Annotated in this window: 44 protein-coding genes, 7 pseudogenes and 1 CRISPR repeat array; of the genes and pseudogenes, 22 read left to right on the top strand and 29 right to left on the bottom strand. The window is 62.9% G+C overall.

Features of this window, described 5'->3' with window-relative positions; all coding sequences use genetic code 11:
• Positions 1–292: 292 nt before the first annotated feature.
• Both ABNX41_RS17055 and ABNX41_RS17060 read left to right on the top strand, forming a co-directional pair.
• Positions 293–573, top strand: a pseudogene (locus ABNX41_RS17055) (hypothetical protein); the annotation flags it as partial.
• Positions 574–794: 221 nt separating this feature from the next.
• Positions 795–980: pseudogene (locus ABNX41_RS17060) on the top strand (GTP-binding protein); the annotation flags it as partial.
• Positions 981–1,498: 518 nt separating this feature from the next.
• Here the strand turns inward: ABNX41_RS17060 and ABNX41_RS17065 are convergent.
• The 11 genes from ABNX41_RS17065 to ABNX41_RS17115 all read right to left on the bottom strand — a co-directional run bounded on the left by ABNX41_RS17065 (position 1,499) and on the right by ABNX41_RS17115 (position 14,004).
• A complete protein-coding gene (locus ABNX41_RS17065) occupies positions 1,499–2,875 on the bottom strand; it encodes an NAD(P)-dependent oxidoreductase (protein ID WP_438670914.1) in 1,377 nt (458 codons plus the stop codon).
• An 81-nt stretch (positions 2,876–2,956) separates the two neighbouring features.
• Positions 2,957–4,393 carry an NAD-dependent succinate-semialdehyde dehydrogenase gene (locus ABNX41_RS17070; RefSeq protein WP_438670915.1) on the bottom strand — a complete coding sequence of 479 codons (1,437 nt, stop codon included), beginning with the start codon at positions 4,391–4,393 and terminating at the stop codon, positions 2,957–2,959.
• 58 nt (positions 4,394–4,451) lie between these two features.
• Positions 4,452–5,711 (bottom strand): NAD(P)/FAD-dependent oxidoreductase, encoded by a 1,260-nt coding sequence (locus ABNX41_RS17075; RefSeq protein WP_438670916.1) that lies wholly within the window; start codon positions 5,709–5,711, stop codon positions 4,452–4,454.
• Positions 5,712–5,741: 30 nt separating this feature from the next.
• Positions 5,742–6,524 carry an HpcH/HpaI aldolase family protein gene (locus ABNX41_RS17080; protein WP_438670917.1) on the bottom strand — a complete coding sequence of 261 codons (783 nt, stop codon included), beginning with the start codon at positions 6,522–6,524 and terminating at the stop codon, positions 5,742–5,744.
• A 16-nt stretch (positions 6,525–6,540) separates the two neighbouring features.
• Positions 6,541–8,232, bottom strand: coding sequence for a GMC family oxidoreductase (locus ABNX41_RS17085; RefSeq protein ID WP_438670918.1), 1,692 nt, complete (start codon positions 8,230–8,232; stop codon positions 6,541–6,543).
• Between the two features lie 11 nt (positions 8,233–8,243).
• Complete coding sequence (locus ABNX41_RS17090; protein WP_438670919.1) at positions 8,244–9,722, bottom strand: aldehyde dehydrogenase family protein; 1,479 nt, start codon at positions 9,720–9,722, stop codon at positions 8,244–8,246.
• A gap of 153 nt (positions 9,723–9,875) precedes the next feature.
• Positions 9,876–10,688 (bottom strand): amino acid ABC transporter ATP-binding protein, encoded by an 813-nt coding sequence (locus tag ABNX41_RS17095; protein ID WP_438670920.1) that lies wholly within the window; start codon positions 10,686–10,688, stop codon positions 9,876–9,878.
• Entirely contained in the window at positions 10,685–11,341 is a 657-nt protein-coding gene (locus ABNX41_RS17100; RefSeq protein ID WP_438670921.1) for an amino acid ABC transporter permease, read from the bottom strand. Before ABNX41_RS17100 ends, ABNX41_RS17095 begins: the two co-directional genes overlap by 4 nt.
• 99 nt (positions 11,342–11,440) lie before the next feature.
• Positions 11,441–12,280, bottom strand: coding sequence for a transporter substrate-binding domain-containing protein (locus ABNX41_RS17105; protein ID WP_438670922.1), 840 nt, complete (start codon positions 12,278–12,280; stop codon positions 11,441–11,443).
• A gap of 48 nt (positions 12,281–12,328) precedes the next feature.
• Positions 12,329–13,321: a proline racemase family protein gene (locus ABNX41_RS17110; RefSeq protein ID WP_438670923.1), complete on the bottom strand. Its 993-nt coding sequence runs from the start codon at positions 13,319–13,321 to the stop codon at positions 12,329–12,331.
• Positions 13,318–14,004: a GntR family transcriptional regulator gene (locus ABNX41_RS17115; RefSeq protein ID WP_438670924.1), complete on the bottom strand. Its 687-nt coding sequence runs from the start codon at positions 14,002–14,004 to the stop codon at positions 13,318–13,320. The genes ABNX41_RS17110 and ABNX41_RS17115 overlap by 4 nt, the downstream gene beginning before the upstream one ends.
• A 409-nt stretch (positions 14,005–14,413) precedes the next feature.
• On the opposite strand from ABNX41_RS17115, the gene ABNX41_RS17120 reads away from it, so the two are divergent.
• Both ABNX41_RS17120 and ABNX41_RS17125 read left to right on the top strand, forming a co-directional pair.
• Positions 14,414–15,079, top strand: coding sequence for a helix-turn-helix transcriptional regulator (locus tag ABNX41_RS17120; RefSeq protein WP_438670925.1), 666 nt, complete (start codon positions 14,414–14,416; stop codon positions 15,077–15,079).
• A 256-nt stretch (positions 15,080–15,335) separates the two neighbouring features.
• The gene (locus ABNX41_RS17125) at positions 15,336–15,467 is read left to right on the top strand and encodes a hypothetical protein (protein ID WP_438670926.1); all 132 of its coding nucleotides are present in this window, start codon (positions 15,336–15,338) and stop codon (positions 15,465–15,467) included.
• Between the two features lie 552 nt (positions 15,468–16,019).
• Here ABNX41_RS17125 and ABNX41_RS17130 read toward each other — a convergent pair.
• Positions 16,020–16,540: pseudogene (locus ABNX41_RS17130) on the bottom strand (ATP-binding protein); the annotation flags it as partial.
• On the opposite strand from ABNX41_RS17130, the gene ABNX41_RS17135 reads away from it, so the two are divergent.
• Entirely contained in the window at positions 16,512–16,763 is a 252-nt protein-coding gene (locus ABNX41_RS17135; RefSeq protein ID WP_438670927.1) for a helix-turn-helix domain-containing protein, read from the top strand. The pseudogene ABNX41_RS17130 and the gene ABNX41_RS17135 overlap by 29 nt on opposite strands.
• 78 nt (positions 16,764–16,841) lie before the next feature.
• A pseudogene (locus ABNX41_RS17140) lies at positions 16,842–17,018 on the top strand (hypothetical protein); the annotation flags it as partial.
• A gap of 50 nt (positions 17,019–17,068) precedes the next feature.
• Positions 17,069–17,500: a CRISPR direct-repeat array (repeat unit 36 nt; unit sequence GTTGCGGTTGGCCTGCGGCTTCTGAACGGCTAAGCT).
• 72 nt (positions 17,501–17,572) lie between these two features.
• Here ABNX41_RS17140 and cas2 read toward each other — a convergent pair.
• The 3 genes from cas2 to cas9 are packed head-to-tail and all read right to left on the bottom strand — an operon-like array spanning position 17,573 to position 22,089.
• Entirely contained in the window at positions 17,573–17,920 is a 348-nt protein-coding gene (cas2, locus tag ABNX41_RS17145; protein ID WP_438670928.1) for a CRISPR-associated endonuclease Cas2, read from the bottom strand.
• Entirely contained in the window at positions 17,917–18,849 is a 933-nt protein-coding gene (gene cas1 / locus ABNX41_RS17150) for a type II CRISPR-associated endonuclease Cas1 (RefSeq protein WP_438670929.1), read from the bottom strand. Before cas1 ends, cas2 begins: the two co-directional genes overlap by 4 nt.
• 12 nt (positions 18,850–18,861) lie before the next feature.
• Positions 18,862–22,089, bottom strand: a complete 3,228-nt coding sequence (gene cas9, locus ABNX41_RS17155) for a type II CRISPR RNA-guided endonuclease Cas9 (RefSeq protein WP_438670930.1) — start codon at positions 22,087–22,089, stop codon at positions 18,862–18,864.
• A gap of 1,052 nt (positions 22,090–23,141) precedes the next feature.
• Here cas9 and ABNX41_RS17160 point away from each other — a divergent pair.
• Positions 23,142–24,488: an IS5 family transposase gene (locus tag ABNX41_RS17160; RefSeq protein ID WP_438670931.1), complete on the top strand. Its 1,347-nt coding sequence runs from the start codon at positions 23,142–23,144 to the stop codon at positions 24,486–24,488.
• 115 nt (positions 24,489–24,603) lie between these two features.
• On the opposite strand, the gene ABNX41_RS17165 is transcribed toward ABNX41_RS17160, so the two are convergent.
• Positions 24,604–25,557, bottom strand: coding sequence for a LysR family transcriptional regulator (locus ABNX41_RS17165; RefSeq protein ID WP_438670932.1), 954 nt, complete (start codon positions 25,555–25,557; stop codon positions 24,604–24,606).
• A gap of 119 nt (positions 25,558–25,676) precedes the next feature.
• On the opposite strand from ABNX41_RS17165, the gene ABNX41_RS17170 reads away from it, so the two are divergent.
• From ABNX41_RS17170 to ABNX41_RS17185, 4 genes are all read left to right on the top strand, one after another.
• Positions 25,677–26,834, top strand: a complete 1,158-nt coding sequence (locus ABNX41_RS17170) for a hydroxymethylglutaryl-CoA lyase-like TIM-barrel protein (RefSeq protein ID WP_438670933.1) — start codon at positions 25,677–25,679, stop codon at positions 26,832–26,834.
• 52 nt (positions 26,835–26,886) lie between these two features.
• Complete coding sequence (locus ABNX41_RS17175) at positions 26,887–28,119, top strand: CaiB/BaiF CoA transferase family protein (RefSeq protein ID WP_438670934.1); 1,233 nt, start codon at positions 26,887–26,889, stop codon at positions 28,117–28,119.
• A gap of 30 nt (positions 28,120–28,149) precedes the next feature.
• Positions 28,150–28,587 carry a PrpF domain-containing protein gene (locus tag ABNX41_RS17180; protein ID WP_438670935.1) on the top strand — a complete coding sequence of 146 codons (438 nt, stop codon included), beginning with the start codon at positions 28,150–28,152 and terminating at the stop codon, positions 28,585–28,587.
• A gap of 29 nt (positions 28,588–28,616) precedes the next feature.
• Positions 28,617–29,776, top strand: a protein-coding gene (locus ABNX41_RS17185) for an IS3 family transposase (RefSeq protein WP_438670936.1) whose coding sequence is annotated in 2 segments (ribosomal slippage) — positions 28,617–28,866 and positions 28,866–29,776 — 1,161 coding nt in all. Because the reading frame shifts where the segments join, the coding sequence is not laid out codon by codon here.
• 33 nt (positions 29,777–29,809) lie between these two features.
• On the opposite strand, the gene ABNX41_RS17190 is transcribed toward ABNX41_RS17185, so the two are convergent.
• The 7 genes from ABNX41_RS17190 to ABNX41_RS17220 form a co-directional block, all read right to left on the bottom strand.
• Positions 29,810–30,616 (bottom strand): helix-turn-helix transcriptional regulator, encoded by an 807-nt coding sequence (locus ABNX41_RS17190; protein WP_438670937.1) that lies wholly within the window; start codon positions 30,614–30,616, stop codon positions 29,810–29,812.
• Positions 30,617–31,009: 393 nt separating this feature from the next.
• Positions 31,010–31,699, bottom strand: a complete 690-nt coding sequence (locus ABNX41_RS17195; protein ID WP_438670938.1) for an IclR family transcriptional regulator — start codon at positions 31,697–31,699, stop codon at positions 31,010–31,012.
• A gap of 478 nt (positions 31,700–32,177) precedes the next feature.
• The gene (locus ABNX41_RS17200) at positions 32,178–33,038 is read right to left on the bottom strand and encodes a transporter substrate-binding domain-containing protein (protein ID WP_438670939.1); all 861 of its coding nucleotides are present in this window, start codon (positions 33,036–33,038) and stop codon (positions 32,178–32,180) included.
• A gap of 61 nt (positions 33,039–33,099) precedes the next feature.
• A complete protein-coding gene (locus ABNX41_RS17205) occupies positions 33,100–34,476 on the bottom strand; it encodes an NAD(P)/FAD-dependent oxidoreductase (RefSeq protein WP_438670940.1) in 1,377 nt (458 codons plus the stop codon).
• A gap of 62 nt (positions 34,477–34,538) precedes the next feature.
• Positions 34,539–35,723: an amino acid aminotransferase gene (locus tag ABNX41_RS17210; protein ID WP_438670941.1), complete on the bottom strand. Its 1,185-nt coding sequence runs from the start codon at positions 35,721–35,723 to the stop codon at positions 34,539–34,541.
• Between the two features lie 75 nt (positions 35,724–35,798).
• Complete coding sequence (locus tag ABNX41_RS17215) at positions 35,799–37,256, bottom strand: aldehyde dehydrogenase family protein (RefSeq protein ID WP_438670942.1); 1,458 nt, start codon at positions 37,254–37,256, stop codon at positions 35,799–35,801.
• Positions 37,257–37,263: 7 nt separating this feature from the next.
• Positions 37,264–38,928 carry a thiamine pyrophosphate-dependent enzyme gene (locus ABNX41_RS17220; protein WP_438670943.1) on the bottom strand — a complete coding sequence of 555 codons (1,665 nt, stop codon included), beginning with the start codon at positions 38,926–38,928 and terminating at the stop codon, positions 37,264–37,266.
• Positions 38,929–39,217: 289 nt separating this feature from the next.
• On the opposite strand from ABNX41_RS17220, the gene ABNX41_RS17225 reads away from it, so the two are divergent.
• From ABNX41_RS17225 to ABNX41_RS17265, 9 genes and pseudogenes are all read left to right on the top strand, one after another.
• A complete protein-coding gene (locus ABNX41_RS17225) occupies positions 39,218–40,117 on the top strand; it encodes an amino acid ABC transporter permease (protein ID WP_438670944.1) in 900 nt (299 codons plus the stop codon).
• A gap of 12 nt (positions 40,118–40,129) precedes the next feature.
• Positions 40,130–40,882: an amino acid ABC transporter ATP-binding protein gene (locus ABNX41_RS17230; protein WP_438670945.1), complete on the top strand. Its 753-nt coding sequence runs from the start codon at positions 40,130–40,132 to the stop codon at positions 40,880–40,882.
• Positions 40,883–40,953: 71 nt separating this feature from the next.
• Entirely contained in the window at positions 40,954–41,241 is a 288-nt protein-coding gene (locus tag ABNX41_RS17235; protein WP_438670946.1) for a hypothetical protein, read from the top strand.
• 57 nt (positions 41,242–41,298) lie between these two features.
• Positions 41,299–41,640, top strand: a complete 342-nt coding sequence (locus tag ABNX41_RS17240; RefSeq protein WP_438670947.1) for a VOC family protein — start codon at positions 41,299–41,301, stop codon at positions 41,638–41,640.
• Positions 41,637–43,250, top strand: coding sequence for an FAD-dependent oxidoreductase (locus tag ABNX41_RS17245; RefSeq protein ID WP_438670948.1), 1,614 nt, complete (start codon positions 41,637–41,639; stop codon positions 43,248–43,250). The genes ABNX41_RS17240 and ABNX41_RS17245 overlap by 4 nt, the downstream gene beginning before the upstream one ends.
• A gap of 259 nt (positions 43,251–43,509) precedes the next feature.
• Positions 43,510–44,220, top strand: coding sequence for an alpha/beta fold hydrolase (locus tag ABNX41_RS17250; RefSeq protein ID WP_438670949.1), 711 nt, complete (start codon positions 43,510–43,512; stop codon positions 44,218–44,220).
• 5 nt (positions 44,221–44,225) lie between these two features.
• The gene (locus tag ABNX41_RS17255; protein ID WP_438670950.1) at positions 44,226–45,548 is read left to right on the top strand and encodes an LLM class flavin-dependent oxidoreductase; all 1,323 of its coding nucleotides are present in this window, start codon (positions 44,226–44,228) and stop codon (positions 45,546–45,548) included.
• 73 nt (positions 45,549–45,621) lie between these two features.
• Positions 45,622–46,137, top strand: coding sequence for a flavin reductase family protein (locus ABNX41_RS17260; RefSeq protein WP_438670951.1), 516 nt, complete (start codon positions 45,622–45,624; stop codon positions 46,135–46,137).
• 199 nt (positions 46,138–46,336) lie between these two features.
• Positions 46,337–46,444 (top strand): annotated as a pseudogene (locus ABNX41_RS17265) (IS110 family transposase); the annotation flags it as partial.
• Positions 46,445–46,462: 18 nt separating this feature from the next.
• Here ABNX41_RS17265 and ABNX41_RS17270 read toward each other — a convergent pair.
• Positions 46,463–46,768 carry an aldehyde dehydrogenase family protein gene (locus tag ABNX41_RS17270; RefSeq protein WP_438670952.1) on the bottom strand — a complete coding sequence of 102 codons (306 nt, stop codon included), beginning with the start codon at positions 46,766–46,768 and terminating at the stop codon, positions 46,463–46,465.
• Between the two features lie 496 nt (positions 46,769–47,264).
• Between ABNX41_RS17270 and ABNX41_RS17275 the strand changes: the two are divergent.
• A pseudogene (locus ABNX41_RS17275) lies at positions 47,265–47,657 on the top strand (IS110 family transposase); the annotation flags it as partial.
• A 30-nt stretch (positions 47,658–47,687) separates the two neighbouring features.
• On the opposite strand, the pseudogene ABNX41_RS17280 reads toward ABNX41_RS17275, so the two are convergent.
• The 3 genes and pseudogenes from ABNX41_RS17280 to ABNX41_RS17290 form a co-directional block, all read right to left on the bottom strand.
• A pseudogene (locus tag ABNX41_RS17280) lies at positions 47,688–48,008 on the bottom strand (IS3 family transposase); the annotation flags it as partial.
• 53 nt (positions 48,009–48,061) lie between these two features.
• Positions 48,062–49,315, bottom strand: coding sequence for an IS256 family transposase (locus ABNX41_RS17285; RefSeq protein WP_438670953.1), 1,254 nt, complete (start codon positions 49,313–49,315; stop codon positions 48,062–48,064).
• The gene (locus ABNX41_RS17290) at positions 49,290–49,853 is read right to left on the bottom strand and encodes an NADPH-dependent F420 reductase (RefSeq protein ID WP_438670954.1); all 564 of its coding nucleotides are present in this window, start codon (positions 49,851–49,853) and stop codon (positions 49,290–49,292) included. Before ABNX41_RS17290 ends, ABNX41_RS17285 begins: the two co-directional genes overlap by 26 nt.
• A 69-nt stretch (positions 49,854–49,922) precedes the next feature.
• On the opposite strand from ABNX41_RS17290, the gene ABNX41_RS17295 reads away from it, so the two are divergent.
• On the top strand, positions 49,923–50,705 hold the full coding sequence (locus tag ABNX41_RS17295) for a helix-turn-helix domain-containing protein (RefSeq protein WP_438670955.1): 783 nt from the start codon (positions 49,923–49,925) through the stop codon (positions 50,703–50,705).
• Between the two features lie 120 nt (positions 50,706–50,825).
• Here ABNX41_RS17295 and ABNX41_RS17300 read toward each other — a convergent pair whose 3' ends face one another.
• Positions 50,826–51,092, bottom strand: coding sequence for a conjugal transfer protein TraD (locus ABNX41_RS17300; RefSeq protein ID WP_438670956.1), 267 nt, complete (start codon positions 51,090–51,092; stop codon positions 50,826–50,828).
• A 1-nt stretch (position 51,093) separates the two neighbouring features.
• The coding region (locus ABNX41_RS17305; RefSeq protein ID WP_438670957.1) for a conjugal transfer protein TraD at positions 51,094–51,416 on the bottom strand (323 nt) is incomplete at its 5' end.

A 51,416-nucleotide genomic window follows, 5' to 3' on the forward strand; every position in this document is an offset into this window, starting at 1 on the left:
CCGCGGCCAGAAGCGGTCGCAGCTCGACGCGCATTGCGCCACTGGTTCGAGCGATGCGCCGAAGGGTGCGGAAGGTGACCCGCGCCGGGATTTTACCGCGTTCACCTGTACCCGGCCGGTGCAGCCGGGCCCGAAGCTGGGTGCCTGGGCGGGGGAGCTGAACCGGCTGCTTGAGGTCAACGCCGCGCGGGCCAGCCGGGAGCGGCAGTCCCTGGCACAGATCGACGAGGAACCGAGCGGGCTCGGCTATGGGGGCGGATATGACGCGGTGCGCCGCAATGCCTCGAACCGGGCGCGCAATCAGGGGTCCGGCGCTTCTGCCGCCTTCGCGCCCCTGCGCTTTGCGCCCGGCGCAGCCTGCCAGTTCGACTGGAGCCACGGGGTTGTCGTGATCGATGGGGCGCGCACCATCAAGGCGGCCCATGTTCGCCTGCGCCGCAGCCGGACGTTCTTCGCCCGGGCCGATCCTCGTGCGACGCAGGAGCCTCCGGCCATCGGGCTCGGAGCGATGGCGCCGCGCGGGCTTCGATGTTCGACGCCCACGACAGGGCCTTCGCCTTCTTCAAGGGCACCCATCACGGCCCTTGGCCATCGGGCTCGAACCGATGGCGCTGCGATGGCTCGACGTCGAGACCGGAAACGACAACCGGCGTATCAAAACACGAGCCTGAACGCCCTGCAAAACGCAGGCCCCCGTCGGCTGCGCCAGTTGCAAAGCTACGCCGCCACCGGCCTGCTCACCCGGGCGCCAGAGGCCGAACTTTGGGGCCCCGATCAGGGGGCGCCAACATTCAATGAAGATTGACAGTCATTGCGCGGGAAAGACCACGCTTCTGAACCACATCCTGAACAGCCGCGAGGGACGGCGCGTCACCGTCATCGTCAACGATATGTCAGAGGTGAACATCGACGCCGATCTGGTACGCGAGGGGGCCGAGATGAACAGGGCCGAGGAAAAGCTGGCACCAGCCAGAACAGGCCGGTCTCCACGATCGCCAGACCCGCCAGCACCGCCGCCGCCGCCGCCAGCAGGCGAATGTCCTGGTCGCGAGCGAGATCGGCAAGCTGCAACCGATCCTCCCCCGACCGCAGGCGTTGCCAGATCCGTCGCACCGCCGCGACGATCCTCTCGGGCAGGCCCGCCAGCCTGATCGGCCAGGGCCGCTGTGCCGCGATATCGGCGCCGAGCGCGGCGGAGAGCGTGAGATCCCCGTCCGGGGCGTGAGTGCTGACCGCCCCGGGGAAGGATTTTTGCCCCGTCCCGTCCTGGCGCGAGGCGTCGAGCGTGAAGCCTGTCCCCCCGGGCGCGGATCGCCGGGTGAATTCATAGACCTGATCTTCGGCGGCGACCGAGAATTGCAGCGGTGGATCGGTTTGGGCGGGCATGGTTCCAGGCCTTCGCACCGCCCGTTGCGGGGCGGTTCAGGTTCAATTCCGTCTGTCCGGCATGTTGCACGGAAGCGCCCCGCCTCGCAACGTCCCGGGCGTGGTGAGGCACTCAGGCCTCGGGGCTGCCCTCGATGCCCGCGTCGCGCAATGCGCTCGTCAGCCGGTTCGCGGCCATCAGGATCGCGGCGGTGTCGGGGGCCTTGCCCGCCAGAAGCGCGTCCATCCGGGCGGCAAGCTCTGCGGCAAGGGTCTGGATCGCCCGGGCCTCGCCGCCCTCGGCCAATGCGGCCAGCGTCGCCGAGCCGATGCCGCCCATGCCCTTGGGCCGGATCGTGCCGCCATCGGCATAGCCCTCGGGCAGGTCGCCCTTGAGGTTGCGCACCACGCCGTTCCGGATGGCGTCGAGGATCTGGTCGACCGCCTGTTTCGCCCCGGCGACGCGGGTCGGATGGTCGGTGTCGGCGGCGGCATGGGGCAGAAGCGACAGCTTCGCGGCATGGTCGGGCAGAAGCGACAGGTAAGGCGCCATCGGCCCTGACAGTGCCCCGGTGTCGCGGTCGGAGAACAGGTCGGCGTCGATGGCGGCATGGCCGACCTGGCCCGAGGCCAGCGCCGCGCCAAGGGCGGGCACATCCACCAACTCGCCCCGGTCGTAGTTGATGACGACGGCCCCGGGGGCAAGCGCGGCCAGCACCCCGGTGCCGATCATGCCCGCATTGGCGAAGCCCTCCGGCCCCTTGGGGCCGAGGCCGAGGTGGACAGAGATCGCATCGGCGCCCGTCGCGGCCGCGACCGGGGTGTCGGCCCAGAGGAAGCCCTCGCCCTCGATCCAGTCGCGGTGGCGGGGGCGGGCGAAGATCCGCACGTTCATGCCGAAGGCGCGGGCCAGCTTGGCGACCTCGCGCCCGATGTTGCCGTAGCCGATGACGGCGAAGGTCATGCCTTCCAGCTTGGCGGTGGGGAAGCGCACCAGATCGCGCCCGGTGTCGAAGTCACCGGCGGCGACCAGCGCGTTCATCTCGGCCACCGGCAGGTCGGGGCGCACGGCGAGAAGCGCCTTCATCACCATCTGCGCGGTGGCGCGGGCATTGATGCCGGGGGTGTTCATCAGGGGCGCCACGCCGCCCCTGCCGTCGCCGCCGCCCCAACTGGCCGATCCCATGTTGCCGGTGCCCGCGCCGATCCGCACGCCGCCCAGGTCGAAGCGCGCGCCCGCGGGCAGGAAGGTGGCGGCGGCGATGACGGCATCGTAAAGCCCGTCGCCCGCCTCGGCCAGAAGCTCGTCTTCGGTCGAAAGCATCGGCAGGTAATAGAAATTCGGCTTGCCCGCCACCGAGGGCAGGTCACGGGCCGAGCCTTCATGGAAAACGCCGCCCCTGTCGGCGACATGGGCTGTCACGGCGGAATGGTCGGGCCGTCCTTCGGGCCCCGGGGCAAGGCCGACAAGGTCTACGATCAGGATTTTCGGCGTGGTCTTGTCGGTCATCTGTCTGTTCCGGTGCTGGTCGGATGTTCGGGACGAGTTGGAGGGGCGGGGCGAAAGGGCCGCGCCCCGTCCCTCCATAGCTCATGCGAAAAGTTCGGACACGAATTTCGTGCGCTGGAAGGCCTCCAGCCCCTCGATTCCGCTTTCGGAGCCGAAGCCGGATTCGTTCACGCCGCCGAAGGGCGTCTCGGGGGTGGAGATCATGCTGTGGTTCACCCCCACCAGCCCCGCGTTCAGCGCCATCTCGGCATCGCGCGCGGTGGCGCCGTCCCTGGTGAAGACGAAGGACGCCAGGCCATAGGGCAGGGCATTCGCGCGGGCGATCACCTCGTCGAAGGTCTGGAAGGGCACGATCGAGGCGACCGGGCCGAAAGGTTCCTCGGACATGATCCGGGCATCTTCCGGCACGTCGCACAGCACGGTCGGCGCGAAGAAGTTGCCCGGACGGTTCAGCCTGTGCCCGCCGGTCAGAAGATCCGCGCCCTTGCCCACGGCATCCTCGACCAGCGACAGGATCGCGTCGCAGCGGCGCGCTGCGATCATCGGGCCCATCTGGGTATCGGCGTCCAGGCCATTGCCCAGCTTCAGCGCCTTGGCCTTGTCGGCCATGCCCCGGGCGAAGGGCTTTGCCAGCGATTCGTGCACGAAGAAGCGGGTGGGCGAGGTGCAGACTTGGCCGGCGTTGCGGAACTTGGTCGCGGTCAGCGTGGCGACGGCATGGTCCAGATCGGCGTCGCCGAAGACCAGGACCGGCGCATGGCCGCCCAGTTCCATCGTGGTGCGCTTCAGCGTATCGGCCGAAAGCCGCATCAGATGCTTTCCCACCGCCGTCGATCCGGTCAGCGAGACCTTCTTCGGGATCGGCGAGGCGATGAGATGGCGCGACACCTCGTCGGGCACGCCGAAGACCACGTTCAGCACGCCCTTGGGCAGGCCCGCATCCTGGAAGCAGCGCGCGAAGGCGACGGCGGTGCCGGGGGTTTCCTCGGCGGGCTTGATGATCAGTGCGCAACCGGCCGCCAGCGCGCCCGAGATCTTGCGGATCACGTTCGAGGCCGGGAAGTTCCAGGCCGCGAAGGCCAGCACCACGCCGACCGGCTCTTTGTAGACCATCTGGCGCTGGCCGGGCACCCGGCCGGGCACGATGCGGCCATAGGCGCGCTTGCCCTCTTCGGCATACCAGCGCGTCGCCTCGGCCGAGAAGGCGATCTCGCCGCGCGCCTCGGCCAGCGGCTTGCCGTTTTCCATGGTCAGGGTGCGGGCGATGGCCTCCAGCCGCTCGTCGATCAGATCGGCGGCCTTCATCATGATCCTGTAGCGGTTGATCGCGGTTTCGTTCTTCCACAGCGCGAAGGCGGCCTCGGCGGCGGCCAGGGCCGCGTCCAGATCGGCGGCCGAGGCATGGGGGACGGTCGAAATCTGCTCGCCGGTGGCGGGGTTCAGCAGGGGCTGCGTCCTGCCTTCGCTGCCCGGACGGAACAGGCCGCCGATCAGCAGCTCGATTTTCTCTTCATACATCGGTGTCTCCTTTGTTGCGTGACCCTTTGGCGGGCCGCGGCCTGGCGCGGGTCCGGGCTCAGAACCTGGACGAGCGGAAATGCGAAATATCGATCGAGGTCGGCCGACCGGCGGCCAGTTCCGCGACCAGCCGTCCGGTGACGGATCCCCCCATCAGGCCCTGGTGCCCATGGCCGAAGGCAAGGATCACATTGTCATGCCCGGGCGCCGTTTCGATCACGGGAATGCTGTCGGGGGTGCCGGGGCGGTTGCCCATCCAGCGTTCGGCGCCGCGCAGATCGGCGCCGGGAAACATATGCCGGGCCTGGCTGATCAGGATCTCGGCCCGCCGCCAGTTCGGCCCGGCCGAAGGCCTGGCGAATTCCACCGTGCCGGAAAGGCGCAGCCCCCCCTCCATCGGCGCGGCGACGAATTTGCGCTCGGCGGCGTTGACATTGACGCGCAACCCGGTGCGGGCATGGGGGAAGGTGACGTGATAGCCGCGTTCGGAAATCAGTGGCACGCGGACACCGACGGCCCTGGCGAAGGGCCCCGAGAAGGCCCCTGCCGCCACGACCACCCGGTCGGCAGGGGTCACCCCGGTTTCGGTCGCGACGCCGCGCACCCGGCCCTGTTCCATGGCAAGCGCGCGGGCCGACGCCCGGGTGAAGGTCACGCCCTTGGCCGCCGCCAGCGCCGCGATGGAGGAAACCAGCCGCCCGGGGTTCCGGCACTGGCCCTGTTCGGGCAGGAACACCCCCGCGCGGTAATCGGCCGAGATCGCGGGCTCCAGTTCGCGCATCTGCGCCGCGTCCAGCACCTCGACCCTCACGCCGCGCGCGCGACGCATCGAGATCGACAGCGCGCTGCCCTCGGGGCCCTCGGGGTTCTCATAGGCGAAAAGCTGGCCGTGATGGAGGATCAGATCGGCGCAGCCCGCCTCTTTCACCAAGGGCTCGTAGCAGTCGAGCGTCAGCCGGTTCAGTTCGATCATCCCGTCCGCGATCCGTTCGACCCGCGACCGGCGCGAATTCAGGACGAACCGCATCAGCCAGGGCAGCGCATGCGGCAGGTCGAGAAGCCGAAGGCCGATCGGGCCTTCGGGATCCAGAAGCATGCCCGGCACCTGCCTCAGGATCCCGGGCATGGAATTCGGGACGCAGGAGCCGGGCGAAAGCCCGCCCGCATTGCCGTAGGAACACTGGCCGGGGCCGCCCGGCACCACCGGGTCGATCACCTCGACGGCAAAGCCCTCGTCGGCAAGGGCATTGGCGGCGCAGACGCCGATGATGCCCGCGCCGATGACGACGATCTTCTCGTCACGCTGCATATGCGCCATGGCGGTCCGCGCCCCTTTCCCCGTGCCCGATCAGGGCGCCACTTCGCTTGGCACGCCGGCGCGGAAGGACGGCATGGCGCGGGTGAAGGCCATTTGCAGCATGCGGAAGTCGGACAGATAGGCGATGAACTTGTAGCCGAGCCGCTTCATCTCTTCGCCACAGGCGACCGAGCCGACATGGATCCCCGGCACCACGCCCGCGGCGATGCACTTCTCGGCGATCAGAGCGATGGCCTCTTTCACATCGTCCCATTGCGGATCGAACCCGGGGGTATGGCCCATCGAAACCGCCAGATCCGACGGGCCGACGAAGATCGCGTCAAGGCCGGGGGTGGCGAGGATCTCGTCAAGATTGGCCACGCCCTCCTTGTGCTCGATCATCGGCATGGTGATCACGGTCTTGTTGGCATTGGCGAAATAGTCCGAACCGCCGTAAAGGCCCGCACGGATCGGGCCGACCGAGCGGCCGCCCTCGGGGTAGTAGCGGCAGGCCTCGACGAAGGCGCGGCATTCGGCGCCGGTGTTGATCATCGGCGCGATCACGCCGTAGGCCCCGGCATCCAGCACCCGGCCGATGATCGAGGGATCGTTCCACGGCACCCGGACGAAGGGCGTCCGGTCGGTGGTCGAGATCGCCTGAAGCATCGACAGCATGTCGGCGTAATCGGCGCAGCCGTGCTGCATGTCGACCGTCACCGCGTCGAAATCCTGCTGGGCCATCAGCTCGGCCGACAGGCTCGACGGAATGGCAAGCCAGCCGGTCACCGCGGTTTCGCCTTTTGCCCACAGGGTGCGGACCTTGTTCTCGCGCATGGTAGTTCCTTTCGTATCAGGCGTTCAGGATCAGATCGGCGGCCTTTTCGGCCATGGCGATCGTGGTGATGTTGGTGTTGGCGGCGATGATCGAGGGCATGGCCGAGGCGTCGACGACGCGCAGCCCCTGCACCCCGCGCACCCGGCACTGGCTGTCGAGCACGGCCATCGGATCGTCGTCGCCGCCCATCCGGCAACTGGCCGAGACATGCCAGCCCGACCAGACCGATTGCCTGGCCCAGTCGACGATCAGGTCGCGGTTCCGCATCATGTGGTGCATCCGCTCGGTGGTGCCGAACTTGCGCTTGAGCAGCGTGTCGCGGAAGAAGGGCGCATAGTCGAACAGCATGGCTGCCGTGCCGGTCTTGACGAAGTTCGAGAACTTCTTGACCGAAAGCGACCGCGCCTCTTCGGTATAGCCCGCCAGGAACCATGTGTTCACATGGGCCTTGACCTGGGGGTCTTCCATCACGCGGTAAAGCCGCTCGAACCCGTCGACCAGCCGCATCAGGTCGCGGTCGTCGCCGCCCAGGTTCAGGTTGACCAGCGGCTCGTCGCGCCAGTCGGGCGAGTTGAGCTGCACACTACCTTGCGAATAGGATTTGTTCACGCAGACGTTCAGCGCGCCCATGGCACTGCCCAGCGGGTGCCAGCCCGCCCGGTTCACCGGCATCATCAGCATGTCCGAGGGCGTGCAGCCCGCATAGCCCGAGGAATAGCGCACGCCGAGGAAGATGTGGCGGCGCTGCCCGGGGCGCAGGCGGGCGGATTTCCTGAAATGCGCGCCCACGGCAAGATGGGGGTGGTCCATCAGGTTGCGCCCCACGCCCGGAAGATCGGCCACGACCGCGATGCCCATGGCGCGCAGGTCCTGCGCCGGTCCGATGCCCGCGCGCAGAAGGATCGGCGGCGTGTGCAGGGCGCCCGCGCAGACGATGACCTCGCCCGCCTGCCAGACCTCGGCCGGTTTCGTGCCGCTATGGGCGCGCACGCCGGTGATCCGGGTGCCGTCCAGCTCCAGCGCCTCGACCTGGGTATCGGCGAAGATGTGCAGGTTCCCGCGCGCCCGCGCCGCTTTCGTCAGATAGCCGAGCGCGGTCGAGACGCGGTGGTCGTTCTCGTTGGTCAGCGGCAGCGGGAAAGAGCCGTCCTCGAAGGATCCGTTGTAGTCGGCGATATAGGGATAGTCCTTTTCCGTCACCGCAAGCACGGATCTGGTGAAGCCGGCCCAGTCCTCGGGGAAGACGCGGCGGATCGGCATCGGGCCATGCTGGTTGTGCAGGGGGCCGTCGAAATCCTGATCGCGTTCCAGCTTCTTCAGATAGGGCAGCATGCCTTCCCAGTTCCAGCCCCTGGCCCCCATCGCCTCCCATTCGTCATAATCGGCGGGCAGGCCGCGCACGGCGAACTGCCCGTTGATCGAGGAGCCGCCGCCCATGATCCTGGCCTGTTCCAGCCGCGAGGGCGGGATCGTGTCGGAATTCGAGCGCGCGTTGCGGGCATAGACCCGCAGCTTCGACCAGTGGTATTTCGGATCGAAATAGGACAGGCCGGGATAGCTGTCCGAGATGACGTCCGGCACATCGTCGGGCGGGGTGTCGGGCCCGGCCTCCAGCAGGGCGACCTGCTTTGCCGGGTTCTCCGACAGCCGTGCGGCCAGCGTGGCCCCGGCCGAGCCGCCGCCCACGATGACGTAATCGTAGATCATTTCGGATGTCCTTAAAGATAGTTGATCCACACGGCCTTCTGGCGCGTGAATTCCTCGATGCCCGCGCGCCCCATGTCCTTGCCGAAGCCCGAGCCCTTCCAGCCGCCGGCGGCATAGGTGAATTCGGGATCGCGGCCATGCTGGTTGACCCAGACCATCCCGGCCTCGACCGCATCGGCCACCTTCATCGCGACCTTCAGGTCCTGGGTGTGGACCGAGGCCGACAGGCCATAGACCGGGTGCTGCGCCTCGGCGATGGCCTCTTCCAGGTCGTCATAGGTGGTGACGTTCATCACCGGGCCGAAGAATTCCTCGGTGAAGCCGATATTGTCGTGGGCGACATCGGTCAGGATGGTGGGGGCGTAGAAATTGCCCGCGTTCGGGCCCTCCAGCCGCGTGCCGCCGGTAAGTACGCTGGCGCCCTGTTTGACGGTTTCCTGCACCAGCGCGTCGATCCGGTCGAATTGTCTGGCCGAGATGACGGGGGCGAAGGTGGTGGTCTCGTCCCAGGTCGGGCCGGGTCTGATCGTCCGGGTCTTCGCCAGCACGCGGTCGAGCAATTCGTCCGCGACGGATTTCTGCACGATCAGGCGCGAGGGCAGGGTGCAGACCTGACCGGCATTGACCATGAAATTGTTGGCGACGCGGGTGGCGACGGCATCCATCTCGCCGGGGTCGCGGGTCACGATCTGGGGCGATTTTCCGCCGAGTTCCAGCACCACCGGCTTGATGCCGGAATTGGCGGCCAGCGACATGATCGCCGCGCCGGTCCTGGTCGAGCCGGTGAAGGAGATGATGCCGATCGCCGGATGCGAGACGATGGCCGCGCCGGTGGTATGGCCCCAGCCGTTCAGCACGTTGAAAAGCCCGCCCGGCAGCCCGGCCTCGGCCGCGCATTCGGCCAGCGCCAGCAGGCTGTGTGGCGTCAGCTCCGAGGTCTTCATCACCACGGCATTGCCCGCCGCCAGCGCGGGGGCGAATTTCCACGCCGCCGTGATCATCGGGAAGTTCCACGGCACGATGGCGCCCGCGATGCCATAGGGCTGGCGGCGGGTGTAGGACAGCGTGTCGCCCTTGGTGGCGGTGACGATGCCTTCCAGTTTGTCGCAATATTCGGCGAAATAGCGCACCACGCTGGCGGTGCGCACCGCATCGCCTGTGATCGTGCCCGAGACGAGGCGGCTCGACCCCATCGCCTCCAACTGGCCGAGGTATTCGGCGCGCGCCTCGATCCGTTCGGCAAAGCGGAACAGGATCTTTGCCCGCTCGCGCGGGTTCATCGCGGCCCAGCCCGAGGATTTCAGCGCGGATTGCGCGGCGGCCACCGCCATCTCGACCGCGGCGGCGCCACCGTCGGTGATGGGGCCCATCGGCTTTTCGTCCGAGGGGCGCAGGACGGTGATCTCTTCGCCGGGCAGTTCGACGAATTTTCCGCCGATGTGATGGCCGCGGGGAACGGCGACGGTATCGGGATTGAAGCTGAGCGACATGGGCTTTCCTTTTCGGTGTCCTTGGCCCGGGGAGGCGCCGGGCGCGGAAATGGCGGGCGCGCGCGCGGGCAAGGACCTGGGGTTGCCTTCGGCCCGAGGGAAGGGCCGAAGACAGGTCGTGTCGCGACGGATAAGCCGTCGGGGCAGGGGGCTTTACGACCCTTCCAGGAAGGGGCGCAGCAGGTCGGCGGTTTCGTGGAACCGGCCGACGAAGCTTTTCAGGCGCGGGTGGGTCGGGTGCAAAAGCACCTCTTTCGGGGGCCCGTCCTCGACGATCTGGCCGCTGTCGAGGAAGATCACGCGGTCGGCGATCTCGAAGGCGAAGCCCAACTCGTGGGTGACGATGACCATGGTCATGCCTGTCCGGGCCAGATCGACCATGGCCTTCATCACCTCGCCCACCAGTTCGGGGTCCAGCGCCGAGGTGGGCTCGTCGAACAGCATGACCTGCGGATGCATGGCGCAGGCGCGGGCGATGGCGACGCGCTGCTGCTGGCCACCGGAGAGCTGGCGGGGATATTTGTTCACATGGTCCTGAAGGCCCATCTGGGCCAGCAGGTCCAGCGCCTCGGTCCGGGTCGTCGCGCGGTCGGCCTTCTTGACGGTGACCGGGCCCTCCATGACGTTTTCCAGCGCCGTCATATGCGGAAACAGGTTGAACTGCTGGAACACCATGCCGGTCTGGGCGCGGATGCGGTTCACCGTCCTGATCGGCACGCCGTTGCCGTCGCGCGCGCCGGGGCTGGCGTTGTAGATCGCCTCGCCGCCGATGGTGACGCGCCCGTCCGAGGGCATGTTCAAAAGGTTGACGCAGCGCAGGAGCGAGGTCTTGCCCGAGCCCGAGGCGCCGATCAGCACGACCACCTCACCCTTGTGGACCGACAGGTCGATGCCCCGCAAAACCTCGCGGTCGCCGAAACGCAGCCGCAGCGCGTCGATCTTCAGAAGCGGTTCGCCTTTGGTCATTTCACCGACTCCGAGACTTTTTCAAGCTTGCGCGACAGAAGGGTCAGCGGGACCAGCAGCACGAGGAACATGGCCCCGACCATGGTGTAGACCTCCATCGGACGATAGGTGAACGAGCTGACGTAGCTGGCCTGATAAAGAAGGTCGGGCACCGTGATCATCGACATCAGCGTGGTGTTCTTGATCTGGATGATCGACTGGCCCGCCAGGGGCGGGATCATGCGGCGGAAGGCCTGCGGCAGGATCACGCGGCGCATCCGCTGGCCGTAGGTCATGCCAAGCGCGGTGGTGGCGTCGGTCTGGCCCTTGTCGATCGACTGGACGCCCGCGCGCAGGATCTCGGCATAGAAGGCGCCGGCATAGAGGCTGAGCCCGGTGAAGCCCGCCCAGAATTTCGTGATGGCCAGCCCGGCGAAGATCGGGAAGGCGTAATAGATCCACAGCAGGATCACCAGAAGCGGAATGTTGCGGAAGATTTCGACATAGACCCGGCCGACGATCGTCAAGGTCCGGGATCCGGTCAGTTGGATCAGGCCGACGACCAGGCCGATGACAAGGCCCGCGGAAATCGAGATCGCGGAATAGAACAGCGTGACGAGAAGCCCGCTCCAGAACAGGGGCCAGTTCTGAGTGATGACGGAAATATCGAACAAGCGCGCATCTCCAGAGAAGGATTGAAGGGGCCGGGCGCGGGAGCGGCGCCCGGAGGCCCCCCGGCGGCACGGCGGCCACCGGGGGGCAGGCGACAGGGATCAGAAGCTGAAGCTGTCGGGCAGGATCGACAGGTCGATGCCGCGCTCTTCCCAGGATTTCGCGAGACGGCCCTGGGCCAGGCCCAGCGAACGCTGTTGTTGCACCCAGTTGGTCAGGAAGTTGATGAAGCCCGCATTGCCGGGCTTGCGCGCCACGGCAAGGGTGGCGGGGTTGCGCAGCATGGGCTCGGGGATCGAGACCTCGCCGCCGACCTGGCCCGCGATCTGGAGAACGTCGAACACCGACTGGATCATCGCATCGGCGCGGCCGGCTTGCAGTTCCATGATGGCGAGGTTGCGGTCCTCGACCACGGTCAGCGTCGCCTTGGGCAGCAGCGCCTCGGCCACGATCTGCATGGTCGAGCCCTTCTGCACCACGACGGTCTTTTCGGGGGTGTTCAGCTCGGCCCAGGTGGCGACGGGCTTGCCCTCGGGCGACAGCGTGGCCCAGGCGTCGGTGAAGAGCGGCTCCCACAGGTAATCGACCACCAGGCCGCGCTTGGGGTTCGGGTTCACGCCGATGGCGACGTCGATCTTGTTCGACTGGAAGTCGGCGGCCAGGTTGCCCCAGGTGGTTTCGACCGGGGTGATCTTGACGCCCAGCTCATCCGCGACGCCAGCCAGGAAATCGACGTAGAAGCCGCTCCATTCCCCGGTGGTGGGGTTCTTGATATAGCCCGGCTCCTCGCCGATCATGACCGGGATCTTCAACTCGCCGCTGGCGCGGATCTCGTCGATCACGGCAGAAGGGTTGTCCTGCGCGCTGGCGGCGGTATGCGCGGCAACAGCAAGGGCGCCCCCCAGGGCGGATGCCCGGAGGATATTTCCGACGAATGACATGTTAAGATCTCCCTGATCTTGGTTTTCAGTTGATGGGAGCGGCGGTTGTCACCGTCCCAGGAACCCCCCGGAAAGCGGATCGCCCCTTTCAAGGAAGAGTGTGCCCTGGGCGGTCACATAGGCGCCGCCCCGGACAATCACGCTGTAGCCCGTCACCCCCTGCTCATCTGTCTTGTCGGCAAGGGTTGCCGTGAAGGGCACGCCGAGGATGTTCTCGGCGCGGTAGGTTTCGGTCTCTTCAAGCGCGCCGCGGATCAGAAGCTGGGCCATCCGGGCGCAGGTCCCGGTGCCGCAGGGCGAGCGGTCGAACTTGTTCGGCGCCAGGATCAGCATCTGGCGCGCATGGCCGCGCCCCAGATCGTCGTGGAACAGCACGCTTGGCGCGGGCAGGCCGCGCATCTCGGGCAGGCCGTCGGTCGCGGCGGCGATGGCTTGCTTGATCTTCCAGCCAAGCGCCAGATTGGCCGAGACATTCTCGGCATCCAGGGTCAGGCCCAAGGGCGCAGAGGGCACCATGGCATACCACATGCCGCTGTAAAGGATGTCGGTGCGGATCTTGCCCAGCCCCTCGACCTCGACCTCGAAATCGCGCAGGCCCATATAGGCCGGGACGTTGCGGATCGAGACGGCGCCGAGGCTGCCGTCCGCCTGCCATTCCAGCCAGGCCGTGACGATCCCGGCCGGGGTTTCGAGCGTGAAGCTGTCGCCTGTGGCGGGAGAGATCGCGCCGGTCAGGGCCAGGGTCTTGGCATAGCCGATGGTGCCATGCCCGCACATGCCCAGATAGACATAGGACGAAATGAAGATCGCCCCGAAATCGGCAACGGCAGAGGGCACGGGGATCAGCCCGACCATGGCCGCATGGCCATGGGGTTCGTGCAGCAGCGTGCCGCGCAGATGATCGAAGCGCGCCTCGAAATCGCGGCGCATCTCCAGAACGCTGTCGCCTTTCAGTTTCGGCACGCCTCCAAGGATCACCCGGGTCGGATGGCCGGCCGTGTGGGTGTCGATATAGGGAAATGCCGCCGCTATTCCGATCATTCCCGGCCTTCTCCGAATTCCTCGCGGATGGCGTCGCGGCCCTCGTGCCAGATCTTGGTGATCAGGTCGTGCTCCAGCCGGAAGGCCAGTTCCGCATCGCCGTCGATGATCGCGCCGAAGATGCGGGCGGTGTCGTCCAGCGACAGGTCGACCACGCCGGGGTGGCGGCGATAGAGGTGATAGCGATAGCGCAGGGCCTGCTTTTCCAGCCCCTTCAGCAACCGGCTGAGGGTCTGGTTGTCCGCCGTCTGGTAGATGAGCTCCGAGCCCTGCACGTCATGCGAGAAGAAGTTGCGCGCATCGCCTGCATCGCGGGCGCGTTTCATCTCGTCCAGAACGGTCAGAAGTTTCTGCTTCATCGCGGTATTGGAAGACTGCGCCGCCTGTTCGGCCGCGATGGCCTCCAGCGCGATGCGGCAGCGGTAGATCTCGTCGAAGTCGCGCAACGACATTGGCGTGACCCAGATGCCCTTGCGCGCCTCGCGCAGGACCAGCCCGTCGCGTTCCAGCGACCGCAAGGCGTCGCGGACCGGCGAGCGGCTGACGCCGTAGCGCAGGGCGACCTCTTCCTCGGTCAGACGCTCGTTGGGCGCGAGGTCGAGGAAGATGATCGCTTCCTCAAGCAGCGCGACAAGATTGTCCGCGATCCGGGCCGCAAGGTTGTAGCTGTTGCCTGTGTTCATGTGCTCACCATACTGTGCTCTGTATACAATGCAAGTTTCTTCCACCATTTCCCGCGCCCTCGCCCCTGAGATTTTGCGCGACGGCCATTGGTTCGATGAGATGATCGCCGCAAGCAGGAGGGTGCAAGCCTGAGCGGGCCCGCCAAGTGTCAGATTTTTCGTGTATTTGAGATGGGGCGTTCGTCAACGGCTTCGCGCCGGTAGGGCTGGCGATTCTTGCATGAATCTTGTGCAGATCTCGGTGGCGTGGCCGGGAAGGCCCGGCCGGACCCTCGGCCTTCGGGGTGTGCATCGGGGCAAAGCCTTTTGCTCTTCGCCGAGTCGGTGCAAAATCCCGCCCCTCACCGGCGGTCCGAATCTGTTCGGATCTTCGCGCATCAGGGGGCTTGCAGGACGCCGGGGGCGCCCGGTGCGGGTGGTCGAACTGCTGGTCTCGCCGCAATGGATCGCGGATCGCGAGCGTTCCGATCCCGCCCTTGCCGCGACGCGCCGCGTGATCGAGAGCCCGGTCTCTACCGCCGCCAGAAGCTCGACCGCGCCCTGCGCGCCCGGGGCTGGACGCTTCTGCGCCCTGGCGGCGCAGGGGCTGGGGGCCGAGACCCGGTTGCGGACGGATGCCCTGCGCCTGTTGCAGGTGCTGATCGGCTGTTTCGAGCCGGTGCAGGGCGGGCCGCGCCAGATGGAGCGGATGGTCGAGATCCGCCGCCAGGTCGACCTCTCGCCGGGCAAGGTCGCCGCGGCGGCGCTGGCGCGCGGTCATGGCATCAGCGAAAGCGCCCTGGGCCGCGACTTCCGCGCGGCCTTCGGCCAGACCTTGCGCGAATATGCGCTGGGGCGGCGGATGTCGGCCGGGCGCGACGCGATCCTGCGCGACGGGATGAGCGTGGCTCAGGCGGCCTGGCTTGCGGGCTACGACCATGCGCCGAACTTCACCGCCGCGTTCCGACGCCATTTCGGCTATGCCCCGGGCAGGCTGAAACCCGGCGGCCCGGATCCTGGCTGTTCGGATTCTGGCGACCCCGACTCTGGCGACCCCGACTGTGACCGCCAGGGTCCCGACGAAGATCATAAGTAGTTCGTGCTTCGAATATCTGTCTGCGCTCGCGGAGTCCGGCGCCTCGACATCAGGCTCGGCGCGGAATGTGAACGGGGGCGAGACATGCGTATCAAATCTTTTCCGTGGATCGCGGCGGTGGGCAGCAGGATGCGACCATGTTGGACACAATCGTCATCCATGCGCAGAAACGCACGGAAAATGCCGCCGATTTTCCGGGAAGCGTCGCCTTGCTTTCCGGCGAGGCGCTGGAGGTCGGCCCCTCCAGCGCGAGACCGTGCTTGCCGCCCAGCCGGGCCTGACCTTCGGCCCGCTCACTCTCCGGCTCTATACCAGTTACCTGGCCGTTCGCGGCATCGGCTCGGCCCTGATCGAAAGCGATCCCACCGTGGGTTTCATGATGGCGTGAGCTTTGGCACCAGCCAGGCCTTCGGCGACACCCTTCTGGACATCGGCCCGACAGAGGTGCTGCGCGGCCCCCAGGACACGATCTACGGCCGCAATACCTCAACATGGTCTCGAACCCGCCCGACCCGGATGCTGCCGGTGGCCATCCGAGCTTCGGCATCGGGCGCGGCAGGCTGCGCGAGGGCGAGGTCGAGGGGGCGAGCACGGGCGTTGCGCGCGGCCTTCATGGCGCGGAAGCGGGACGGGGATTTCATCTCCTCCCTCGCCAGCGATGATCTGGACGACGAGAGGGCGCGCTGCGGCCGGATCAGCCTCCCGGGCCCTCAACTGTCAATCGTCATTGAATGGCGCCCCCTGATCGGGGGCCCAAAGTTCGGCCTCTGGCGCCCGGGTGAGCAGGCCGGTGGCGGCGTAGCTTTGCAACTGGCGCAGCCGACGGGGGCCTGCGTTTCGCAGCGCGTTCAGGCTCGTGTTTCGATACGCCGGCTGTCGTTTCCGGTCTCGACGTCGAGCCATCGCGGCGCCATCCGTTCGAGCGCGATGGCCAAGGGCCGTGATGGGTGAGCCGATCGAGCAGCGCGGTGGCCATCTTCGCGTCCCCGAAGACGGTCGGCCACGCCCCGAATGCGAGGTTGGTGGTGACGATGACGGAGGTCTGCTCGTAGAGCTTGGCTCGACAGATGGAACCGCAACTGGCCGCCGGACTGCGCGAACGGGAGGTATCCGAGTTCATCGAGGATGACGAAGTCGAGCCGCATCAGATGTTCTGCAAGCCGACCCGCCCGTCCTGCACGGGCCTCGGCCTCCAGCCCGTTCACCAGATCGACGACATTGAGGAACCTGCCCCGGGCAGCGTTGCGGATGACGGCGTGCGCGATCGCCACGGAGATATAGGTCTTGCCGGTCCCGGTGCCGCCGACCAGCACGACCTTGCGCTGCTGGCTGAGAATCGAGCCATGGATTCTGCCGCTGGTTCGGGGAACCATGGCAAGGCCCGTCGGCCAGGTTGCGCGCCAGGGTCTCGTTGATCGGGGTGTCATCGAAGGTGAACTCCTCGATCTGCCGGATCACCGGCCTGCGCCGTCGTCAGACCATCGACGCTTTTCGCCGTGCGACCGGCCTGCCGCCGCATGCCTGGCACCTGCAGCGCCGCATCGCCCAGGTGAAGGTGCTGCTGGGCCAGGGCGTGGCGCCCGCGGCGGCGGCGGCCGAGACCGGCTTTGCCGATCAAAGCCATATGGGCCGCCATTTCGCGGCGATCACCGGCACCACCCCCGCCGCCTATACGCGGGGCTGAGGACCGCACTTTCGTTCTATCCCGCACAGGGCAGGATCCTCTAGCTCGCTGATGATGCCATCAGCCCCGAGGTTTCCCATGTCCCCGTCCCCCGTTACCCCCTCGCCCGGCCGGGCTTTGCTCTGGGCCGATCTTGCAGTGCTGGGCGTCGCGGTGGTCTGGGGCGCCAGCTATCCGGTCGCCAAGGGCGTGCTGGCCCATGCGCCGGTGCTGCTGCTGATCTTCTACCGGTTCGCGATCACCGCGCTGGTCATGACCGCCATCGCGCGGCGCGATCTGGTCGCGGCATCGCACCGCGACCTGGGCGCGGGGCTGGCCTGCGGCTTCTGAACGGCTAAGCTGATTGCCGCTATGCACAGACCGCGTTTTCGGTTGCGGTTGGCCTGCGGCTTCTGAACGGCTAAGCTGAGGGTGAACTGGTCGTTGCCGGAGGTCGGGTTGCGGTTGGCCTGCGGCTTCTGAACGGCTAAGCTAGGCTGGTGAAACGCTCGTCGTCGGGGCGCGTTGCGGTTGGCCTGCGGCTTCTGAACGGCTAAGCTACGGCGGGCTTCGCCTCGCGCGTGTTTCAAGTTGCGGTTGGCCTGCGGCTTCTGAACGGCTAAGCTATATTGTATGGACACCTGCTTTACTATTTGGTTGCGGTTGGCCTGCGGCTTCTGAACGGCTAAGCTTATCCGGCGGAGTTTTCGCAATACCCCTTCGTTGCGGTTGGCCTGCGGCTTCTGAACGGCTAAGCTGGATGTGTTGGTAATTCATTGTTATGCAATAAAAAAACAACACATCCGGCTGATGCCAAATTCTGGACATAACTAGAACAGTGCCAGCTGGTCCGGGTTTTCGCGGGGGCGGCGATGGCGTTGGCTCGAGAATCGGACGATTCCCTCGTATTGTTTGTCGGTGAATGTGAGGACATGGATCTCACCTTTCTTTGGCAGATTACTTTCGATCCGTTTCAGATACGACTCGTAGCTGTCCTTGCCATTGCAGAAACGCGCGTAGATCGAGAACTGGCTCATCTCGAAGCCTTGATCCAGCAGAAATTCCCGGAATTTTGTCGCGTCCCTCATCTCCTTCTTGCTGCCCACCGGCAGGTCGAACATCACGAAAATCCACATCAGACGGTATCCGCTCAGGTGCGAGGATTGGGTTTTCTTCATGGATCCGCCTCGGTGACGCGACCGATCACCGCCCAGTCCAGGGCGGATGGCGGGTCGAAGAGGATCAGATCGGCGCGCCCGGTCTCAAAGGCTCTGGCAAGGGATTGCGCCAGCCGGGTTGCGGCAATGGCAACCGGCGAAGTCTCCCCGGCGATGCGCAGATCAAAGGCGATCAGCCGGGCGAAGCGGCGTTTTTGCTGCGGGCCCAGCCGGTTGATGCCTTCGCGCATCATGCTTTCGGCCAGGGCATCCACCAGCGGGCGAAATGGTTCGATCAGGTCGTCCGCAAGCGCGAAAGCATTGCCCCTGTTCGAATGCTGCACGCCCAGGGTGGGATGCAGGCCTGCGGCGACAATGGCACGAGCGCAGGTCGCGCGCATCACCGCATAGCCGTAATTCAGCAGCGCATTCACGTCACCCGCATCGCGGTTGCGCCGGAAATCTGGCCCCATCAGCAAAGGCCAGTAGCGCCGCGCTGCCTGGGCTTCGAGATTCTCCTTGTCGCCCGAGCTGACCCGCTTTGCCATGAAGGGGAAGGCTTCGGCCCCACTGATCCCGCGGGCCGTCAGCAGCGCGCCCTGCATCGTGATCTTGGCCGAAACGATCCGGCGCCAGATCTGCTTCATCAGGGGCGTCGAGGCGGCGATCTGCGCCTGCATCCGCGCATTCTGAGCGTGATGGCCCTGCAGGGGCAGGGTGACGGCCACCGGGCTGTGGGATGTGTTGCACCAGACGATAGGGGCACCGCGCTCGGCCAGCGCCGCGACGATGGTGCCGCTCCAGGTGACCCCGTGGGCATGGATGATCAGCGCGTAAATGTCGTCAAGGGCGACGCGGCCAACTTCGCTACGGTCTTTTTCCAACAGCAGGAAACCGCGATGAAGGGAGAGATGGAGGCCATCACTGGCGATATCGACGATGCGATCCATCTCTCTGCCCTCCTACTCGCGGGGGCCGGGGTCGAAGACCCGGCCAAGGGGATCAATCCGAACCTGTCGGGCGCGGGCTTTTTTCAGCGAGCTGGGTGAGAGATAGACGTATTTGAACGGGTCGATGTCGTTGGCCGTCCCATCCCGTTCTTGCAGTTTGCCACCCTCATTGGGCGGGGAAAGAGTCAATCTGCCGGCCTGGTTGAACTTGACTACCCGCATGATCTCCCGAGGTCCGTTGTTGCGCTCTATCGCGATCACATCGTTCTGGCGCAGCGAAAGAACTTTTTTTGCCGCAGGGTGAGGGCGGATGTCGTGATAGCCGTTCTGATGCGCGTTGAAGGTTGATACGACATCATGGCGCCAGGATGCGTCTGGCATATGCCAGACATTGTAACGATCATTGGAGGCCCCGGCATAGCCTTTGTAGGCTTTACCTTCCTTGTCGCGGATCGGGATCACATTGAGCGGCTCGCGCAGGCGCACACGGCGAATGCCTCTGAACACCGGATGTTCCGCCGCAAATTTCGCCAATGCCTGGTCGAAGGCCTTGCCGGTACAATCGCGCGTCGCCAGCCACAGCGCCATGCGCAGGGCTTGGTCCGGGATGCTGTCGGGATCCGCGATCTGCGCAGGCTTCAGCAAGGTCAGCGGGACGCGATGCACAACAATCGGGGTTTTGCCATCGGTCGTCGTCAGGCCGGTCAGCCCGTAGGCGGTATCATTGTGCAGCTTTCCAGCCGTCACATCACGGTGACGCGAGGGCTTTGCGGCTCTCCCATGGTCTGGCTTATGCGCGGCAATGGTGCGGGCAAGCCTTGCGCCGAGGTCTTCGCGAAACCCGTGCCAGGGTTGGGGCAGATCCTCGAAAATCCGGTCCAGCTCCTGCGCTTCGGCCCTTGCGGCTGCTGTGGCAATGCGCTGCATCAGGGACAGGCTGGTGACGGCGGCAACCGTGGCGTCAATCGCATGGTGCCGATGGTCGAGCCGGTTTTTCGGCGCGTTGGAATGCTTGTTTTCCACAAAATTGTGGTCGGGCAGCAGGCTGTCCAGCCCCCAGACCCGGCGCAGCATCGCGGTCATGCGGCCAGGGATGACATCGACGCGGCCATCCTCGGCAGTGGGATAGAGGCTGCGCAGATATTTGCCGGCGATCCGCGCCAGATACTGCGTATCGGTCAGTTGCCGCGCCGCAAAACCGCCATCACGCTCCATCCGTTCTTCGGCATCGGGGCCAAAGCGCCATTGTTTTGACCGATGCATCCGCGCAACCTGCACCGCGATCTTTTCCCAGGCCTCCGGGTCATGCCCCCATTTGCGCCAGGGCGTCATATTGCCCTTGTGCCGGTTGCAGGCGCGATGCGCCAGCACCTTGTTCGAGGGGCTGTCATCCAGCGAGATGGAATAGGGAATGATGTGGTCGATATCGACCAAGCCGTTGAAGAGCTGCCCCATGCCGATCGGCTCGCCGCAATAAGGGCAGCGCCGGTCGAGCATATTAGAGGGGTTCAGTTCCTCCCATTGCTTCAACAGTGCCCGGTTGGCGCCGGTATCGGGACGGTCGGCCTCGATCAGCGCGTTGCTGCGCCGCTGCGCGGCGGCGGTGTCGCGGCGGATGCGGTCCTGATGCTCTTTCTTTTGCTTGTCGTTCAGCTTCAGTTCGCGCGCCAGTTCGATGACGATCCGGTCGGGTTTGCCATGGCGGGCGATCACAGCATTCACAAGCTTTTGCAACTGGCGCAGGCCGATGTGCACGGTCGGGTTGGTCACCTTGCCGAACTGGCGTTCCAATTCATCGCCATATTCCGGTTTGCCTGGAGTAATCTCTCGGGTCAGGATCTGGCCGTAATAGGGCAGGGTGTCGAACACTTCGCCGCTGCGATGGTCGCTGTGATGAAAGCCCGCCACGACGGCCGCCTTGTCATAGGTGATGACCCCGGCCTTCAATGCCGCGATCAGCGCCCGCGTTGCGGTTTCGCCAAAACGGCCATGGCCTTCGGGTAGGTTCGCTTTTGCCACCGCCTGCGCCGCTGCCGCATCCAGCCCGCATTCCGATTGCAGCCATGACAGCAGTGTTTCGGGGTTTTCCTCGTTCTGAACCCGGTCGAGGATCTGCAACTGCCGCTCCAGCGGGAAATGCGGCCAGAGGCTGCCGAACCGCTTCTTGTCCGACATCTCGGCGCGGACCTCATCGCCGGCCATGTCTTTGCGGGCCTCGGTTTCCTTGTTGAACCGCTCGCCCTCGGCCAGTTTCAGGGTCTTGGCGAGCGTCTTGTAGGTCACTTTCTTCTTGTCGCGCAGCACCATGAGCAAGGCGTCGCGCTCACCCAAGGTCAATTCGCGCCCCGCCGACCCCGCCGAGACGATGCGCAGATGGTTGACCTCCTCGTAAAGTCGACGCTCCTGAAACAGCGGATGTGCTTTGGCTAGCCGCTTTTCCCCTTCGGGTACGCCGTTCATACCGGCAAAGGTGCAGGGGCCGATCACCGGCTCTTTCAGCGGGCGCTGGAAAAAGAGGATGCGCTGGATCTCCTCGCGTGCGGCCTCGGTCAGAAGGGCAGGGCTGAAGGCTGCCTGCGCCTCCCAGATACGGTTGAATTCGTCCTCGAGATGGTTGCGTTGCGGGTAGAAGTCATAGGTTTGATTTTCGCCCCCCATGCGGACACGGGCCGGTTGACCGGCGTCGATCCGTTCGGCCAGAAACTGCCCCAGGGTCCGTCCCTCAAGCACGGCATTCAGGGCCTGGCCGGCAAGCGCGATCTTGCCGCTGTCGGCCTCTTTGCGGCCGCGATCCGCCTTTCGGTTGGATTTGAAGCCGCGCCGGGTGTTGAGAGCAAAGATCAGGCGCCCGATTTCATGCGGGACAAGCGGTTCCGACAGCGCCCTTCGCCGGAGGTCATAGGGGTCAAGTCCCGCCAGCGCACGGGTTTCGTCATTCACGACAGGCTCGTTGCGGCGGCGGCTGCGATCTATTGGCGGCGGGTCGCCCGGCAACAGGCCAAGGGTGATCAGTTTGCCCAGCAGAGCCGAGCGGCGGCCGATATACCTGTCACGCCTGCGCCTGGCAGAGCGGGCCTCGCGCCGCCCCTCGGCCAAGGGGGCGCCCGATTGCGGATCCCGCCCTGCGCCGGCTGCGGCGCTGAAAATGATCACCCCAAGGTCGATGATGCGCCGGTCGCTTGCCAGCAGTGACCACCCGATGGAGGATGTCCCGAGATCAATTCCGAGGGTGGTGGGCATATGGCAATCTTCCGCTTAGCTTGAATAATTAAGTCCCTTAATACGAGAAAAGTCTATTGAACTGAGCCACGAGTCAATACATATGTTATGCACCACAGATGATTGCCTGCTCGGTTTCGGAGTCCAAGCCGTAACCGGGCGGCTCAGCAGGCTAGAGCCCTGTGAAGATCAGGCTGGCAAAAGTGCCCGGATATCCACAGCTGTGGCATGAGATGGTCGAACCGCTCTCGAGCGCTTCGCAATGAAGCGAGAGAATTCTCGGATTAATTGCGGTCGGCCTGCGGTTCTGAAATCTGCCACCGGGTTGCGATGCGCCCCGGTGGCAGGACTTCCTCGCCATCGCGCCATGCCCTCCATCGAAAATGAGGATTGACTCCCGGCTTTCGTGATGTGAAGCATAAGGTTCAGAAGCCGCGGCTGACTGTTAACAAGCAGTTTGACTGCACCAAATAAGGGCAGGGCTACGGCCCTGTCTTTTTCATTTGTATAGTCATGTCTAATCGACGGATCGGCATGGGCCTTGATGTCGGCGGGACTGGGCGGGCATTGGAGCAGCAGTTAGAGTGGTAGGCTGAGCCGGGCATCGCCTGCTGGGGGAGCGCTGCCCTGGCGAGGAACCAATGGAGCGCGCGCAGAAGGGCGCCGTTGTTGGTCGGCCCGCGCCGGGGCCTTGCCACCCTTCGTGTCGATGAGCAGCGTCGCGCGATTTGCATCCAAGAGGAAATCCCTTATGCTGAAAGGGACTTTGGATGGTGCCAATCCTGCTGATGCAAAGGAAGAATTTCTGGAAGTGCGCCCCCGCAACCAATTCTGTCATAAATCAATCGAAATCGAAGTGTAGCAATAGGTTACACCGAAATCGGCGAGCTACGCAAAGCCCCTGACGCGAGAGCGCCGAGGTGTTTGTCATCCAATCCCGGCGCGCACCAAGTTAGTCGGTTCTGAACAAGCCTGAACACATTGATATTGTGTGATGATCTATCGGTTTTGTTGACGTTGGATCGCAGGGTTTCGTAATCTGGACGCAAAAACCCTGCAATTTCTGGTCAGCGATGAAGCCTCATTCCCGCGCCTCCGAACAAGATGACCTTCTACGCCCCAAGCTGGTGGGCATGATCGATCCACGCCACGAGCTGGTGAAGCTCGCCGCCCTGATGGACTGGGAGTTCTTTGAGAGGGAGTGGGCCGGGTTCTTCCCTTCGACGACGGGTCGTCCGGCAACGTCACCGCGCCTGGTCGCCGGGCTGATGTATTTGCAGCACGCGTTCAAGCTGTCGGACGAGGCGGTTGTCGCGCGTTGGGTGGAGTACCCCTACTATCAGCATTTCACCGGCGAGACCTTCTTTCAGCACCGCCCACCGATCGATCCCTCCTCGCTGGTGCGTTGGCGCAAAAGAATCGGTGAAGAAGGGGTGGAATGGCTGCTGACCAAGACGATCGACGCAGGCCGCGTTTCCGGGACGATCACGGACGACAGCCTCAAGCGCATCGCCGTCGATACGACCGTCATGAAAAAGAATATCGCCCATCCGACGGATGCCCGGCTTTACGAACGGGCCCGTGCCCTGCTGGTCGGCCTGGCGAACAAGGCCGGGATCGAGCTGCGTCAGAGCTACGCCCGCCTTGCGCCGCGCCTAGTGATCCGGGTCGGGCGCTACGCCCATGCCCGCCAGTTCAAACGCATGAAAAAGGCGCTGCGTCGGCTCAAGGGGTATACCGGCCGGGCGCGTCGGGATCTGCGCTGTCACCTGCAGGAAATCCCTGAAAGTCCCTTGCGCGAAAGGGTTCTGGACGCCCTCTCGCGGGTCGGTCGCCTGCTGGAACAGGGGCCGAAGAGCAAGGACAAGCTCTATTCCCTGCATGAGCCCGAGGTCGATTGCATCTCCAAGGGCAAGGCTCGGGTGCGATACGAATTCGGCACCAAAGTCAGCCTTGTCACCACCCTCGATGGCGGCTTCGTTGTCGGTGCCCGCAGCTTTCCCGGCAATCCCTACGACGGCCACACCCTCGCCCCGGCGTTGGAACAGGTCGAAATCCTGACCGACACAAGGCCCGACCTCGTCGTCGTGGACCGTGGCTATCGCGGCCACGGGGTCGAGACCTCTCACGTCCTGATCAGCGGCCAGCGGCGCGGCCTTACCCCGGTTCTGGCGAAGCTCCTGAAACGACGAAGCGCCATCGAACCCGAGATCGGCCATATGAAATCGGATGGGCGTCTGGCCAGATGCCCCCTCAAGGGCAGCATCGGCGATGCGGTCTTCGCCGTGCTCTGCGCCTGCGGCCACAACATCCGCAAGATCCTCGCCCATATCAGGGCTCTTTGGACCAGCGTCATCCTTCTGATCCTGAGGATCATCGTGGTCGATAACCGGCCATTTCGGATACCGCTCGCCGCCTGAGTGCGTTGTTCAGAACTGACTACTTCAGATCCTGCGGATATGACCCAGACTGAAAGGAAACCGATCTATCCGCCCGCTTTGGTAAAGCAGCAGATGGGACATCAAAAATCTTGACCTATATGACCGGCTTTGCATTGATCGCCAGCCCGGAAAGTGTATCGTCGGGCAAAATGTTGGTAACCATAGTTTCTGCAATTGCTGCGCGTTTGAACTGATCAATAAGGGTGGAATAGCCTTCCTTGCGATGTGCCAGCACAACGAAGCTCTTTGTATCAGGGCTTGCCAGCTTTCTGGTTACAATGCCGGAAATGCCCGTATGGATGTATATGTCCGGCAGGATAGCAACGCCGACTCCCGCCGCTACAAATCCGAGAATTGCCGTTCCATCGCGGCCGTGCTGCACGACGTTGGGGAGAAAACCTGTCTGACTGCACAAAAATGAAACCTGTTCAAACGATCCGGCAGGTGCGGAAAAGGAGACGAACGGTTCTCCTGCCAGTGTCTCGATCGGGACAGGTTCCTGTTCCTCTCCCCATTTGCTGTCCGCCGCCGCATAAAGGATCAATTCGTCCCGCCACATGTTGACCTTGGCCAGATGCGGGTCGATTTTCGCGCGATAGGGCAGCCTGACGAAGCCGACATCAAGTGAGCCGCTCTTGAGCATGTCGAGCTGGACATTCGTGGATGAATGGAAAATCTCCTGTTTGACATAGGGATAGAGATCGCGGAAATGCCGCAGCGTTGCCGGAAAGCTGTGACGCATCGGCACGGAAGCGGTGAATCCTACACGCAGGCGACCCGCTTCCCCGCGGGCCGCGAGATTGGCGAGTTCACGCGTCTGGTCGAATTTGCTGATGGTTTCGCGCACATGGGGCACGAGAAATTCACCGGCAGGCGAAAGCTTTACGCTACGCTGTGTCCGTTCGAAGAGGGGAACGCCGATCTCTTCCTCCATTGCCTTGATCTGCATGCTGAGCGGCGGCTGGCTGATGTGAAGGCGCTCGGCGGCCTGACGGAAATTGAGTTCTTCCGCGACCGCAAGAAAATAACGCAGGTGCCTTATGTCCATGGCGGGCCTCCTGATATGATAAACGTATCAATATAGAATAAATAATATATTGGACGAAATCGTCCTGGTCCATCACTTTTGTCTCGAGGCGCTGATTATCGATTCCGGAGGAACGGTCGATGACGCAGGAGCGCTGGCGGAGGAGTTGGACCATGCTATCCCGATACCCAACTATTTATATCCGTGAGGAAGCGTTGCGCGATGGCTTGCAGATCGAGGATGAATCAATCTCGGTAGATGATCGCGTCAAGCTGCTTGATATCTTGTCTCGCTCCGGGTTGAAGCAGATCGTGATCGGCTCTTTTGTCAGCCCGAAATATACGCCGCAAATGGCGATGACCGACGAGGTGGCTGCGCGCTTCACGCCGGTCGAAGGCGTCAACTACACAGCCATCATTCCGAATGAAAAAGGCAGGGAGCGCGCAGCCCCCTTCGCCAACAAGATTTCGATGGATCGTCAGGGCACGGCAGCGCTGACCACAGTTCATATGTGTGATGTCTTTACGCGCCGCAACTGGAACCGCAGCCAGCAGGACGAGATCGACCGCTGGGCGGGCACTGTCGAAAAGGCGCGCGCCAAAGGATTGAAGACGGCGACGATCTCTGCTCATGCCTGTTGGGGTTCGAATTTTACTGGCCCGGTACCACTCCCGGACCTGATGGATATGCTGCAACGCCAGCACGATCTCTGGACTGAAGCCGGGTTTACGGTCGATGCCTGCCGCCTGGGCGATCCCATGAGCTGGGTCATGCCGCATCTGGTCGAAGAAACGATTGCGGCGATCCGGCAGCGATGGTCGGCGATCAGGGATTTTGCGCTGCATGTTCATAACGGGCGCGGCATGGCGCTCACCAGCCTTTATGCAGGCATTCGCGCTCTTGCGGGGGAGCACATTCTGCGCGTCGATACTGCGCTTGGCGGCATTGGTGGATGCCCCTATTGCGGCAACGGTCAGGCCACCGGCATGGCGCCGACCGAGGACTTCGTCAATATGGTCGAGGAGATGGGCATTGATACCGGCATTGATCTCGATGTGCTGATCGAAGCTGCATGGTTGCTTGAAGACATACTCGGTCGCAAGCTCACGAGCCAGGTGTCGAAAGCGGGGCCGCGTCCGCGTGGTGCGGCACTTTACGATCCTAACATGCCCTTCGTTCAGACTTTCGCCGAAGCAAGGCATTTCAGGCTCGGGCCTCCGGCTTATGAAGGCCGCCCGAAGCCATGGAAAGAGCCGATAGAAAGTCCGCAACTGCACCGGCGGACGTCGGAAAACTGAAGCGACCAGCATACCCGCAATCCAGAACAGATCTGATTTACAGGAAAACCGAATGCAACAGAATCTTTCCACATCGAGCAGCCAACCATTATCCGGCAAGCCTGTGCATCTGCCGTTGACGGGCATCAAGGTTGTGGAGTTCTGCCATATAGCCATGGGACCGACGGTTGGTCTTCTGCTCGCCGAACTGGGCGCGGACGTAATCAAGGTCGAGCCTTTGCCGACCGGCGACCGCACCCGTTATCTCAAAGGTCATATTGCCGGAAGCTTTGGTTATTTCAATCGTTTCAAGAAAAGCATCGGCGTCGATATCAAGACCGAAAAGGGCAAGGAGATTGTCCGCCGCCTTGTCAGCAAGGCGGATGTGGTGACCGAGAATTTCAGAGCCGGTACGGCGGACCGCATTGGCATCGGATATGAGACGCTTTCGGTCTATAATGACCGGCTCATCTATTGCTCGTTGAAAGGTTTCCTGCCCGGGCCTTATGAAAACCGCGCCGGTCTGGACGAGCTTGCGCAGTTCATGTCGGGTCTCGCCTATATGACCGGCCCGCTCGGTCAGCCTTTGCGCGCCGGAACCTCCATTATTGATATTGGCGGCGGCATGTTCGGCACGATCGGTATTCTGGCTGCTATCTTGCAAAGGCAGGTCACCGGTAAGGGTCAGAAGGTCGAAAGCGCGCTTTACGAAACGGCAGCGTTTTTCATGGGACAGCACATGGCGGGCGAAGCGCATACGGGCAAGAAGGCGCTTCCCTATCCGGTGCGCGAGCGCTCTTGGGCCATCTACGAGACTTTCGAAACCGCCGACGAACGCTCCGTTTTCATCGGCCTGACCAGCGACAAGCAATGGCATGCATTCTGCACGGCCTTCGGCCGCGAAGATCTGCTCGAAGTGCCGGAATATAAGACCAATGAATTGCGACGTGACAACAAGCAGTCTCTGCGCCCCATCGTTGCTTCTATTGCCGCTGGCCTGTCGGCGCATGATCTGATCGAGGCGCTGGCGCCTCTCGGCTGCCCGGTCGGACTTGCTGCCGTACCTGGTGATCTGTTCGATGACCCTCAGCTTAATTTCGAAGGCCGCATGTCGGAAGCGACCCTGCCAGGAGGCAAGAAGGCGAAACTCCCGCGTCTGCCGTTGAAGATGTCGGCTATAGCGTCTGGCGACCGTCCGGAAAGCCACGTTCCCGAATTTGCCGAAAACACCGACGAGGTGATGAAGGAACTCGGCTTTTCTCAGGAAGATGTTGCGGCCATGCGCGAAGAGGCCGTCATCCAATGAGCTCCTGTATCAACATCCTGGGAGGACGCCATGACGTCGCATAGTCTACCCGCACTCTTCATGCGTGGCGGAACCAGCAAGGCGATCATGTTCGATCGCCGCGATCTGCCCGCCGATCAGGCGGACTGGGATCCGATATTCCTGTCCGCGATGGGCAGTCCCGATCCCGCCGGGCGTCAGCTGGACGGCATGGGTGGTGGCATCACGGCACTTTCGAAGGTTTGCATCGTCTCGCCGTCCGAAAGAGGCGACGTCGATGTCGATTACACTTTCGCACAGGTGGCCGTGAAGGATGCAAGGGTTGATTACAAGAGCAATTGCGGAAACATGAGTTCCGCGATTGGCCCCTTCGCGCTTGAAAGGGGAATGGTTACAGCGGACGGAGCGGAGACGGTCGTTCGTATCTATAACACCAATACGGACAAGGTCATTGACCTGCCCCCCACGAAGTTCCGCACCATGATGTAGAGTCTGCTCAACCCTGAAGGAGCAGACGAATGCGAAAGAGCCGTTTCACCGATGCGCAGATTATCGGGATGATCAAAGAACAGGAGACCGGGATGCCGACGGCTGAGGTTTGCCGCAGGCATGGCCTTAGCCCGGCGACGTTCTACAAGCTGAAGTCCAAGTATGGCGGCATGGAGGTATCCGAGGCAGCCAGGCTGAAGGCGCTTGAGGACGAGAACGCCAAGCTGAAGCGCCTGCTGGCCGACACGATGCTCGACAACGTCGTCCTGAAAGACCTGCTGGGAAAGAACTGACGACGCTGACCAAGCGGCGAGAGGCAGCGCTGCGGGCGATGCGGGATCACGATATCTCGCAGCGCCGGGCCTGCCGGCTTGTCGGTGTCGATCCCAAGACGGTCCGGCGCACACGCCCGCCGGACTGCCCCGAGATCCGCGAGGAGATGAAGGACATCGCCGGGAAGCGGCGCCGGTTCGGCTATCGCCGGATCGGCGTGCTGCTCGAACGCAAGGGCATGATCATGAACCACAAGAAGCTCTATCGGCTCTACCGGGAGGAAGGGCTGTCGGTGAAGCGACGACGCGGGCGCAAGCGGGCCCGCGGCACACGCATGCCGATGCCGCAGGCGGCGCGTCCCAATGCCCGCTGGTCGCTCGACTTCCTGGCGGACAGCTTCGGCGCCTCGCGCAAGTTCCGCATCCTGGCGGTGATCGACGATTGCTGTCGCGAGAACCTGTGCCTGATCGCCGATACCAGCATCTCGGGCGCTCGTGTCGCCCGAGAGCTGGATGCGCTGGTCAGGATCTACGGGAAACCCGCCTGCATCGTCAGCGACAACGGGACCGAGTTCACCAGTCGAGCCATCCTGAGGTGGGCCGATCAGAACGCCGTCCCTTGGCACTACATCGATCCAGGCAAGCCACAGCAGAACGCCTTCATCGAGTCGTTCAACGGCAGCCTGCGCGACGAGCTTCTGAACGAGGAGATCTTCGATACCCTGGACGACGCCCGCCGGAAGCTGGCGCTCTGGCGCTACGATTACAACACCGTCAGGCCGCATTCATCGCTCGGCAACCAAGCGCCGCTCGAGGCGCGCAGGACGCTTGAGCAATTTGAGAGCTCCGCTCCCGGCGCGCTTGCCCAAACCGACCAACCCAACTACCAATCCCAAACCCGCAGACTCTCGTTATGAACGAGGGACCACCGGGGGGCAGGTCAGTTCCAGTCACCACTGTGCGCAGGCGCGATAGAGGATCCGCAACAGTTCGTTTTGGGTCGAAATGTTCAAACGTGAATAAGCCCTGCGCCGGAATGTCAGAACCGTATTGATACTGATTCCCAAAGTAAGCGCGATCGCTTCGGAACTCATGCCTATGGCGATAAGGCCGCAGACCGCGCGTTCCCGGTTTGTAAGCTCGGGATACCGGGTCTCGAGCACCTTCTCGAAGATTTCACGCTCCGATTCATGCGACTGGAACCTGCTGGTGATATCAACATGTTTGAGAACAAGGGAAATCAGCGAACGGGCATGGTTCAAAGCCGATTTGATGGCCAACTGGTCGAAATGACCAAGACATTCTCGGCGATGGAAACTGAGTTTGACCGGATGCCCGTTGAATTCCGAAATCAGCGACAGCCGGTGCCCCACATCGGGTTCGACGTAGCAATCATCAAGAAAACTCTCATCCTTGATATCCTGCCTTGACAGCAGAACGGCGAAGCTCTTGGCCGAAGCCTCGCGATCTCTCAGAAAAAAGTTGGACGGATCCTGCTTCCAATGGATTGTCTCGTAACGCTTGGCGGCGCGCTTCACCTCATTGTCCCGTTCCTGCGCGAAAAGCCCTAGACGACACGGAACCTTATCGGCGCTGAAGGAAAAGGCCGTGATCTGATGACATTGCAGCAGCGAACCGCTCACCGCTGCCAGACTGTCTTCGAAACGCGCGGTTCCGACATCGCTGATCAGCGATACGATACCATCTGCAATGCCAGCCTGATCGCCGGAGGGGACATCATTCTCGATGATTTGCATGGCAGCGATCCGTAAAAGCGGGATAGCCAATCGGAAACCAATCCGTTCGGCATCTCTGTATAAGGAAAGGACATGGCTGCCCACTCTGGCAGCTCCTGACTGGAGCATATCGGTGATCGCTCGATTGTGGAACATTTTCGTTCGATATCCGGCAAAATGACCGAACGTTGCCTTAAAAACGGTCTGAATGTGCAAGATTTGAGTATTTTGTGACAATCCCCTGCTCTGACCGGGGTCATTTCGTGGGAATCACCTTTAAGATCCGGCTCCGCTGCAAGGCGGCACCCGCAGCTTCCCGCTATACAGTCTCAGCCGCAGTCTGGCTGTGCCTTGCTCCCGCCTTCCGTGCAGTGTCCCGTTCGGGAAGGGATACGCAATGATCTTCCGCCCGCTCTATCTTCCCTTATCGGCGATCAGGGCTTCAACAGTCCGCTGGGCCTCGACAAGCTTGCCGACCTTCGTATCAAGCCCGGCAGAGCGTTGTGTCGGAGCCAGAACCGCGAGACTGTAACGCACGATCCCGGCGGGTTCATGCAAGGGTACCGCCAGCCCGGCGACCCCGCGCTGAAGTTCATTTTTCGAACGTGCGATACCGCTTTCGCGCGTGGCGGCCAGCAGCCGGCCCAGCTCGACCGGATCCTCCGCCCGTCCGAGATGACGTTTGATGACCGCCTCGGGCTGAAAGGCCAGGAGCGCCCGCCCGCTGGCTCCCATCGGCAGCGGATGGCGCGCGCCCTCACGGTGCTGCACCCGCACCACCTCGGCCTCGCTGATGGCCTGCTCCACCACAACCGCGTCATCACCATCAATCCTGTGCATGACGATGCTTTCTCCCAGCTCTGCCGACAGTTGCGCGAGAACCGGGCGCGCAATCAACGGAATGCCGCACTGATCGGCCACCAAGGCCATTCGCCGCAGCATGGGGCCGGGAATGAAGACCTTTCCGTCACGACTAACATAGCCTCGCTCATTAAGAGTATTGAGCAGACGATGGGCGACGGTCCGGTTGATCGCCGCCGCTTCGGCCAGTTGGGCTGTCGTACGCGGACAGTCAAAGGTCACCAGTTCAAGCAGATTCAGCATTTGCGCCCCAGTGAGCGAAATTTCGGCCAATCTGACGTCTCCCTCTATGCGGCCCTCTGTGCAGTGCAGTCGGCTAGACAAGGGTGCCGGTTTCGCCTGCCCTCGGCGGAACAGCCCCAGTCCTGCCTGCCTCAATTCCCGATATCCGGATATCCGGATATCGCACAGAGCTGTTCACTTCACGCACAGACAATCTGGACAGCCCCCTCCCGTCAAGCCCAAAGACTTGGCATCGCAAACCGCAAAAGCAGTGGCGCCTTCGCAGTTCACACTCCTGCTCATGGCTTTCCGCCTTTGCCATGGGTCACTCCTCCGGCAGGAGCCGCCATCGGCATACGACCCGGCACCCCTGTCGTTTGGCGAAGGTTTCTTTCTCAGCGCGAAAAGCAACGAACCGGCCACGAGCGGTATCGGCACCGAGCCAATACCCCCGGAAAACGCCATGCGGCGGCTATTTCGCAGCCGCATGGTGATCATTTCAGGGATTGATGCTGAAGGTCTCTACCCCCATGGTTCCGACCGCATGCTTTTCGAGGATGCTCTGGTAGCTGCCATCCGCTATCAGCTTGTTCAGACCAGCCTGCAGCACCTCTGCCAGAGCAAGCTGATCCTTGCCCGTCGAGATCGTGATCGCGCCGGTGGCCCAGTTATCCCCTTCCATATTGACGATCCGCGCCGTTCCATCCAGAGCCCGCTCTACAGCCGAAAGCTCGAGCGCGGTATGGACCCAAGCGTCTATCGACCGAGACTGGAACGCTGCGAGGACACCGGGATTCCCTGAATATTGCAGCACCTCAACCGCCGGAAGACCTCCTTCGACGCAGCGCGCCGAGGCCCCTTCTGCGAGATCGTAGAACCAGCTGGCCTGCACCACACCCACGCGCTTGCCGCACAGGGTTTTCTCATCGCCGGTGATCTCGGTGTTTTCGGAGGCAATCAGCAGTGACAGCGCATCATTGACGTAAGGAATCATGTTAAGGATTTCCTTGCGGTCTTCCCGGAAGCTGATCATCCCCATCGAGACATCAATCGCACCGCTTTGCAGGCCCGGAATGATGCCCGGCCATTGCATGTCACGGAATTCAAAGGTGACATCCAGCATCGGCTCGAGCGCGCGCGACAGATCGACTGCGACGCCAGTCAGTTGCTGACCCTCAAGGTAGACATGCGGCGGGATCGTCATCGGAGAGCCGACGCGGATCGTCTTGCTGCTTTTCACACTGTCGGGAAGCTTTGCGACCAACTCGGGATCGCTCTCGGCCAGCGCGGCACTCCCTAGGGCAAAAAGTGCTGCAGCGGCAAACGCGCACCTGCGGCTGACACCGGATATTTCTTTCATTGCAACCTCCATGTTTCAGATTCTTATGGTCAGAGTTTATTCTCCGCCGGGGAGCGCACTATCACAGGGCCATGTGACGCCGCCGGGCCGCAGCCCGCGCAAAGCGGTTGTTTGAGTAATTTGCAGCGCCTGAAACGGTCTTGCCCGTAATCTGCATCGCGACGATCTCTGCCGCGGCTGGTGCCATGGCAAGGCCATGAGCGGAAAACCCGGTCGAAACGAAAAGCCCCGGCAGGCCGGTTTCGCCGATGATCGGGGCCTTGTCAGGCGTCGCGTCGATCACCCCGGCCCAGGCGGTTTCAATCCTTGCATCCGCGAAATCGGGAAGCTCGCGCCGCAAAGCAAGAAGAGCGCGCTCTGCCGCATGCATGTCCGGGACTGCGCCGAGGATCCGGCTTTCCGTATAGGCCGCCTGTCGCGCGCGCGGCCCTGCCAGCTCGTCGCACACAGATGTGAAGAAATCGGCGTCGAGGCGAAGGCTCAATGTGCCATGATCTTTACGCAACGCCGGCAGGAACTGCCGCAGCAGCCGCAGACTGTCAGTGGTGATCGAAGCGACGCCGGAATTGCTGCCGAAGGTCAGGCTGCCGTCATCGCGGCGGGTCCAGCCGAATGAGCCGGTCGCGCCTGTCGACGGCAGCGTCGTGGACATTGGCTGTGTGCGGAAAAGCGAACTGGAGATCGGTAACTGGCTGATCCCGACCCCGTGCTGGCGCAGAAATCGCCGCGACCAGGCCCCACCGGCCACCAGAGCCGCGCCGGTCCGGATGCCCCCGGCCTCGGTCTGGAGGCCAGACACCCGGCCTGCGCTGAGGTCAAGCCCGAGCGCGGCGCAGTTCTCGATGATCCGCACGCCAAGCCCGGCGGCAATCAGCGCAAGGGTCGGCGCAACCTTTTCCGGCGCGACACATGCGTCCGAGGGCTGAGCCCATGCGCCGACAAGACCGGGGATCTGCATGGCGGGCATATGCTGCGTAATCTGCGCAAGGCTCAGCGGTCGGGCGTCGACATCGCCATGCCCTGCTGCCATGTCGCGCCAGCTTTGCATCATGTCCATCTCGTCCGGCGCGCTGCACAGAATGACCAGACCAGACGCGCGATATGAGGTATCCACACCGTAATTCTGCTGATAATCGCGCCAGAGCGCCTTGCTGCGCAGGCTGAGCGGAAGGCGCAATCCGTCATCCCCAAGGCTTGCCGCCCAGCCAAGCGCGCGGCTAGTCTGCTCGGCCCCAAGACGCCCTTTTTCCAGAAGCACCACCTTTTGTCCGCGCTTTGCCAGCTCGATGGCGGCGGTCAGCCCGGCGATCCCGCCGCCAAGCACCGCGACATCACAGGCTTCGGGCAAAGGGCCGCGATAGCGGTCATCCGTAAAAGGGCCGGGCTGTTCCGAAAGACGGCGGCTGCGCCGGAACGGGTTCAGTCCTGCAATCTTCAAAGTCGCGGCTCCTCTTTGCAGGAAGAAAGCGGCCGGAGCAAAAGGCCCCGGCTCGGGAAAGGTCAGCGCAGCACGGCTGCGATGCCGCCTGCGATCACATCAAGCTGGCCCACATTGATCGCCGCAATGTTCATTCGCCCGTCCGGGGGCATGAAGATCGCCGCCTCCTCGCGCAGGCGCAGAACCCTGTCGAGCCCAAGCCCGAGCAGCGAGAACATCCCCTTATGACCAGTGATGCAATCGAAACGGTCCGAGTTGGTCGCGGCCCGCAGCGCCTCCGCCAGTATCCGGCGGTTGTTTTGCAGACGGACCCGCATCTCGTCGAGTTCGGCTTTCCAGTCGTCGGTCAGCGCGGGATCAGACAGCAGAAGCGCAATCGAGGCTGCGGCGTGATTGGGCGGGAAGGAATAATTCACCCGGCCCGCCGCAAGCAGGACCGCCTTGGCTTTTGCAGTCCCTTCGGCGTTCTCCGACAGGATCAGCGCCGCGCCGGCGCGGTCGCGATAGACGCCGAAATTCTTGGAGCATGAGACCGAGATCACCATTTCGGGCACCATGGTGGCCAGTTTCCGAATCCCGGCCGCATCGGCTTCAAGCCCGTCACCAAAACCCTGATAGGCCATGTCGACGAAAGGCAACAGCCCGCGCGACAGGATCAGCGCGCCCAGATCCGCCCATTGCTGCGGCGACAGATCCGCGCCGGTCGGATTGTGGCAGCAGCCATGCAGCAAAACCACATCGCCCGCCTTCGCTGCCGAAAGATCCGCGATCATGCGCTCAAAGGCCACTGTGCCGGTGTCGGGATCGTAATAGTTATATTCCCGCACCTTCAGGCCCGCAGCCCTGGCAATCGGCAAATGGTTGATCCATGTGGGCGAAGGGATCCAGATCTCGCCCATGCCGTCATTGCGCGCGAGCATATCGGCCAGAAGCCTGACGGCCGCCCCGCCGCCGACGGTCTGGATCCCGGCGAGGTTTCCTGATTTTGCGGCCTCGCCCAGCACCAGATCTGCGATCAGATCGACGAACTGCCCGTCGCCGCCAAGGCCGAGATAGGCCTTGCTGGCTTCGATCCCGATATAGCACTGTTCGGCTTGCTTGACGGCACGCATGACCGGGGTCTGGCCCTGGTCATTCTTATAGACGCCGATCCCCAGATCGATCTTGCCCGGGCGCGGATCGGCGCGATAGGCCTGCATCAGCTCTACGATCACATCCGGCGGCGGCGACTGATAACGCTCAAACATGGTGGTCTCCCTAAAATTCATCTGCAAGGCCCTGACGACGCAGATCCTCGCGCTGCTCTTTGTTTCCGCGCCCGCTCAGAGCAGAACGCAGATCGATTTTTCGGTCATATGCGACTGGAGCGCGGAAAGGCCCAGCTCTCGCCCCATGCCGCTCAGCCCGCCGCCACCCCAGACCGAGCGCGGATCGGGCGTGCCGCCACCATTAACCCAGACCGTGCCGGCCCGGACCTTTGCCGCTACGCGATGGGCGGTGCGCAGATCTTCGGTGAAGATATTGGCCGAAAGACCGTACTGGCTGTCATTGGCAAGCGCGATGGCCTCCTCTTCGGTCTCGAAGCCGATCACTACTGCCACGGGGCCGAAGATTTCCTCGCGTGCGATGCGCATGGAATTGGTCACATCGGCAAAAACCGTCGGGCGCATGAAGTGGCCCGGGCCATCGAGCGCCGCGCCGCCGGTGACGATCCGCGCGCCCTCTGCACGGCCCGATTCGATATAGCCCGAGACGGTTTCCATCTGCCGTTCGGAAATCAGCGCGCCCATCGTGGTTCCGGAATCGAGCGGATGGCCCAGCACCCGCGCCTCGGCCTCGGCCTTTAGCGCGGCGGTCAGTTCGGCCTCGATGGATTTATGAACGAGGATGCGCGAGCCTGCGGCGCAGATCTCCCCCTGATTGGAGAAGATGCCAAGCGCCAGCGCCAGCGCGGTCTGGGCGACATCGACGCCAGGAAACACAAGCTGCGGCGCCTTGCCGCCCAGCTCCAGCGTGACAGGCGTAAAGCTTTCCGCAGCCTTGCAGGCGATCGCGCGCCCGGTTGCGGGGCTGCCGGTGAAGGAGATCTTGGCAACCAGCGGATGCGAAACCAGCGCGGCCCCCGCATCAGGCCCGGTGCCGGCCACGATATTGACGACACCGGCGGGAAAGCCTGCCTCCTCGATCAGCCGCGCCAGATAGAGAATGGCGAGCGGGGCCTCCAGCGCGGGTTTCAGCACCACGGTGCAGCCTGCGGCAAGAGCGGGGGCGAGCTTCCAACAGGCGATCATCGTCGGTGCGTTCCAGGGCAGGATCGCGCCCACGACCCCGACCGGAATCCGCGTCGTATAAGCATGGACCGGACGCCCGAAATGGTCCGGGCTTGACAGGACACGGCCGTCCAGCTTGTCGGCCCAGCCCGCGAAATAGCGCAGGGTCGAGATCGCGCTCGGGATATCAACCATCAGTGGTTCGCGGTAAGGGCGACCGATCTCAAGTGCTTCGAGCCGCGCGATGACCTCTTTTTCCCGCTCCATCAGATCGGCAAGCCGCGAGAGCAAAAGCCCGCGCTGGCGCGCCGGGGTATCTGCCCATGCGCCCTTGAAGGCGGCATCGGCAGCCTGCACGGCGAGGTCGATATCGGCTGCGCGCCCCAGCGAGATGGTTGCGATCAGGCGCTGATCGGCCGGGCAGAAAACATCCGCCGTGCCGCCGTCCAGCGCAGATACCCATTCTCCATTGATGAAAAGCTGGCTCTTCGGATTGGCATCGTCGAGCATGATTTCGTCACCCCCTCACGCGTGGCATCAGCAACATATCCCAGGGGCTCGGCATCTCGCCGCATCTGACATGGATCAGCGCCGGGGCATTGCGTTCCAGCGCGAGGCCGAGGGCCTTTTCCAGCTCGGCGGGGCTGTCGGCGCGGTACCCGGCTACGCCACAGCTTTCCGCCAGCGCCACGAAATCGGGGCTTTTCAGATCAGCGGCGATGATGCGGTTGCCGTAGCGCTCTTGCTGGATGCGTTTGACATTGCCGAACATGCCGTTGTCAAAGACCACGACCACTAGGCCGATATTATGCTGAGCCGCTGTCGCAAGCTCCCCCGCCTGATACATGAAGCCGCCATCCCCGGCGATCGCCACCACCGAGCGGTCAGGATTGGCCGCCTTGACGCCAAGCGCAGTGCCGTAGCCCCAGCCGAGATTGTCCTGATATCCGGGCGAGATGAAGTCGCGCGGTTTATAGACCGGAAACAGCAGGCGGCTGGCGAACCCGACCTGCGTCACCTCATCGACGAAGATCCCGTCGGCGGGCAGCGCGCCACGGATTGCGTTCAGATAAGAGCGTTGCGGCTCGAGCGCGGCGGCACGTTGGGCAAGCCATGCGGCTTCGGCCTCAAGATCAAAGGCACAGGCCGAACTGGGCGAACCGCCGAACTCAAGCGCCGAAACCAGGCTTGCCGTGTAGGCCGCCGCATCGCCGATCATCGCGACATCGGGGGCCTGATGACGATTCGGGGCTTCGGGATCGGCGTCGATGCGGATGACGCGCAGATCCATGTCCATGCCCCATTGCTGTTCCTGGATGAACATCCGGGTCCCGATGGCGATGACAAGATCGACCTGCGGCCAGAGCCGGTGGCCCTGCGGCAAATTGATCGCCAGCGGATGATCGGTCGGGATCACGCCGCGCCCGCGCCGATAGGAGAGGACGGGTGCCTGCAGGAATTCGGCCAGCGCGCGCACCTCTTCGGCGGCATCGAGCGCGCCGCCCCCGACGACGATCATCGGGCGTTTTGCCGCGAGCGCGAGGCGGGCTGCGTGCTCGACGGCGCCGCCGTCAAGCAGGTCGTCATCTGCCTTTGCAATAGGTTGTGTCGGCGCGAAGGGGGCACGCTGGGTCCAGATATCAAGCGCGGCCTCGACCACCGCCGGTCCCGGCCGGTCCGAGAGCATGGCGGTGATCGCCTCGCTGACGACTCGCGGGGCCTCTTGAGCCGAGCGGATGCGACGGGCATATTTCGCCACATGGGCGGCCATGCCGATCTGGTCGCGGATTTCGTGCAGATGGCCGTAATTCCGGTCGATGTCGCGTTGCGGGATCTGGCCGATGATGCCCAGAACCGGCGCGCAGGTGCCCTCCGCGCTCAGAAGGGCTGCGGTGGTGTTCAGGAAACCTGGGCCGGGAACGGCAGCAAAAGCCTGTGGCCTGCCAGTCGAGAGCGCGGCGCCCAGTGCCATATAGGCCGTCGCCTGTTCATGGCGCGCATGGAGAAGGCGGATCTCGTCCCGGCGTTTGTAGACGGCATCGCAAAGCGGATCATTATGAAGGCCTGGCAGCGCATAAAGCGTATCGATCCCGTTCGTAATGAGCGTTGCAACTGAGGCTTCGGCTGTATCGAGCAGGGCGGGGCTGTTCGTTTGCGTGGGAATCGGGGCGGCGCTGTTCATGAAATGGGGTCCTCGCTTCGTCCAGCGCCGGGCGCTGTAAGGGAAGAGCAGCCAATGGCCACCCGTAACTAGGCCCCCTGATAGGGGAATGCGCCCCCCGCGTCTGTCACCTGCCCATGTGATGGGGAGCGCCCCGGCTTTGCGGTAAACGGGATCGGAATTCAGATGCAGGCGTGGATGAAATCATCGGCCGGTCGATCCGCCGGGAAGTGCTTTTGCCTTCCCGTTTCTGATTGTGGTCTGTGCGGCCCACACCGGATGCAGACGATAAAATACTCAGGTAGGTGAGATGAGCGATCAAACATTGGAATCGAAGACGGGCGATGCGCCGGCCGCCGGCGGGGGCGCCTCTGCGGCAGGGGCCACATATTTCCCCGTTCATAAAGTCACGTCGCGCTGGAGCTTTGTCACAGCCGCGATAGCGATTCTCGTTCTGGTCGGGGCGTTCTGGGGCCTTGCGTCGAACCGCAGCATAAAATGGCCGGTATTCTTTGAATATCTGTTCTCCGGTCCGATCCTGAACGGTTTGCTGATCACGATTCAGCTCAGCGCCTTTGCGCTGGTGATGGGGCTGGTGCTGGGTGTTTTCGTGGCGCTCGGGCGGATGTCTTCGAATCCCGTCGTCGCAGCGGTCGCAGGGTTCTATGTCTGGCTGCTGCGCGGGCTTCCGGCCATTGTCCAGCTTCTGATCTGGGGCAATATCGGCCTGTTCGTGCCCACGCTGGTCATTGGGATCCCCTTTACCGATATCGTCTATTCGGAATTTCGCATCAGTCAGGTGCTGACGCCTTTCGTGGCCTCGTTCATCGCGCTCGGGCTGGCCGAATCCGCCTATATGGGCGAGATCATTCGTGGCGGCCTGCAAAGCATCGACAGCGGACAGCGCGAGGCGGCCTTTGCGCTCGGCATGCGCCGGGGGCGCATCCTGCGCCGTATCATCCTGCCGCAGGCGATGCGCGCCATCGTGCCGTCGCTGGGCAACCAGTTTTCAAACATCGTCAAGGCCAGCGCGCTGGTTTCGGTCATTGCCGGGGGCGATCTGCTGACCACCGCGCAAAACATTGCCGGGCAGAACTACCGCGTGATGGAAATGCTCTTCGTGGCCAGCTTCTGGTATCTCGTCATCCTCGCCCTGATTTCTCCCGTGCAGCATTTCGTTGAAAAGCGCATGCGCCGGATGGACCGCTGATCGGAGGAAAAAATGATCAAAATCGAAAAAGTATGGAAATCCTTCGGCCCGCTTTCGGTGTTGAAAGGGGTGTCCTTCGAGGTGGGCGCGGGGGAGACGGTTTGCATCATCGGCCCGTCCGGATCGGGCAAAAGCACGATGCTGCGCTGCATCAACCATCTGGAAAAGATCGATTCCGGGCGCATCACTCTGGAAGACGAGCTGATCGCCTATCGTGAGGTCGGAGACTATCTGATCGAATTGCCCGAGCGCGAGATTGCCCGGCGCATTGGCAATATCGGCATGGTGTTTCAAAGCTTCAATCTCTTTCCGCATATGACGGTGTTGCAGAATCTGATCGAGGGTCCGGTGGGCGTCAAAGGCGAAAAGCGCGAGATCGCAGTTGAACGCGGCATGGGCTTTCTGTCGCGTGTCGGGCTAGCGAACAAGGCAGACGCCTATCCCGCTCAACTGTCGGGGGGGCAAAAACAGCGCGTCGCCATTGCGCGTGCCCTCAACATGGAGCCGAAAGCCATTCTCTTCGACGAGCCGACCAGCGCGCTCGACCCGGAGAATGTCAATGAGGTGCTGCAAGTGATGAAGCAGCTTTCGGCGAGCGGGCTGACCATGATCGTCGTGACCCATGAAATGGGCTTCGCCCGCGAGGCCGCCGATCGGGTCATTTTCATGGATCAGGGCAATGTGGTCGAAGAAGGCAGCCCGAATGATGTGCTGAGCTGGCCAAAGAATCCGCGCACCAAAGCCTTTGTCGGATCGGTTCTCTGATCCGCAGGCGTCACGAAATCCGGTCCTTCCGCGCCATTGCGGCCCCGGTGAAACCCAGATGGAGAGCAAAAATGAGTATTGTCGTCACTGTCCGTATTCCCGATGTCGATATCGAGCGGGTGCGTGAAGTCGAAAAGACCCATGCCGCCGAGCACGAAAAGCTGGCCGAAGCGCTCAAGCGGCACGGCTGCATCTCGCATCGCCGTCTCTACCGCGAGGGCGAGATCCTCGATATCGACGAGTGGGAAAGCGAAGCTGGGCTGCATGCCTTCCTTGCCGAGATGACGCCGATCATCCGCGAACTGGCTAAAGCGCGCGGCACGGGCAAGCCCTTTGACACGATCTGGCAGGTCTATTGATTTCAGATTGCGAAGAGAGCCGGTTTCCCGGCCCTTCCTCAACACAACAGGTGTAAAATGGCTGAGATCAAACAAATTCTGGTGCCGGTATCGGATATGGACCGCGCCGTTGCCTTTTACAGCGGCCATTTTGGTTTTCGGCTGAAATTCCGCGATGGCGACCGTTACGCGGCCTTTGACGGAGGTGGTATCACCCTGGCGCTGACCGCGCAGGGCGAGAGCCTTGCGTCCAGCGTCACCTTCTCTGTGCAATGTGATGATGTAGATGCTTTCCTCGCCGAAGAGACCTGCGCCGGGGTTCAGGTGCTGGAGCCAGTGCAGCAGGGGCCGCATGAACGGCGGGCGGTATTGGCCGACGCTGATGGCAACCCCATCGTCGTCTATTCGAAAGCAGGGTGAAGCGGATCACCATGTCGGGCCCGGAAAGCTATGATCTGGTCGTGATGGGTTCGGGATCGGCAGGGCTTATGGCCGCGCTGACTGCGGCCTCTGAGGGCCTCTCTGTCCTTATCCTTGAAAAGGCCGACAAGATTGGCGGCACTACGGCATGGTCGGGCGGGGCCATCTGGGCGCCGGCCAATCATCTTGCCGCTGCGGCGGGGATAGAGGACAGCGCCGAGGAGGCCTGCGCCTATCTTCTGGCCACAGCGCCCGAGGATCAGGCCGTCTCTGACGCGGCGCGGCTTGCGGCCTTCGGCACCAATGCCGGGCCTGCGCTGGCGCTGATCGAGGCCAGGACGCCGCTGCGTTTCGAACTCCTGCCCGATTCTGACCTTTTCCCAGAAGCGCCGGGGGCCAAAGCATATGGTCGCATGGTCACGCCGCGGCTTTTGCGGCGCAGGGTTCTGGAAGCCGGGCACCGCCGCCGCCTGCGCCGTTTCAAGCTGCCGCTCCTGTTCACCTTTTCCGAAATCGCGCAGTGTGATCCGATGACCGGGCCCGTGCGCCGACAATTGCGCTTTTTGCCGAGGGCCGTGAAACGGCTGCTGAGCGGCGAACGCGGCATGGGGGCGGCGTTGGTGATCGGCTTGCTGCGCGGCTGTCTGGATGCGGGTTGTCATGTTCTGACCGGGGCGCGGGTGACAGGGCTGGAACAGGATGAAAAGGGCCGGGTCACGGCCGCTCTGGCCGAAAGACAGGGCAGGCCTGTGCGCTTTGCCGCCTTCTATGGCGTCGTCATTGCCTCGGGCGGATTTGAATGGGACCGAGATCTGGTCGCGCGGCATTTCCCCGGCCCGCTGGACAGCCCGGCAAGCCCGCCCACGAATGAGGGGGACGGACTGCGGATCGCCGTAAGGGCTGGGGCGGCGCTGGCGCGGATGGATCAGGCGAATTTCAATTCCGCCATTCCGGGAGTGTTGGACGGACGCCCGCAGGCGCTTGGCTGGTTCTATCACAGCGCGGCAAATGCTGTGATCGTCAATCCGCAGGGGCGGCGCTTTTGTGACGAACACGACCACAATCTCGGCCTCTTTCTCGACCGGCGCGGCGCGGACGGGCTACCCACTGATCTGCCGGCATGGTTCATCACCGATCAACGCTTTTTGTCGCGCAATCTGATCGCGCGGTTCTTTGCCCGCAATGCGCAGGGCTGGATCACCCGCGCTCCGGATCTGGCCAGCCTCGCCGTGCGGATCGGGCTTGATCCGGGGGTGCTTCCGCAGACGGTTCAGGAGTTCAACGAAGCTTTCGCGCACAACCAGCCCGACACTTTCGGGCGCATCAGGCGCGAGGCGATTGAGACGCCGCCTTTCGTGGCGCTTCCTTTCAACCGCACCCTGATCTCGACCAAGGGCGGACCGATGACCGATATACAAGCGCGGGTTCTGCGGGCCGACGGGTCTGTCATCGACGGGCTTTATTGCGCCGGGGTCGCCATGGCCAACCCGTTGGGCACAAAGGCCGTGAGTTCGGGCACCACGCTCGGCCCGAATCTGACCTGGGGCTACATTGCCGGGCGCGATGCCGCCCGGCGCAAACGGCAAGGGGCAGAACCTTCCGGCACATGAGCGTGGTCGGGCGACTTCACTTTCCCGGGCTTGTCACATGCCATGGTGATGGAGATGCCCGCGCCGCGCCGCCTAAACTCCAACGAAGCGGGTTGGCCCGTTGCGTACCCCGGCTTCGGATCGGGGGCCGACTTTCCGACAATTATGAGGAAACCCCATGACAGCTGAAAATCCCTGGCCGTTCTATACGGCGCCTGACTTCGTAGACGTGTCTGGTCTGAAGACCGCAATCCGCCGCAAAGGGCAGGGTGAAGCTGTCATGTATCTGCATGGGGCTGGCCTGACCCGGCGCTGGCTGCCCTTCCACGAGGCGCTGTCGCAATCGGTCGATCTGATCGCGCCCGAACACCCCGGCTACGGCGACACACCCTTCCCCGAATGGCTGGACGGTTTCGCCGATGTGGTCATTCATTATGCCAGCCTGCTTGATCAGTTGGAGCTCGAAAAGGTCCATCTGGTGGGCCATTCGTTCGGGGGCTGGATCGCGGCGGAAATCGCGGCCTTCTACCCCGAGCGGCTCGCCAGCCTGCAACTGATTGCTCCGGCCGGCCTCAAGGACGCCTTCCGCCATGATATCTTCCGCCAGACCGGCGAAGAGGTCGTTGGCCGACTGTTCAATGGCGAACACGAGAAATATCCCGACTATCTGGAAGAAGGCGATCCGGTCGAAGCGATTGTCCAAAACTATGTCGAATCGACCACTCTGGCCCGCCTTGCCTGGCAGCCGCGCCATGACGCCAAGCTCGAGCGCCGTCTGGCCCGGGTGAAAGCCCCGACCCAGATCATCCTCGCCGAGGATGACCGCGTCATCAACAATGATGTGGCCCGCCGCTACGCCGATCTGATCCCGGGCGCGACAGTGGTCACGATCACCGCCACCGATACCACGACCACGCATCTGCCCTTCGTCCAGACCCCTGCCGGGCTTGCCGAAATGGTCAGTGCATTCGTCAGCCGCGCGAAGGAGTAAGACCAATGAGAGAACTCGAATTTTACATCTGCAACGGCGGCAAATACCCTTACGTTCCCCATCGCGATGAGCTTGGAAAAACCCGCTTCATCACCACGCCTTCGAAATATTACGATGATCTCTACGGCCAGCAGATCGTCGAGGATTATGTCGAGGATACCGTTTTCGCCGAACGTCTGGGCTATGACGGGGCGGTGATCATCGAACAGCATGGCGGTCCGAACTCGCTTGTCGGCCAGTCGATCACCATGACCGCGACGATCATCGCAAAGACCAGTCGCATGCGTGTGGGCACGGTTGGCGCGCTGATGAACTCATATCTGACGCCGATGCGCTTTGCCGAGGAAATTGCCACGCTCGATATTCTCTCGAAAGGACGCTATTTCGCGGGGCTGCCGATGGGGATCGGCGGCAATTACCATTCGCTTGGCGTGATGAACCCGACCTATGCGCGGGAGCGTTTCCGCGAAGCGCATGACATGATGATGGCGGCCTTTACTTCGGATGCTCCCTTCAAATGGGATGGCAAGTTCTTCCAGTCGGAATATGTGAATCTTTGGCCCAAGCCGATCCAGAAGCCCGGCCCGGAAATGTGGGTGCCGGCGGCGGGGTCGAAGGACTCACTCGCCTTTGCAGCAAAGCATGGCTACACCTATCTCGCGGTGCTGGTGCCATGGCCGATCCTGCTGAAAAACTGCCAGAATTTCAAACAGGCTGTGCTGAATGCCGGGCAGGACTATGACCCGCGCCGCATCGCGGCAACTGCCTTCGTCCATGTGGCGGAAACCGACAAACAGGCACGGATCGAAGCCGAGGGCCATTTCATGTCGGTTCTGCAGAACTCGCTTGGCTCGCCCTTCCACGATTCCTTCCCACCCGGTCATGTGACCCCGCAATCGTTGCGCGGCATGGCGGCGGGTGGCGGCTATCGCAGCGTCGACATCTCGAAACTGACATTTGAGGACGGTATCAAGAGCGGCCAGTTCATCGTTGGCTCGCCTGATACCGTGGCCGAGCGGATCGAGGAAGTCACTTCGCAGATGGATGCCGGGCGGCTACTCATGTATCCTGACGGCTGGACGATGCCTTCGTGGCTGGTGCGCAAGAACATGACGATCTTCGCCGAAGAGGTGATGCCTCGCTTCCGCGGGCGCCATGGCAAGCCGGTCTGGGACCGCGACGAGCCGGGCTTCGCCGCGATCACCCGCGCCGAATATGCTGCCCGCCGCGGGCCGGTTCCTGCCGTACCGACGGCAGATATTCAGGGCGTGGGGCGCGTGGATATCCGGACCTCCCATATTCCGGAGCTGCGCGTGCCGCTGAAGTAAGTCTGCCCGGAGCAACGGCGGGCCGGCCATGCCGCGCCCGCCCGACAGATCATTCCGCAAGGACCATATCACCATGACCACGCAAGAACCCGGGTCCGCCGATCTGGCGGATCGCGTCAAACAGGCTCATCGGGCCTTTCCGACGGGTGTGACAATTGTGACAGGCAAGGCCGGGGAACAGCCTTTCGGCCTAGCTGTCAACGCATTCTCGAGCGTTTCGCTGTCGCCGCCCATGGTGCTTGTCTGTATCAACAGGGCCTCAAGCTCTTATCCCAAATTCTTTCAGAGCCAGAGCTTTGGCGTCAGCATTCTTGCCAATGACCAGCAGCATGTCGCGATGCGTTTCGCGAAATCCGGCGGCGACAAATTCAAAGGTCTCGCATGGCACGATGGGGCCTGCGGTGTGCCGCTGATCACAGAAGCGGCTGCGGGTTTTGAACTGGAGGTCGTAAGTATGCTGATGGCGGGCACCCATGTGATTTTCATCGGCAAGGTGCTTTCGGCTGAGGTCTCGGGTAAGGCTGCGCTGCTTTATTCCGACGGAGGGTTCTATGACGGTGCGCAACTTGCGCCGGCATCACAATCCTGACGGATCCGGGAATGACAAGGCACGGCATGGACAAGGCCGTATTGGCCATGACAATTTGGAACGCCGTCAATGAGGCCGGCTCGAAGTCCTGCGCGACTGGCTGAACGAAGACTATGGACGAAAAAGTTGCGCCCGCTATCAAATTCATCAGGATCTGGTGCGAACGCCGCAACGGCACTCGCGATGACCGGACCAGGCACGGGTCGGAGCGACGGCGAAGACGGGGGAGCGATCCCTACGGCGCTTGTTGATCATTGGTGCCAACAGCGTGATCACCATACGCCACGTCCATGCTTCGGCCCGACGATGAACATGGTCCGGCGGATTAGGGTTTGCCCATCTCGGCGGTCAGAATGCGGGCAAGATCACCGGCATTATCGCGGATTATCTCATACCAGCGGTTGAGAATTTCAGAACGTTCCTTGCCGGTCAGGCTTGCCCAGGCAACGCGAGCGGTATCTGCGGCGTCGATGGCTTTGGTAAGCATCCCGGCAGTCGCATCCGCAACCTCGGCGATAACGGTACCGCTGGCCGGATTGAGCACCTGAAAATGCGCAGGCGTATCGCTCCAGTCGCCGTTTACAACGGCGCGGGTTTCAAGCAGCGAAGGGTCTTTCAGTTGGGGAAACATGAGGCCTACCAACATGGTGTTCAATGATCAACGCCCCTGCGAGATATGGCACTTTTGTATTGACCCAGCGGAATCTGCTCAGGTTAAGCTGCTAATCTGAATGCCTCGGCAGGCGTGCGCATTGCAAGTGCCTGATGCGGGCGGCGGTGGTTGTAGAGGTGATCCAGTCTCCGATTGCCCGAGTTGCGTGCTGGATGCTGTCAAAGCGTTGGCGATGGACGCACTGCTCCTTCAGTGTCCGTATCACACGCTCGACCATGCCGTTATCCGGCATGATGCGGGCGGTGCTTCTGGTCTCGGATATGTTATCGTGATGGCATCCGGGACTTGGGGCATCGGGAGCATGTGAGTGCGGGCAGACCGAGCTACAACAGTGGGCTGTGAGCCCGTTCCGTAATATGGTCGCCCCTGCGGCTCGCCCGGATGTGCCGAGAGCACGGATATGTAAATGCCGCGTGCCCGCCTGCTCCCTCCTTGTCAGCAGGAGGAGGTCGCAATGCGCATCATCGGACTGGATATCCATCGCGTCTTTGCCGAGGCGGTGGCACTGGAAGACGGAACGGCGCGCCGACTTGGGCGCGTGGACATGACACGGGACAAGCTGGCGGCCTTCGCCGCGCGCCTCCTGCAAACCGACCATGTGGTCGTCGAGGCGACAGGCAATGCTGCGGCCGTCGTTGAGATCATCGCGCCAAAGGTGGCCAGAGTAGCAGTCGCCAACCCGCTGCAGGTCCACCTCATCGCGCGGGCAAAGACAAAGACGGACAAGATCGATGCCCGCGTTCTGGCGCAGCTTTACGCCGCCGGGTTCCTGCCCGAGGTCTGGATCCCGGATGCCGAGACGCAGTCGCGGCGACGTCAGGTCACGCGACGCAACCAGCTGGTAAAGTGGCCTGCTGCCGGTTTCGCGGACAGCGGGTTAAGCTAGCATAGCGCGGGCCTCGAACTCCACTGGGCTGATGTAGCCCAGTTTCGAATGCCGTCTGCGTGGGTTGTAGAAGCGCTCGATGTAGTCGAACACGTCCGCGCGGGCTGCGTCGCGGGTGCGGTAAACCTTGCGGTTGGTGCGCTCGATTTTCAGGGACGAGAAGAAGCTCTCCATCGCGGAATTGTCACAGACGTTCCCGGCCCGGCTCATGGAACAAGTGATACCGTTGTCCGCCAGCAGGCGCTGAAACTGCTCGCTGGTATATTGCGATCCCTGGTCCGAGTGATGCAGCAGCGCGTCGGCCTTTCCACGTGGGAGTGTCCTGAATTCTGTGTATCTGCGCCGGTCCATGCGGTTTCAGACACTCAAGCGGCGAAGCGCTCGCCGAACATTATGGCGAACTGATTGCGGGCCGCAAACCATTCCCGGACGTTTCGACCATCTTTCTCAAAGCTCCGGATCGCCAGATAGATCAGCTTGGTCGCCGCCTCGTCAGTTGGGAACGAGCCTCGTGTCTTGATGGATTTGCGGATCACACGGTTCAGGCTCTCAATGGCATTCGTGGTATAGATGATTTTGCGGATCGTCGGATCGAAGGCGAAGAAGGGGATCACCTCCTGCCAGGCGCGCCGCCACGCCGGGGCAATGAATGCGTATTTCGTGGCCCATTTTGCTTCGAAAGCATCCAACTCAGTGGCGGCCATATCGGCGGTAGCGGCGCCGTAGATCCGGCGCAGGTCAGTGGCTACCGCCTTGCGGTCCTTCCAGGAGCAGAAGTTCAGGCTATGGCGCACCAGATGCATCGAGCCATGGGAACGCCACTGGTCCGAGAGACCATGGCGAGGGCAGGTCTGGACCATGGCCTCGGGAAAGGCGGCGGTGATCGCCTCTGGAAAGCCTTTCAGCCCGTCGACGACCGCGATCAGGATATCCTGGACCCCGCGGTTCTTCAGTTCGTTCATCACCGAGAGCCAGAATTTGGCCCCCTCATTCTCGGCAATCCAGAGCCCCAAAACCTCGCGCAGGCCGTCTCGGGTGACGCCGAGGGCCACGTAAACGGCCTTGTTTTTAACCGTCCGGCTGTCGGCATCGCGGATCTTCACACGCAGGGCGTCAAAGATCACAATCGGATACATCCGGTCCAGTGCTCGGCTCTGCCATTCCCGGACCTCGTCCAGAACCGCATCGGTGACGCGGCTGATCAGGTCCGGCGAGACATTCAGGCCATAGAGATCAAGCAAATGGGACTGGATGTCCCGCACCGTCAGCCCGGCCGCGTAGAGCCCGATGATCTTGTCATCCATTCCATCGATCCGGGTCTGGCCCTTCTTCACCAGCTCAGGCTCAAAGCTGCTGTCCCGGTCGCGCGGCACCGCCACCGGCAATTCCCCGTCCTGGCCTTTCAGAACTTTGGTCGACGATCCGTTCCGGCGGTTCGACTGTCCGGGAGGTGCTTCCTTGCCCTCATCATAGCCCAGGTGCGCAGTCAGTTCGGCGCCAAGCATCCGTTCCATCAGCCGGATCTTCAGCTCCTTCATCAGCCCGCTGTCGCCGAAAAAATCCTCGGGGCGCTCAACGCCCTTCAGCAGCTCATCAAGTATTTCTTTGGAAATCGTCATGCATGCTTCCTTTCGATGAAGCATGGACCGGATCATTCATACACAAAAGATCGGACACTCTCGCAGGGACAGCCTCGAATCCGGGTTCCCGGACCAGCGCGGCGACGGTTTCGATAGCCGCCGCATCGTTTCCTGTCACGAAGACCGTGGAAGCGACTGCCCGGCCTTCTGCGCGCAGCGCGATGACGGAGGCAAAGACGGTGTTGAACGCCTTCACGATCCGTGCATTCGGCATGCGACGGGCAATTTCCTCTACCGCCGAGGACGTATGCCCGACCGTGAGGCTCATGAAATCGGATGCAAGCGGATTGGTTATGTCGATCACGATTTTGCCGACCAACGCTTCTGCGGTGCCGGGCGTTTCGGCAAGCTTCAGCGCTTGCTCATATTTGGTGGCGATGACCACGATGTCGGCTTGGCGGAGCGCCTCAAGCGGCGCACCCTCGCTGCCATAAGCCTCTACGCCATGCCCGGCCTTCTCCGCCAAGGCCGCGAGCGGCGTTCCCATGTTCCCTTTTCCGAGAATGACGATGTGCATGAAGGGTGCTCCTGTATGGATGGAATACCCATGACATAGAGGGAGCGGTTCTGGTATTCTCGCCCCATCATGACATTCGATAGGGCCATACAGACAAAGAAGCGGATCGTCGACCCGGATGCGGCTTCGCGTCCTGTCTTCGTCCTTTCCGATCACCACGAGCGCGTTCAGGTGCCGTGGCACAGCCATCGCCGACTGCAACTGATCCACGTCAGCGCAGGTGTCCTGACGGTGCTGACGCGCCGCGCAAGGTTCGTCATTCCGCCCCAGCGGGCGGTCTGGATCGGACCAGAGGTAGAGCACCGGATCGCCAGTCGGGCACCATTCTGGCTGACCAACTGCTACATCGAGCCTGATCTGATCCGTGTGCCGGACAAGGTGCAAGCTGTCGCTGTGGACCGGCTCACGGACGAGTTGTTGATCGCCGCCTCTGACCTCTGCGGCGATTGCCCCGAGCATGGCCCGGAGGCGCGATTGGTCGCGGTGCTGCTTGACAGACTGCCGACGCTCAAGCCCACGGACGTCTATCTTCCAGAGCCGGGCGACCCCCGCCTGCGCCGAATCGTAGACCGGCTGGCGGCTGCGCCTGACTGCAACGAGACGCTGCCCGCATTGTCGGCGGATGCTGGCCTGACAGAACGGACAGCGGCGCGGCTTTTCGTGAAGGAAACCGGGCTGACTTTCGGCCGGTGGCGTCAGCACTTTAAGCTACAGGCGGCCCTTGAGCACCTGTCGGCAGGAGCAAGCGTCACCGAAGCCGCCTTCGCAGTCGGATATTCCGATGTGTCCTCGTTTATTGCGGCGTTCAAGCAGCTTTTCGGCAAGACGCCGTCTCAAATCCTGTCCGGTTAGACTGCAAGCTATCTTCGCGGCAGTATTGAAACTGCTCCCGTTTCGTTGCATTTGCGCGGCGTTGCCGCGCGATGGCGGGCGACGCTGCGATGTGTGGGTCTCCGCGCCGCCCGCCATCGGTCACGCCCGATCCTGCCGCAGTTGAGTTCTGTCATGGGCATCTGCCGGACGTTCTGCCGCGAACGCCTCTTTCCCCATTCCGGCCCAAAGCTTTCGCGCCCGTTCTCTGTCCTCGCTGTTGAGCTTTTCGGCTATCCAGATCATCGCACCGTAGATTATGGCGCGGTTGTCGCCGATGAGGTCCACGATGCCTGCCTTGACGACGAGGCCACCGAGTTCGATCAGATGCCGCGTGCGCTTGCGGCGCTCGACCTGCCAGCTTCGCATATCATGCCGCGCCCGAGCCGCCCAATGCCGGTTGTGCGCCGCCCGGTTGCGCCGCACCGCCGCCAGCGTTGCGGTCAGGCGATGATGCAGATCGCCGCGACCTGCCTTGAAAGAACGCCGCACCGCTTTTCGCCCATGCCTCTCTCTTTCCGGCATCCTTGGTTTCCGCAAGCACGACCAGCGCACCGGCCAGTTCGTCGGCGGTGAGGCTGTCCGCGCCGGTGGCGATTACCAGTTCGCCAAGCTGTTGCACCTTGCGGGCTTTCAGTTCCCGCGCCTTGTCTTCCAGCGCCTTCAGTTCCGCATCATAGTCCCGTGGTTTGC

This window comes from Pseudogemmobacter sonorensis (assembly GCF_042762395.1).
GTDB classification, from domain to species: Bacteria; Pseudomonadota; Alphaproteobacteria; order Rhodobacterales; family Rhodobacteraceae; genus Pseudogemmobacter; species Pseudogemmobacter sonorensis.

Excerpts from the sequence above, each read along its gene's own strand:
- ABNX41_RS17235 (WP_438670946.1), top strand. The coding sequence starts at position 40,954 with ATGAGTATTGTCGTCACTGTCCGTATTCCCGATGTCGATATCGAGCGG.
- ABNX41_RS17085 (WP_438670918.1), bottom strand. The coding sequence starts at position 8,232 with ATGATCTACGATTACGTCATCGTGGGCGGCGGCTCGGCCGGGGCCACG.
- ABNX41_RS17220 (WP_438670943.1), bottom strand. The coding sequence starts at position 38,928 with ATGAACAGCGCCGCCCCGATTCCCACGCAAACGAACAGCCCCGCCCTG.
- ABNX41_RS17095 (WP_438670920.1), bottom strand. The coding sequence starts at position 10,688 with ATGACCAAAGGCGAACCGCTTCTGAAGATCGACGCGCTGCGGCTGCGT.
- ABNX41_RS17090 (WP_438670919.1), bottom strand. The coding sequence starts at position 9,722 with ATGTCGCTCAGCTTCAATCCCGATACCGTCGCCGTTCCCCGCGGCCAT.
- ABNX41_RS17065 (WP_438670914.1), bottom strand. The coding sequence starts at position 2,875 with ATGACCGACAAGACCACGCCGAAAATCCTGATCGTAGACCTTGTCGGC.
- ABNX41_RS17210 (WP_438670941.1), bottom strand. The coding sequence starts at position 35,723 with ATGTTTGAGCGTTATCAGTCGCCGCCGCCGGATGTGATCGTAGAGCTG.
- cas2 (WP_438670928.1), bottom strand. The coding sequence starts at position 17,920 with ATGAAGAAAACCCAATCCTCGCACCTGAGCGGATACCGTCTGATGTGG.
- ABNX41_RS17195 (WP_438670938.1), bottom strand. The coding sequence starts at position 31,699 with ATGCTGAATCTGCTTGAACTGGTGACCTTTGACTGTCCGCGTACGACA.
- ABNX41_RS17165 (WP_438670932.1), bottom strand. The coding sequence starts at position 25,557 with ATGGACATAAGGCACCTGCGTTATTTTCTTGCGGTCGCGGAAGAACTC.
- ABNX41_RS17075 (WP_438670916.1), bottom strand. The coding sequence starts at position 5,711 with ATGGCGCATATGCAGCGTGACGAGAAGATCGTCGTCATCGGCGCGGGC.
- cas9 (WP_438670930.1), bottom strand. The coding sequence starts at position 22,089 with ATGCCCACCACCCTCGGAATTGATCTCGGGACATCCTCCATCGGGTGG.
- ABNX41_RS17115 (WP_438670924.1), bottom strand. The coding sequence starts at position 14,004 with ATGAACACAGGCAACAGCTACAACCTTGCGGCCCGGATCGCGGACAAT.
- ABNX41_RS17180 (WP_438670935.1), top strand. The coding sequence starts at position 28,150 with ATGACGTCGCATAGTCTACCCGCACTCTTCATGCGTGGCGGAACCAGC.
- ABNX41_RS17285 (WP_438670953.1), bottom strand. The coding sequence starts at position 49,315 with ATGACGATTTCCAAAGAAATACTTGATGAGCTGCTGAAGGGCGTTGAG.
- ABNX41_RS17240 (WP_438670947.1), top strand. The coding sequence starts at position 41,299 with ATGGCTGAGATCAAACAAATTCTGGTGCCGGTATCGGATATGGACCGC.
- ABNX41_RS17110 (WP_438670923.1), bottom strand. The coding sequence starts at position 13,321 with ATGATCGGAATAGCGGCGGCATTTCCCTATATCGACACCCACACGGCC.
- ABNX41_RS17170 (WP_438670933.1), top strand. The coding sequence starts at position 25,677 with ATGACGCAGGAGCGCTGGCGGAGGAGTTGGACCATGCTATCCCGATAC.
- ABNX41_RS17270 (WP_438670952.1), bottom strand. The coding sequence starts at position 46,768 with ATGTTTCCCCAACTGAAAGACCCTTCGCTGCTTGAAACCCGCGCCGTT.
- ABNX41_RS17080 (WP_438670917.1), bottom strand. The coding sequence starts at position 6,524 with ATGCGCGAGAACAAGGTCCGCACCCTGTGGGCAAAAGGCGAAACCGCG.
- ABNX41_RS17190 (WP_438670937.1), bottom strand. The coding sequence starts at position 30,616 with ATGCAAATCATCGAGAATGATGTCCCCTCCGGCGATCAGGCTGGCATT.
- ABNX41_RS17230 (WP_438670945.1), top strand. The coding sequence starts at position 40,130 with ATGATCAAAATCGAAAAAGTATGGAAATCCTTCGGCCCGCTTTCGGTG.
- ABNX41_RS17255 (WP_438670950.1), top strand. The coding sequence starts at position 44,226 with ATGAGAGAACTCGAATTTTACATCTGCAACGGCGGCAAATACCCTTAC.
- ABNX41_RS17215 (WP_438670942.1), bottom strand. The coding sequence starts at position 37,256 with ATGCTCGACGATGCCAATCCGAAGAGCCAGCTTTTCATCAATGGAGAA.
- ABNX41_RS17290 (WP_438670954.1), bottom strand. The coding sequence starts at position 49,853 with ATGCACATCGTCATTCTCGGAAAAGGGAACATGGGAACGCCGCTCGCG.
- ABNX41_RS17250 (WP_438670949.1), top strand. The coding sequence starts at position 43,510 with ATGTATCTGCATGGGGCTGGCCTGACCCGGCGCTGGCTGCCCTTCCAC.
- ABNX41_RS17070 (WP_438670915.1), bottom strand. The coding sequence starts at position 4,393 with ATGTATGAAGAGAAAATCGAGCTGCTGATCGGCGGCCTGTTCCGTCCG.
- ABNX41_RS17300 (WP_438670956.1), bottom strand. The coding sequence starts at position 51,092 with ATGCGAAGCTGGCAGGTCGAGCGCCGCAAGCGCACGCGGCATCTGATC.
- cas1 (WP_438670929.1), bottom strand. The coding sequence starts at position 18,849 with ATGGATCGCATCGTCGATATCGCCAGTGATGGCCTCCATCTCTCCCTT.
- ABNX41_RS17175 (WP_438670934.1), top strand. The coding sequence starts at position 26,887 with ATGCAACAGAATCTTTCCACATCGAGCAGCCAACCATTATCCGGCAAG.
- ABNX41_RS17160 (WP_438670931.1), top strand. The coding sequence starts at position 23,142 with ATGAAGCCTCATTCCCGCGCCTCCGAACAAGATGACCTTCTACGCCCC.
- ABNX41_RS17225 (WP_438670944.1), top strand. The coding sequence starts at position 39,218 with ATGAGCGATCAAACATTGGAATCGAAGACGGGCGATGCGCCGGCCGCC.
- ABNX41_RS17260 (WP_438670951.1), top strand. The coding sequence starts at position 45,622 with ATGACCACGCAAGAACCCGGGTCCGCCGATCTGGCGGATCGCGTCAAA.
- ABNX41_RS17105 (WP_438670922.1), bottom strand. The coding sequence starts at position 12,280 with ATGTCATTCGTCGGAAATATCCTCCGGGCATCCGCCCTGGGGGGCGCC.
- ABNX41_RS17295 (WP_438670955.1), top strand. The coding sequence starts at position 49,923 with ATGACATTCGATAGGGCCATACAGACAAAGAAGCGGATCGTCGACCCG.
- ABNX41_RS17200 (WP_438670939.1), bottom strand. The coding sequence starts at position 33,038 with ATGAAAGAAATATCCGGTGTCAGCCGCAGGTGCGCGTTTGCCGCTGCA.